Origin of the sequence: Enterococcus sp. 125944 (assembly GCF_051909435.1) — a bacterium.
Lineage (GTDB): Bacteria > Bacillota > Bacilli > Lactobacillales > Enterococcaceae > Enterococcus_D > Enterococcus_D gallinarum.
The window spans coordinates 1-57,671 of record NZ_JBQASY010000019.1; the positions used below are offsets into that span (position 1 = coordinate 1).

Sequence of the window (57,671 nt, forward strand, 5' to 3'; positions counted from 1 at the left end):
GGTTTGCGCTTGATCACTCATTACCCCAGTGCCATTATCTGGCAACTGTTTCGTGTCTAATGTATAACCACTGATCGTTAGTTTGTATACATCCGTCGTAGCGTCGTAGTCGTCCCCAACATTTCCTGTAATGATTTGTGGTGCGTGGATCTCATTTCCATCTGTGTCCACATATTTCACCGTCACGTCCGCAGCTTTTACAGGGTCTTTCGCGTATACATAGGTCACGGTTTGGGCTTGATCACTCATTACTCCAGTACCATTATCTGGCAACTGTTTCGTGTCTAATGTATAACCACTGATCGTTAGTTTGTATACATCTGTCGTAGCGTCGTAGTCGTCCCCAACATTTCCTGTAATGATTTGTGGTGCGTGGATCTCATTTCCATCTGTATCCAGGTATTTCACTGTCACATCCGCCGCTTTCACAGGATCTTTGGTATACACATAGGTCACGGTTTGCGCTTGATCACTCATTACCCCAGTGCCATTATCTGGCAACTGTTTCGTGTCTAATGTATAACCACTGATCGTTAGTTTGTATACATCCGTCGTAGCGTCGTAGTCATCTCCAACATTTCCTGAAATGACTTGTGCTGCATGGATCTCATTTCCATCTGTGTCCACATATTCTACTGTTACATCTGCGGCTGCTTCTTGATGATTGATCGCAAATTGATGCAAATAGGTACCTGAAGAAATCGCGTAGAAGCTAAACCCATCTGGTTGTGCATATGTCCCAGCTGGATTATTCAGACGTGAATTGTATTTCATCGTATGAATACCTTCAAACTCTTCTGGGGTTATATCAGACACAGTGACGCCTTGATCTGTAATAGATAGCTGAGAAGAAGGGAGTTGAACCCCGTTTAAGTCAAAATACGTTTGACTTTGACTATTGGATGTTGAAAAAGGTGGAACATAGCCATCAAAATTTGTTAGTCGATTGGGCATGATCGAAAACGGGACAAAAAATGACTGCGTTGCAGCATCATAATTCAGCTCCTTAGCAGATATCGTAGTCACTCCATCACTTCTTCCTGTATTCTGCCCATAAGCCGCCAGATTTTCTAAGACAGGAAAATTGTTGATAACGGTGAAATCGCTGACCGCACAAAATTGAATCCGTAATTCCTTTAAATTCGGCAATGCAGCCAATGGCGCAATCGTAGTAATATTCATATTCGACTCAAAAGTAAGTGATTCTAAATTCTTCATTTCAAGTATCTTCGGATAGACAGCATCTGTGACATTAGCAGAAGAAAGGTTCAATCGAGTAAGATTGTCCCCAAAATCAGGAACATTGTCATCTGTAACATTCGCTCCCATTAAATAAGCATAGACTAAACTATCTATCTTAGTTAATACCGAAAAATCAGAAATCTGATTGGTTCCATTCATGTAAAAGGAAGACAGGCTTGTGGCATACTCCAAACCGGACAAATCAGCAAGAGCTGAATCAGTCGAATAAATATAGATTGTCTGCATTTTACTGATTTTTTCTTTAGTGATTTCTGATACTTCGATTCCTAATGCCTTCGCCACTATTGACTGTAATGTAGGATCTGGTAACCAACTAGAAACATCCTCAGTATTGGCTTGATTATCAGGCAGCGAATTTGCGAACTGTTGAGCATTTGATGGCAACAAACTTCTAGCTGATTTTTCCTTTGATTTGGCAGAACTTGTATCTGTAATCGATGATTCTTCTGTACCTACTGTTGATGCTGTTGATGTTGTTGATGCTTCACTCTCAGAACTTGATTCCTTTGAATCAGAAGTAACACTTTCAGAGGTAGAAGATTCAGTAACAGTCTCAACTGAATCGTTGCTAGTTTCTTGGGTGGTGTCAGACTGTACAGAGTCGTTTCCCTCCACTGCTAGTACTGTCACTACGGGGGTAGCCAGTGGTGAATTTAATAAGACAAATAAAGATACATAGCTAAATATTTTTCGTTTCATTTTTGATCTCCTTTTTTGCTAATCATTACCTTTTCTTTTTTTAACCATATTCTCATTTTAATAATAATAATCCTAAAATGGAAAATAGTAAAGTTATAACTTAACTAGTGAAATATAGCACGAACGTTACGCACTTTTCACACCCCAATCACGCCATTTCATTTGCTAAAAATTAATAACTACTGTATCTGTAGACCAAAGTATTTCTAGGAATAATGGTAGCAAAAAAAATAGCTGCACCTGCTTTGACTTTGCTTCAAACAAAAATCAGTGTATCTACGCTTACTCTCCCATGACTTTCAAAAAAGCATTGCATCTAAAATTGTAAATTGATCAGCTGAAACAAAGCTGCTTCTTAGCTTCCTCGTCTTTCGATATTGTGGAGCAAGACAATCAATAACAGTTGGCGACAAAAAAAGACCAGCAAGGAATATCCCCAGCTGGATCCACAAATAGATATTTTTTACGTTTTAGCAGTTAGATCTGTTATCGATGCCAACAGACGGAACAAAAAATCCCGTTTATTGGTACAGTGCAGTTTTTTTCTTACCTGCCCATTCTTTGGTTCCATTCTTCTCGCAGCACACCGTATTTTACTGAGTCATAATAGTGTCCTTCCCAATAACGAACTCTACGGATTTGTGCTTCTTTCGTCATGCCCAGTTTTTCCCCAACCTTCATCATCCGGTGATTGCCTGACCAAGTCGTATATCCGATCCGTTGGATGAGTGGTTCTTGTTCAAATAAGAATGTGATCCACAAACGCATCGCATGACTACCGACCCCATGATTCCATAAAGTGGCATCATAGATTGCCACACCAAATTCAAGCCATTGATGCAGATTGCCATCTTCCCAGTATGCAGTGGCGATTCCTACAAGCCTTCCTTGATAATAAATAGCCTTCCGTAATGGATTATTTAAACAATTTTTGCCAAATCCATTTTTGAATTCTTCCCATGTTAGGACAGGGTCCTGAAAATAAGGTCCATCCCACTTTTTCCACTCTAAGTCAGCTTTAGGACCATAACTGATCGACCAAAGAGCAGAAAGGTTTTCTTCGGTGATTGATTTCAATTGTATATGATTTTTCATCTTTCTCCTTTTCAAACATCAAACTGCTGAAAAATAAAACTGAAGCTACTTGTTTTTACCAAACAAACGTTGAAAAAAGCCATTTTTTTCGGACGCTGTTTCTTTGACTACCACTGTACCATCGGTGTCCTTCCACTTTCTCTGAAACGTAAGATTATCTTGTAAAAGTAATCCATTTAACTCGAGGATACCTTTTAACCCAGCAATCGTTCGGCGCAACTCACCGTCTTGTTGACCATAGAAATCCTTCTTCCCAGCATCTTCAAGTTCTTCTAGTTGCTGGATTAACTCTCGAAGTGTTTGAGCCTGATCTCCCAGAATAGCCGACATCTCTTCCACTTGACGTTCTTCTATCGTTGGTGCCGTTTCGTAAATAGTCACTAAAGATAAACTATCGACATAATCCTTTAAGTCAAAAAGAAACGTTTGGCTTGCTTCATCTTCAACCATTGATGTTTTCATTAAATAGTTTTGTAACGCTTCCATTTGTTTTTGCTGAACGAGTAAATCTAACACTAAGGACTCTGTGTCCATCGGTACCACCTCCTAGTAATATTGTCATGTTTTTCCTTTGCTTCGTCAAGAAAAGCTTCGAGAATAATGTTGAAAAACAGACGGGCTGAATAGTAATTGTTTTCTCTACTATATATTACATATCACATACCACTTCTTTTATAGTCAAATTTACTAGTTTCTGCACCACCCTACAGTTAACTCAATTCATTGTATCTCTCAACTACAACAAATATCCCCTCGGCAGCTAAGATACCGAGGGGATTGGTGCATTCATTGCTTAGCCGTTATAAGCATCCACAATGATTTGTTTCAATTCAGAAATCAATGGTTCTTTAGGGTTCGCAGTTGTACATTGGTCTTCGTAAGCCAATTCAGCCATACGATCTACAGTTGCATCCAATACTTCTTGAGTCACGCCTTGTGCTTTCAAGTTCATATCGATACCAACGGATTTACCTAATTCGTAAACCGCAGTTGCTAATGCTTCAACTAGTTCCGCAGTTGTTTCTCCTTTAAGACCTAAGAATTTCGCAATGTCTGCGTAATCTGTGTCAGCACGGAAGAAATCATATTTAGGGAACATCGCATGTTTTTGAGGATCTTTGGCATTGTAACGGATAATATGCGGCAAAAGAATCGCATTGGTACGTCCGTGAGGAATACCATATTCTCCCCCAATTTTGTGAGCAACTGAGTGACAAATACCTAGGAATGCATTGGCGAAGGCCATACCTGCCATTGTTGATGCGTTATGCATTTTTTCGCGAGATTCCATATCCGGTGTTTTCACTGATTTTTCTAAGTAGTCAAAGACTAACTTGATTGCTTGTAAGCTCAACCCACGAGTGTAATCAGATGCCATTACCGACACATAAGATTCAATCGCATGAGTCAATACATCCATACCTGTATCTGCTGTTACAGAAGCAGGAACTGACATGACGAATTGAGGGTCAACGATCGCTACATCTGGTGTTAATGCGTAGTCTGCTAATGGGTATTTCACATGCGTATCGCTATCTGTGATAACCGCAAATGGGGTTACTTCAGAACCTGTACCAGAAGTTGTTGGGATACATACAAATTGAGTTTTTTCTGGTTTGTCGATCTTGTATGTCCGTTTACGGATATCCAAGAATTTTTGTTTTGCGCCAAAGAAAGATGTATCTGGGTGTTCATAGAACATCCACATGCCTTTCGCAGCATCCATTGCTGATCCACCACCAAGAGCGATTACTGTATCTGGTTTGAAATCAACCATCATCTTCGTTCCAGCATAAACGGTATTTGTTGATGGGTTTGGTTCTACATCTGAGAAGACTTCGATCTTCACATCGTTTTTGCGGCGAGCAAGAACTTCGCGAACGGTATCGCAGTAGCCGAATTGAACCATTCCTGGGTCACAAACGATCATGACACGTTCAACATTTTCCATTTTCTCTAAGTATAATAGAGAGTTCTTTTCAAAGAAGATTTTTGGCGGTAATTTAAACCATTGCATATTATTTCTCCGTTTCGCTACAGTTTTAACGTTGATCAAGTTCACAGCAGAAACATTACGAGAAACAGAGTTCTTTCCGTATGAACCACAACCAAGTGTCAATGAAGGGATCATTTCATTGTAGATATTACCGATACCACCTTCAGCAGATGGAGTATTCACCAAGATACGGCAAGCTTTCATGCGTAAGCCAAATGCCAATTGCAAATCTTCATTTTCTGTGTGGATAACCGCTGTATGTCCTAATCCACCTAAATCAAGCATAGCTTCACATTTTTGGAAAGCATCTTCTGTGTTGTTTGCTTTGATCATTGCTAGAACTGGAGAAAGTTTTTCGCGAGATAATGGGTAATCTGCACCCACGCCATCTAGTTCTGCAATCAATAGTTTCGTACCTTCAGGCACCTTGATGCCTGCTAATTTTGCGATCTCCATTGCTGAATGTCCAACAATTGCTGGATTTACAGCATATTTGCCTTCATTCATCACTGCATCTTCAAGTTTTTGCAATTCTTTTGGTTTTACCACGTATACTTGATGAGCTTCAAACTCTGCTTTAACAGCTGCATAGACTTCTTTATCAACGATCACTGCTTGTTCAGAAGCACAGATCATTCCGTTATCAAATGTTTTAGAAACGATCAAATCGTTGACCGCGCGTTTGATTTTTGCTGTTTTTTCGATGTAAGAAGGGACGTTACCTGGACCTACACCTAAGGCTGGTTTTCCTGTTGAGTATGCAGCTTTGACCATGCCTGCACCACCAGTTGCCAATACGATGGCGATTCCTGGGTGATTCATCAATAAGCCTGTTGCTTCGATTGATGGATGTTCGATCCATTGCACACAGTTTTCTGGTGCACCGGCTGCGATTGCTGCATCACGAACGATCCGCGCTGCTTCTGCTGAACATTTTTGAGCAGATGGATGGAAAGCAAACACGATTGGGTTCCGAGTCTTCAATGCGATCATTGCTTTAAAGATCGTTGTTGACGTTGGGTTCGTTGTTGGAGTTACCCCACAGACAACCCCGACTGGTTCAGCAATTTCGATCAACCCTTTTTGTTTGTCTTCATTGATCACGCCAACTGTTTTGTCATGTTTGATGCTATTCCAAATATATTCTGAAGCATACATATTTTTGATTGCTTTATCTTCATAGATTCCGCGACCCGTTTCTTCAACTGCCATTTTTGCAAGCGGCATATGTTTGTCTAAGGCTGCCATAGCCATTTCGTGTACGATATGGTCTACTTTCTCTTGATCAAAGTTTTCCATTTCTTTTAAGGCCACGTTTGCTTTTTTTGCAAGATCATCGATCATTGCTTGTACATCGATCGTCACTTCTTTTTCCAATGTCTTAGCCATTGTAATCCTCCTAGTTCGTTAACAATTTATTTGTTAATTACTTCACATACACATCATACAATAACTCTTTTCGTTTGTAAACAATTTCTGTGATTTTTTTCACAGTTTTTTAAAAATAAGTTAAATCAAGCGTTTTCAACATATCGAGTTATTTTAATCTGATGTTTAAGTGACTCGAGTATCCATGTGCTTTATTGAACAATCTTTGTTTTTATCAAGCTTTTTCCAAGAAAAAGAACCGATATATTTGATTGATTCTCAAATATATCGGTTCTTAGTATGATGGATACTGATTTTGGTTTTGCATTTACATAGATGAACAATAACACTCTATTGTCCAATTTTGAAGGAGCGTATTTCTTCAGAGGTGATTTTTTTCAAAAATTCACTCAATAGAATGATTGTTTGCAAATAATCTTCTTTGTGGATGATTAATCTTGAGGAATGCATATACCTTGTCGGAATCGATACTGTCATTGCAACAACTCCTGTCATTGCTTTATGGATGTTGCAAGCATCTGTCCCTCCAACAGTCATGAAGTCATGCCGATAAGGTAGTTTTTGTCTTACTGCAATCTCTTCCATTTTTGCAAGCAGTTCACTATTACCGATCGTTAGCGAATCCAAAACAGAGAGTACAGGACCTTTTCCCAGTTGCAATCCCCCTTGATCAAAGGGAGTGTCTACAGCGGTAGTGACATCTAACGCAATCGCCAAATCGGGCTTAATGCTGTGGGCAGCTGTACGGGCACCTCGTATACCGACTTCTTCTTGAGTCGTTGCCGCAAAGTAGACATCAACAGCTAGCTCTTCTTTGGCTAAAGCTTTCATGACCTCAATACAGACACCCACACAAACTCGATCATCCCACGCTTTCCCTAGCAAGTAATTCGGATCATTCATTTCACGAAAGACCGTCTTAGGTGTAACCATGTCGCCTACCATTATTCCTAACTGGCGAATATATTCAGCTGACGGAACCCCCATATCTAAATAAAATTCATTAGCTGGGATCACTTTATTCTTTTCTTCTGGCGGCATCCCGTGGGGCGCGCGACTTCCAATGACCCCTGTGTATTTCTTGCCTTCCATCGTTGTGACACGCATTTCCTGTGCGGGCATGACGTGTCCCCACCAGCCGCCTACCGGTAAGAGTTTCAAATAACCTTCCTTGGTGATTTTTCGAACTACGAAACCGACTTCGTCCATGTGGGCTGACAACATCACTTTGGGCGCATTCGCTTTAGAACTCTTTTTTACTAAGATCAATGAACCAAGGTTGTCATAAAAACAGGAATCAACTGCTCCTTCTGCATATTTCTTCACGATTCTGGATATTTCTTTTTCCCGGCCGCCGATACCATCGGCTTCACTTAATTCTTTTAGGATTTCTAAGTCTACAGCTCTCATAGGGATCGTCTCCTAGCGGTTTTCTTCTTTGAATGAAACAATCGCTGCTTCGTCTAAGTCTTTCAGAAAAAGATAGATGGCTTGACCGACTGTTTCATAATCTTCTTGCGAAACAACTTGAGCTGCTGTGTTCATATTTCTTACAGGCATGTTCATAAATAAGACTGGACATCCCGTCCGTAATTTGTTGAACCAAGCACCGTCGGAGTCTTCTAATGAGAAATAATATTGATATGGCAATACTGCCTCTTCACAGATTTTTCTCAATTCTTCCATCGGCAACCGATTTGGCAAAACGGAAGGATCATAATATGTCAATAGAACTCCTTTTGAGAGTTCTCCTTGTACATCGCCAGCATCTTCCTGATAGTCCCAGGCTCGATTTGTATCTAGGATGATCGTTAGGTCTGGTGCAACCAGATTCGCTGCTGTTTGAGCACCTCTGGCACCGACTTGCTCCTGAACCGTACATCCAACATATAGATCAAAAGGGAAGCTGAGTTGATTTTCATAAATTTGACGTAACAAATCAATCGTTTGATTGACAGAAATCCGTCCATTCCAATTTGGAGCGATCCATTCTTTTCCATTTTTGCTGACAGTAAATTTGGGTGCAAATGTCACCATATCTCCCAAAGAAACTTCTTCTGACAATGCTTCCTCTTTTGAAGAAAAACCAAAATCTAGTAAAACGTCCTCTTTTCCCTGAACCTGGTTTGCTTTGTTTCGTCCTAAAATGACGCCTGGGAAGGCTTTCCCTTGTCGATTGTACAGGTGGACTTCCTGTCCCAATAAGCTATTCGGCTCGATTTTCCCCATTATCAGTCCGCGAATCAAGCCGGTTTCTTCGATTTTTTTGACAATAAACCCAAGTTCATCCATATGGGCAGTCACTAAAACAGTGGTTGGATTCTCCTTTTCAGATTTGATGACCCCATAGATCGAACCTAGATTGTCATAGATGATTTCATCGCAGTAAGGTGCATAATACTCTTTCAATAATTTAGAGATTGTTTTTTCTCTTCCGGAAATTCCGGGAGTTTTGACCACTTTTTCGAGCTGATCCATTTGTCCCATCTGCTTTACCACTCCTTAGTAACAATGTTCCTTCACGTAATCCGTTGTATCTTTTTTCTCTGCTTTCAACTGACAAAGAGTCAACATTTCGTTCATTGCTTCTGTTAATCCAGTACCACCCTTTTTTGGCATTTTTACAATATCTACTTGATCTTTAAATCTTGTGATTGCCTCTTGGCATTCAATGGACATCGCCGCAACAGCAGGGATCTGAACCTTCTCTTCGACAACTTTCGCAACTTCAGCAGCCATTTCCCCGTATGTTTCATAATTAAAACATGGACCGCAAAGCAACACATCTGCGCCTAATTTCTGTACCATTGCGGCAATCTTTAAAGAAGATTCCTTCGCATGCTTTCGGTAATAGTCATCACCACAATAAATCGTGGCAAGAACCTCCATATTCTTTTCCTTTAATAACTTTTCGAACATTTTGACAGAACCAATCGCTGTCTTTTGCCCCCCTAATGGCTGATCTCCATGTTCTTTCCCACCAAGTCCGGCTTGAATTTGATCCAGCAAAAAGATTATTTTCATTGTGATCCCCCTTCTATAACAAGTGATCGATGGAAATATCATCAAACGACAATTCCAGTTCTTCACTTTTGGCTTGTTCTGCTTCCCGTTCATCCTTCAGGTATTGCTTGTCTAATGCCATAATGAATGGATAGTAGATCAAACAACCAATGGCTAATAGAATCAATTGCCAGACAGAGGCAACCAGACTTCCTGTACTCAAATACCCTGAGAAGCCGATCGGGGTCGTCCATGGCAATGAAACGCCGGTTGTATAAGGAATGATTCCTAGGTTGGTTACCAATGTTGATAAAAGCAGATTAACCATTGGAACAGCGATAAAAGGAATAATAATGATTGGATTCAATACGACTGGCAAACCAAAGATGATTGGCTCATTGATCCCGAAAATTCCAGGAACGAGCGAAAGTTTCCCTAGTTCTTTGATCCGTTTTGATTTACAGAAGAGGACCATGATGATTACAAGGGAAAGTGTAGAACCACCGCCGCCAAAGTTGGTAAAGAAGTTCGAAAATGGATCCGTGAAGATGTTTGGCAAATCTTTACCAGCTTGAAAGGCATCTAGGTTTTCCATGGTTAGAATTCTTAAGATCGGCGCAAATACAGAATTGGCTACCGCCGGACCATTAATCCCAAAGAACCAAAAAATCGTACAGGCTAAACTATAGACAATCTGTGCGGTTAATGTATTACCGGCTCCTTTTAATGGCATTTGCAAGACATTAAAGATAAAATCATGGACGGTACCAAAAGGGGTCATACCAAATAATATATTGATGACAAAAAATAAGAGCATGACTAGTGCACTTGGAATCAGCGCAGCAAAGGATTTCGTTACAGCAGGTGGAACCCCATCAGGCATCTTGATGGTCCAGCCTCGTTTTGTTGTATAAGCATAAATTTCTACAGAAATAAGTGCGACGAGCAAACCGACAAAAATCCCATTTGTTCCTAAGTGATCAAAAGAAAGCCCGCTAATTGGATCTGCCACTCCTTCAACAATCAGCTTATTTGGTGTTAAAATCAAAAACGCAATCACGGCTACCGCTGCCGCTTGGATGGGATCGGTTTTCTTTTCCCGTCCATAAGCATACGCCGTTCCTAGACATGAAAAGAAGCCAACTGTATTAAAGACAGAACCAGAAACCCGAGTGACCCACGACTCCCAACCTGTACCAAACATTCCTGCCCAAAACTCTGACCACCCTGGTATTGGAAAATTTGCGAACAGTAAGAAAATCGATCCTACAATCACTAATGGTGTCGTGATCAAAAAGCCATCACGCACTGCGATCAAAATTTTGTTCTGCCCTAACTTTACCGCAAGCGGCATCAACACATTTTCTAATTTATCGAACATTCCACTCTTCCTTTCGAGATCTTGCTCTTTGCAATCCTCTTTTTTTGAAATCATACCGGTGCTTTGATGCGTGCTTCATATGCATCAAGCCACTCTTGCGTGATCGGTGTGATCACCGTGGTTTGATCTGGACCAGGATTGGCCATATAAATAGCCGCTTCTTGGTCAGATGTCGCAACGCTAAATGTAAATTCTACATTTGTTGCCACCCCCCATGCCCCATTTTTATCCAATGCTATCAACGAGAAGGCACCTGCTTTGCCATAACGTTTACGTAATCGTTCTTCAAACCCATAAACAGCCCGGTCACAAGCGGCTTGTGGTGAAAGGCCTTCTCCCATCAAGCGGACGATTTCATAAGAAAGACAGCCTTTCATCAAATCTTCACCCAAACCTGTAGCGGCAGCTCCGCCAATCGTACTGTCTACATAAAATCCTGAGCCGGATAATGGTGAATCTCCCACTCGACCCTGTTTTTTCATGAACAAACCAGAGCTAGAGGTTCCGACTGCCATTTGCTGTTGCGTATCGAGAGCAACAACGCCAACCGTGTCATGGCCATCGTAAGGATCGAGGTTGGAAGCAGCGATTTCTGCTAATCGTTTTTCCCAGATTTTTTTTGCCCGCTCGGTCAACATATTCTTACGTTCAAATCCAGCCAACATCGCGTATTCGGTGGCTCCTTGCCCTACTCGAAAGCTATTGAATTTCTCATCACTCAATTGGCGTGCAACTGAGATGGGATTGGCAACATCGGTAATCCCTGCAACGGCACCAATCTTAAATGTTTCACCATCCATAAAAGCGGCATCCATTTCGACGATTCCGCGTTCATTTGGCAATCCGCCATAACCAACTGATTTATAAAATGGATAATCTTCCACTGCTTTGATGGCAGTTTCTACTGCATCTTTGCATGACGCTTGTCCTTCTAAAAGTTCTTTGGCTGCCAGTACACCATCGTGTGCCATTCGCCAAGTTGCAATCATTCCCCACATATCTTTCCCTCCATCATTTGTAGCGCTTACAAGTATATTCTATATGGTATATACTAGTATGTCTATACTAAAAACGAGTTTCTTTCAACTCTCATTGATTTATAAGAAACTCGTTTCGGATTAATTTTTTATTGTTGGGGATTCATCCAGGGCATTCTTATTCTGTTAATGCTTTGATGCTGCGCATGTAGATCTCTAAATTCATTCGTAAGTCAGCACTGTCCATGTACTCATTCTTATTGTGTGCAATCCCTTTTTGACCAGGAAAAGACGGACCAAATGCCAAGATATTCGGCATTTTGCGTGCATAGGTTGCCCCTGTTGTGGTTACTGGTTTAGGGTCATTGCCTGTGACTGTGTGATAAATCGTCGACAGTTTAGCTATTTCGGTTGATTCTTTGTCTCGGCAAAACCCGGGAATACTGCGAATGACTTCTAATTCGACACCGATAGGCAGTTGCCTTTTCAAACGGGACAACACGTCTGTTTCTGTAACAGTCACTGGGTAGCGAAAGGCAACTTCCATCACTAATCCTGTGAGAGACTTTTGTATCACGACAGGCGTCAAAATCAATTTACCAGAATCTTCATCAGCCAGCGCCAAGTCAATCCCTTCTCCAAAATGCTGCTGATGAAAGCTTTGACAGATCCAACGAAAATAAGATTGTATGGTTGGAGGAATAGTTTGTTTCTCAGCCAGTTGGGCTGCCAGGATCGTAATTGCATTTTCTCCCAATTCAGGAGCATTGCTTGGAGAACGTTTCCCTGTGACTTCAAACTTCTGACCGGCAATGCTTACACTCAAGTCGTCAGGAACATGGTCTCGGAATTGATCCCCCTGAAACGAAGTGAGTTGCTGTAGTTCATCGTCTGGCAGCGGAAAATGGAGCGCTACATTGACGACCCCTCGTTCGCCATAGACTACCGGATACTTACAATCTGGTGTAAATCCGAACACAGGTGGTTGTTCTGCGGCCAAATAATGAGGAACATCCGACATACCACTTTCTTCATCCGTACCGAAAATGATCCGCAGATTTTTTTTCGGTTGGTGCCCTAATTCTTTCAATAATTTCATCCCATAAAGGCAACTAATGATTGGTCCTTTGTTGTCTAGAATTCCCCGACCATAAAGGCGGCCGTCTTTTTCGCTTAAATCAAACGGCGGAAAATCCCAGTCTGAACCCGCAGGCACCACATCGAGATGTCCCAGGATACCGATGTAGTCTGACCCTTCTGGTCCCCACTGTGCATAGCCGATCGCATCATCGATCACCTTTGTTTCAAATCCAAAATCGGCACTTTTTTCCATTACCAAAGACAAAACTCGCCGAGTTTCCGTACCATAGGGCGCCTGTGGCATAGGTTCAGATTTGACACTAGGAACTTGCATGACTTGTTTGAGTAAGTTTAGAAAATCCAGCCAGTTTTCCTCAATGGCTGTGCTGATTTGATCCATTTTTGCCACCCCTTATTTTTGACGTACCAATGTATTTTTAAAGGTATATTTATCTGCACGATAAAAAGATGTATCGAACAAGATCGGTTTCGCAGAAGGGGAATAAGTCATCGAATGCACGAGAAGCATTGGTTCCTCTTCGGATACATGCAATAGCTTGGCAATGTCTGGCGGACTTTTGACCGCTTCCACTTCTTGATGGGAATAACCAATCTCAATGTTGGCTTCGATCACTTCATATAAAGAAGACTCTAACTGATCTTTGGTGATTTCGCCGGACTCTTTTTCTAAATAACGCTTCAATACATAGAGGTTCTCCACCGTCATCGGTTCATCATCAAAATAACGCAAGCGAGTCAGATACACCATTGGTTCTTTCCCATAGTTGCCGAACATCTGTCGGATCTTAGTCGGTAATTCTTTCACTGTCTCTACTTGTAAGACTTCGGTTCGGGTCTTTTTCCCTTGGGCTTTGGCCGTTTCGGTGAAGCTTTGCAATCCGCCAGATCCACTCTGGATCTTTGGCTGCTTCATCACATACGTTCCTTTGCCTTTTTCTTTGACTAGGATATTTTGGGTGATCAGAAGATCGATGGCTTTGCGGACAGTTAGCCGACTGCATTGAAATTCTTCCGCTAAATCATAATCAGAAGGCAGCTTCTGACTCGTTACATAAGTGCCATCATTGACACGTTGGGCGATTTTATCTGCTACTTCCTGAAAAACGGCTTGTTTTTTCACTTGATTCCCTACTTTCTACTCTACCATTCATAAAATGGACGATTCGCACTCACACCAGAAGCCACACTAACAAAGGCCTGGTTGTCGACGGATTGAATCATCCCTTCAACTGTCTTTAATTCTTTTTGGGAGATGACTAAAAGCAACAATTTCTTCTGTTGATGATCAAAGCCCCCCTCAACATCATTGATCACTGTGATCCCTCGCTGAAGTGCACATTGTAATGTTGCAATGACACCTTCTGCTTTTTCGGTTACTACTAGTAATTGCACACGCCTTTGCTTGAGATTCACGTAGTCTACCATTCGACCACTGATAAAGAAAGAGATTGCACTATAAAAAGCGTATGGCCAGCCAAAAATCATTCCAGCAACGAGTTGAAGACTGACATTGAAAAAGATAAAGAAACTGCCAATACTTTTGCCGGTCATTCTCTTCACTAAGATCCCTAAAATATCTAATCCTCCTGTGGAAAAATCATCGTTTAAAGTCAGACCAACGGAAAACCCATGGAGCACCCCGCCAAAAACAGCGCAGATGACTGGATCTGTAGTCAATGTGACAACTGGGACCACCTTCATCATAACAGATGAGAGGAAGACAGTACAAACCGTCATAAGCGCGAAATCACGATCGATTTTGCACCATGCAATCGCTAACAATGGCGCGTTAAAAAATAAGACCAACACAGGGATTGACCACTCGATACCAAAGTATACTTCCAAGAGCTGCGACAATAATTGTGAAAGTCCAGTAATTCCACTGGCAAATATATTTCCTGGCAGCCAGAACATATTCAATGCGATGGATGATAACAGTGCATAAATGAGTGCAACAGCTAATCGTTTTATTCTTTTTGGCATAAGCATCTCCTTCCGCTTCGATTATAGTATATATCATTAAGTATATACTGTCATCAAAAAACTTATTTTCTTTAAAGAAACCGCCTTTGCTGATCCATAGTCTTTCTCAGGATCGAGGGGTAAAATTTATCCTGACATGCGGGCTAGAAAAAGAGAGTAAAATACTTGAAAACTGACTAATTTTGACTAAAATAATAATTGGAAAGAAAAATAAAGAAAGGATTGATTATTATGTCACATGAGATTGAACCTCGTCGCTCAGATGCCTATAGTATGACACCTTTTAATTTCTTCGAAGATTTTGGTCGCAGTTTTTTTGATGGTTTTAAAGCGAACATGATCAAAACAGATATTCACGAAAATGATTCGGAATATCTCGTTGAAGCAGAGCTGCCTGGTATTCCTAAAGAAAATATTCAAGTCACTTATGAGAATGGTATTTTGACGATTGCTGGTCAACATCAATCGGATACTACGACTGAAGATAAAAAAGGAAAACTAGTACGCAGCGAGCGTAGTTTAACAAGTGTTCGTCGCCAATATTTGCTAGAAAATGTCAAAGAAGACGACATCAAAGCTTCTTATTCTGAAGGTATTCTTAAATTGACTTTGCCAAAAGATGATCATGGCAAAGAACCTAAGAAAACCATTCCGATCGAGTAGCAGCATCACTTTTACCAAACAAACAGCCCCCTTAACAGAAATGCTTGTTAAGGGGGCTATTAATGTAGAAAAAGACTTATTCTCCATGCTTTGCTTGCTGATTTTTTTGCTCTCGCTAAAGAACAAGCGAAAATCTGGACAAACGCCACTCTATAAAAAAGAGGCTGGGAAGAGGTGCTAAACTCCTAGAAATAAGAAGGAATACGCGGAAATTGCTTCTCAAATTTTGGGGTATTTCGACTTGTTTCCGAAGGAGTTGCTTCTGCTCCCACCATCTAGACGTGTTTAGAGCGTGGGACAAAAGTTTTTTTACTTTTGTCCCACGCTCTAGTCCTAGCTGTCTTTATCAGACGGATCGAAAAAAATTATTCTTTTGTATCGTCTGCTTTTGTTTCATCAACAACATCAGCTGGTTCGATTTCAGTTGCAACAGATGCACCAGTACCAGGTGTCACGGTACGAATCGCTGCCCAATCGAACTCTAAGAAAATACCTTCACAGTCGATGACAACTGTACTCTTGTCTGTATTTACTTCAGAAAGAACGCCATGAAGTCCGCCAATTGTTACTACGCGATCTCCAGCCTTCATATTTTCCAATAAGTTTTTTCGTTCTTGCTGTTGTTTCTTTTGTGAACGGCTCATGAAGAACCACATTGCCACCAAAGCAACAAGCATAAAGAGCATTGGTAAAGATTGTGCCATTTTTTTCACCTCGATTTTTTTACTTTTCTATAGATACTTTATCAGAATCTGACGTGTATTCCTACCGTTTTACCAGAATAAATTAGAAATTTTTGGCATTTTCTTTATTGAAGCCATATTCTTCGAAGAAATGTTGCCGGAATTCCAGCAAGTTGTCATCCATGATCGCTTGACGGACTTGTTTCATCAAATTCAACAAGAAATAAACATTGTGATAAGAAGTTAATCGGATCCCGAATGTTTCATCACATTTGATCAAATGACGAATATACGCCCGTGAATAATTCTTACAAGTATAACAATCACAGTTTTCATCAATTGGTCGGAAATCTCGGGCAAATTGGGCATTCTTCACGACTAAACGACCTTTAGACGTCATACATGTTCCGTTACGGGCGATTCGAGTCGGCAATACGCAGTCAAACATATCGACCCCGCGAATAACGCCGTCGATCAGAGAATCTGCGGCTCCTACCCCCATCAGATAGCGAGGTTTGTGGTCAGGGATCCATGGTGTGGTAAATTCCAAGACGCGATTCATTTCAGCTTTTGGCTCGCCTACTGACAAACCGCCAATCGAATAACCAGGAAAGTCCATGCTGATCAAATCTTGCGCACTTTGTTTCCGTAAATCTTCAAAACCGGCCCCTTGAATGATCCCGAACAGGCCTTGAGAATCTGGATTGGCATGAGCTTTCAATCCGCGTTCTGCCCAGCGAGAAGTCCGCTCTACTGATTTTTTGACATACTCATAGCTTTCATCGAATGGCGGACATTCATCAAAACTCATCATGATATCCGAACCTAGTTTGTTTTGGATATCGATAGCTTTTTCTGGTGAAAGGAACATTTTTGAACCGTTTAGATGGTTCTTGAAATGGACACCTTCTTCAACGATATTTCGCATATCTGCTAGTGAGAAGACTTGGAAGCCACCAGAATCGGTTAGAATCGGCTGATCCCAATTCATAAACTTATGCAGCCCACCTGCTTCGGCCACTAGATCTTCTCCTGGTCGCAGCCATAAGTGATATGTATTACTTAAAATGACACCAGCGCCCATGGCTTTCAGTTCTTCCGGTGCAAGGGTCTTAACAGTAGCTAAAGTTCCTACAGGCATAAACATTGGCGTTGGAAAAGTGCCATGCGGTGTGATCAATTCACCTAAACGGGCACCTGTATGTTTCTCTTTCTTGATCAGACGATAACGAATGGCAGGTTGCGACATTCATTTCCCTACTTTCTTTATAGACTCGATTAACTGTGCAACGCTATTAATGATAAGGGTTGCGTTAGGAATTTGCAAGAAGGTTTCAGCTTCTCTTCCTCTTTTTCAAAAAAACTTTCCTTTCTTTGCTTTATTTTTTGTACAATCCATGCTCATTTGCTATCATGTTAAACAGATAGAAAGGAGGTTTTTTTATGAAAACTAGAGGACAACTAAAAAGTGAAGCCAAATCCGTTCTGAATGGACGCTGGAAAGATAGCGTATTGATGTGCTTGGTCCCTACGTTGATCTCTATTGCTTTTGCTGTTGTGATCGTAGTGATTGTTGTGTTGCCTTTAATGGCATTAAGTCAAAATGGCGCCTTTGATAGTCAATCCATCAATGAAGCGTCGAACTCAACTGGCGGTAGTGGCGGTGGCTTGATCAGCGGATTATTCTCAGCGTTGTTTGGTGCCGGAATTTCTTGGACATTCCTTGATTTGTTACGCGGCAATAAACAAGAGATTCGTCCATTTTCTGATGTCTTTCGTGGATTTAGCGGTGTATTCGCACTTGGTATCATTGTCATCTATATTTTATCAACGATTTTCGTTAGTTTATGGGCATTATTATTTGTGATTCCAGGAATCATCAAATCCTATTCCTACTCACAAGCATACTTCATCTACTATGATACCTATGAGCAAACAGGTACACGGCCAGATTTTCTTGCTTGCATCACGGCTAGCCGCCGATTGATGAAAGGGTATAAAGGAAAACTGTTCTTACTTGATTTGAGTTTTATTGGCTGGCACATTCTAGCCATTATCACAGCTGGTATCGGGTATCTTTGGTTGACACCTTATATCAGTGCTACCAAAGCAGCCTTTTATGAAAACTTGCCAAAACAGACATTAGCTTAAAAAAAGGACCTTACTTTGACATATCAAAGTAAGGTCCTTTTTTGATAGAATGAAAAATTGTTCTCAACGCAATGTTTCTTCCGTTAATTGACACGTTTTGCTTCCACAGCATCTTTGACTGAATTTGCAACGATTTTGGCTACTCCTTCTTGGAAAGCATCCGGAATAATGTTTGTTGGTGACAGCTCCTCGTCTGGAATCAAGCTAGCAATTCCTTTTGCTGCGGCAATCTGCATCTCAACCGTGATTTTGCGGGCTTGAGCATCTAAAGCTCCACGGAAAATACCAGGAAAAGCCAACACATTGTTGATTTGGTTAGGAAAATCACTGCGTCCAGTACCAACGATATAGGCACCTCCTGCTAAGGCTTCGTCTGGGAAGATTTCCGGTACTGGATTAGCCATAGCAAAAATCACAGGCTTATCTCCCATCTCAGCGATCCATTCCTTCTTCAGTGCTCCTGGAGCAGAAACACCAATGAAGATATCGGCACCTTTCAATGCTGTCTGCAAATCACCAGAAAGATGGTCACGGTTTGTCACTTTAGCAATCTCTGCGTGATGAGGTGGTAAATGATCATTTTCTTCATTCAAGATCCCCACCTTGTCTACGACAATGACATTTTTTGCACCAGCTGCCAAAAACTTACGAGTAATAGAAAGCCCAGCAGAACCACCGCCATTGACAACGATTTTGGCTTCTGCTAGTGATTTGCCAATCAATTTCAGGCTGTTGAAAGCAGCCGCTAAGACAACTATTGCCGTCCCATGCTGGTCATCGTGGAAAATCGGGATCGCACACTCTTCGATCAGCCGCTGTTCGATTTCGAAGCAACGCGGCGCACTGATATCTTCTAAGTTGATTCCACCAAAGGTCGGTGCAATTGCTTTGACGATCGCAATGATCTCTTCTGTCTCTTGAGTATCTAAAACGATAGGAATAGCATCTACATCTGCAAATCGCTTGAACAAAGCGGCTTTCCCTTCCATGACCGGCATTGCTGCTTCTGCTCCAATATTACCAAGACCTAACACAGCAGAACCATCGCTTACAACAGCGACTGTGTTTTTCTTTGTTGTCAATGAATAGGCCAGCTGTTTATCTTCTGCGATCGCGGAAGATACGGCAGCGACACCCGGAGTGTAGGCAATGCTTAAGTCTCTTCGATTTTCAATCGCCACTTTTGATACTACTTCCAATTTACCGCCATGTTCTTTGGCTTGTCGCAAAGCGATTTCTTTTACATCTTCTGACATGATTCGTTCCTCCAATAGTTGATCGTTTTTTCTATTTTTTATTAAAAAATCATTCGCAAGATTGCGGTCATGGCAATCACTGTGATGGCGCCGCCTAAACGGGTAGCTACTTGGGCAAAAGGCATCAAGTTCATACGGTCAGCGGTACTTAAGATCGCTACGTCTCCTGTGCCTCCCATACCGCTTTGACAAGCAGAAATAATTGCGGCTTCGATGGGATACATGTTCATGAAACGTGATACGACGAACCCGGTGGCAATTACCGTGAACACTACACTGATGACGACTAAGAAATAAGAGACACTCAGTGTTCCCACAACGTCTTTCAATGGAATATACAACAATCCTAAACCAGCCATCAATGGGAAAGTAAAGTTGCCGGAAATAAATTTATACAATTGTTTGGAGCCATGTTGTGTTTCTGCCGGCACCACATTCAAGTATTTCAAAAAAGCGGCTAAGACAATCATCAATACAGGACCAGGAAACCCAGTCAAATGCTGCAGTAAACTACCAGCAATGAACAGTGTACAAGCGGTCAGCACACCAGCGCCCATTTTCTTGATATCAAAAGCGCCGGAATCATCTTTTAACGCATCTGCCATGTCATCATCATTTTTCATTTTGACCAATTGTCCACCCCCAGAAAGATCTGGTCGTTTTTCTCCCCAGCGAGAGAGCAATGCGGTACACATGATCGCGAAGAAATTACCAATGATCGTTGCTGGAATCAGTTGTGCGACCAGCTGTTCACTCCCCATACCAGTAATGGCACTGTAGCCTAGTGATAAAGGCAAAATTCCTTCACCGATCCCGCCAGCTAACACTGGAGTAACGATGAAAAACAACGTATGTTGCCATTCTAAACCTAATAATACACCAACTAGCGTGCCAACACCCATGGCGCAGATCATCCCGATCATCATGGGAATAATCATCCGCATCAAACCTTGGACTAAGATTTTGCGATTCATCCCTAAAATACTGCCGCAAACTAAACAAGCAATATAAAAATATAAGAAGTTGGCTTGCTTCATCAAAATATCGGCAGACTCAAGAATATTCGGATTGACTAAGTTGAAGAAAACCAAAATAGATGGAACCAATAAAGATAAAATTGCCGGACCACCGAAATTCTTGATAAAAGGAATAGTGGCACCAATCGTTCCTAATAACCACCCTAAAGTCAAAATGACCGCAAAACCACCTAGCATATTTACGGGTAATTGTTGTAACAGACCCGTGACTACGATGACTGTTGATAAAACAATGTATACTGGCAGCGGAACTGATCCAATTTTGATTTTCATCCACCGATCAATTAGCTTCTCTTCTTTTGCTTTAGATTCAACCTGTTCTCTCGCCACATGGGGTTCGATATGCTTTTCCATTTTGCTTTCCTCCTAAATTGATCTACTAGTTCTACGAGTACCTCGTTACACACAGATTAAAGCAAGCGTTTTCTTTTTCGTAGTTTATTTAATTATTTTAAGTATTTAAATTAATTAAAGCGTCTTTAGGGATTCCGCCGCTATGTTATAATTTACGAATAAAGGGGGAAATGTAGTGAAAAAAGGGTTACGGTTATGGGGGGTATTGACTTTAGTCTTTACAATCGTCTTACTCATTGTCACTTCCATTCTTTATGGTTTAGTCCTTATTCAAAATTCCACATTTATTCGCTCCAACGAAGAACACCTGCTCTTGTCCGTCGGTAAACAGCTGGCGATCGATCCACAAGTGACTACCGCTTTGGAAGAAGGACGTTCCAACGATCAATTGGAAGCTTACACAAATGAAGTGACACACATACACGGGTTGGATTTCGTGGTAGTTATGGATATGCAAGCCATTCGTTTGACTCATCCGGATGAGACCCAAATCGGCAAACACTTCGAAGGCGGTGATGAAGTCACTGCATTGGAAGGAAAAGAACATGTTTCTGTCAGTGAAGGAACATTGGGTCGCTCGTTGCGGGGATTCGTTCCCGTCTATTCCCTCACTGAATCGCAAAAACAAATCGGTGTAGTAGCTTTAGGGATCCGTATGCAGTCCTTGAGTGCTTTAGTAAAGAGTTCTCGGGAAGGGTATCTACTTGCCTTAGCATTAAGTATCACAATCGCCGCCTTTGCAGCAACTGGACTTGCCTATTATTTGAAACGGCAACTTCATAATTTAGAACCAAAAGAAATCTCACGTCTCTTTGAAGAACGCAATGCCATGTTGGAAGAAACTAAAGATGCGGTCATTGTATTGGATTTGAACCAACAAATCAATTTGGCAAATATCGCCGCCAACGAGCTTTACCAAAAGAACAGTGGACACAATGACTCCTTGGTCGGCAAACATTTGCAGGATTTGATCTTGCAGACCGATGCTGTAGACTTGGAGCGAAATGTTGAACAGCTCTATCGGCAAAATGGACAGGATTTTCTTTTTTCCTCTGCACCGATCAATGTGGATCAGAAACGGATCGGTTGGATCGTGTTTTTGCGCAATGCGACAGAATCGTTATTCGTCATGGATCAGTTAGCCAATACTACTGCTTACGCCAGTGCGCTGCAGTCTCAGTCCCATGAGTTTATGAATAAACTGCATGTGATCTATGGGCTCGCTGATTTAAAAGCCTATGATGAATTGAAAATTTATCTGGATGATATTTTGACTCCAGAAAAAGAGTTCTCTCATCGCTTGTCTTTTTTAGTTCAGAATCCGCAAGTTGCTGGATTTTTGATTGGCGAACGTCAAAAGTTCTTTGAGCGTAAAATCCACTTGATGATCGAGATTTCACCAGAAATTCCCGCCAATTCGCAAGAAGTTGAAACAAAATCGTTGATCGATCTTTACCGGTATATTCATCATGTTTTGTTGCAACTAATCACCATAGAAGATTTGCGGATCGAGATCCATCATGAAACAGGCCTGCTGACAACGACCTATACCATTCAGCTGACCACAACGGATCAGCAGCAATTGCAGGATAGTTTTCACAGCAACTATTTCCAACAAATGTTAAAAGATTACCAGGCAGAGTTTTTGATAGAAGAACAACCTAACTTTGTCGTTCTCCAATTACAAACGCATTATCATGGGGTGATAAAATGAAACCATTACATGGATTAATTGTCGAAGATGACCCAATGGTGGAATTTATCCATCGGAATTATTTAGAAAAAATCGGCAGATTTCAAGAAATCTATTCGGCAGATGCTGTGACAGATGCTGAATACTTACTACAAAACAAACAAGTTGATTTAGTGCTGCTAGATGTCCATTTGAAAAATGGCAACGGCTTAGACTTGCTCAAAGAGATCCGGAACTCTCAGCAAGCCATCGAAGTGATCTTGATCACAGCAGCCAATGAGACACAAACTATTCAGCATGGACTACATTTAGGTGTTCTGGACTATCTCGTCAAGCCATTTACCTATGAACGTTTCCGGCAAAGCATCGAACTATTTCTAAAACGGCAAGAAGCTTTGGAACAAGACAGTCTTGCCCAAGAAACCATTGATCAAATAATGGTTGCAAAGAAGAGTCCCGAGCCATCCCTTACAGAACTGGATAAAGGACTCTCTCCTGATACCATGGATCGCATCAAAGCGGCTATCCAAACATTTCCAGACACTTTTACAATCCCAGATTTGGTAGAGGTCAGCGGATTTTCTCATGTCTCAGTCCGTAAATACATGCTTTACTTAGAAAAAAATAACTATGTTACCAGTCAGATTATCTATACCAAAATCGGACGCCCTTATAAAGTTTACCAACGATCCTAACAATTAGTGGACTCTCTCTAGGAACGTCAACGAGTGATTGCTGATTTGCTGATTATTGAATAAACGATGTTTTAGTAAGTCAGCTTTTTAGATTTTAAATTGTGAATTGATCGTTGTACTTTGTATACCCTACCTATTTGCAAACGCTTCCTAAATATGCTATAGTATAGGTGTAAGGAAGGTAGCAACTCTGTTGGTGGTCTTGTAAATATCGCAAACTCAATCTACTAAAAGTTGTTGAACGTACAAGTTTCACCTAGTATCAAGCGTGTAAAGTAACAGAAAAGCGTAACACAAAATCGAGAATCTTTTCGAAAAAAGGATACGTCTATTACGTTGTATCAGTACACACGAAACATGTGTAAGTTTGTAAAAGAAAACAAATTTTGAGAAACAATTGCTTTGCATGAACCAACCATCAGCGACCACCACTTATACCTTCCCTTAGTTATAAGCTGGACGACAAAAAAGCAGTTCAAAAAGTTGAGAAGTATCCCAACTTAACGAGCCGCTCTTGTCGTTCAGTTTTTTATTTTAAGAACATGGCATCGCCAAAACTAAAGAAGCGATAACGTTCATCGATGGCATGCTGATAAGCTTCTAATGTTAGATCGCGTCCGGCAAAGGCACTGACCAACATTACCAATGTCGATTTCGGTAAATGGAAATTCGTTGAGAAGGCTTGGACAACTTTGAACTGATAGCCGGGGGTAATGAAAATACTCGTCCAGCCGCTGTCGGCTTTGATATCGCCATCAAATTTGGTACCAATCGTCTCTAATGTACGGATCGAAGTCGTTCCGACCGCAACGATTTTCCCACCATTTGCCCGCACATCGTTTAATTGAGCCGCCGCTTCTTCCGTCAATCGATAAAATTCACTGTGCATTTCGTGATCCGCAATATTATCGACGCTAACTGGGCGGAAAGTTCCTAGACCCACGTGTAAGGTCAAATAAACTAATTTGACCCCTTTATCAGCGATTTTCTTCAATAATTCTGGCGTAAAGTGCAAACCGGCCGTTGGTGCCGCTGCAGATCCATTCTCTTTAGCATAAACGGTTTGGTAACGATCTGGATCTTCCAATCGTTCCTTGATGTATGGCGGCAATGGCATTTCACCCAAAGATTCTAAAATCTCTAAGAAAATCCCATCATAGCTGAATCGAATAATTCGGCCACCATGTTCGAGTTCTTTTTCAACGACCGCTTCTAAGCGACCGTCGCCAAAGGTGATCTTCGTACCGACTTTTGCTCGCTTGGCAGGTTTGATTAATGTTTCCCAACTGTCCCCTTCGATATTGTTTAACAATAAAATCTCTAGATGAGCGCCGGTCTCGATTTTCTCGCCATAGATACGAGCGGGCAAAACGCGAGTATCATTCATCACAAGGGCATCGCCAGGAGCTAATTCATCAATAATGTCATAAAAATGTTTGTCTTCCATTGCACCGCTTTCTCGGTCCACGACCAATAGGCGGGAACTGGAGCGATCGCTAAGCGGCGTTTGAGCGATCAATTCTTCCGGTAACTCAAAGTCAAAATCTTCTGTTGTAAGCATGTCGTCACTCTCTTTCTTTCATATGCCCGTCTATTCTATCATGTTTAGAGATTACTCGCCAATTAGGAAACTAGGCATAGCTTTAAATAAAAAGAGCGCTAGAGAGACTAGAACCTTTTCACGGTGCTCCTAATCTATTAGAGAATTTTAACCGATAACACGGAATCTTCTGCCTTTTTTATCTGCTTTATCGTTTTGTGAATAAAACAAAATTTTTTCACGTGGGATTTTTTCTTGCTGAGCACATTTTTTCAATGTGTCATAAACATAACTGCTGTTGTTTTTATAAAAAACCATGACTTTTTTCGAGTCAATTTCTTTGCGATAGCCTTCATATTTCTTTCTTAATCGTTCAACTTCTGTAACAATCTCTGAATCTTTATTCCAATCGGGAATTGCAGTAAGCAAGCAAATTCGTTTCCAGTATTCTTTTTCCATTATTCAAACTAACCACGAAAGACATTTAGGTTGAACTGCTAACCTATGCTTTACGAATCACTTCGTCTCTATCGATTCACTTCTATCGAAAATTCATAAAGCCATCCTTTCATTCCTTTCTTAATCGCTCCAAGGAGAACTATATTCAAAAAATGCTACTTGTTCCATTACTTGTCCTATTCAACACTGGGATAATTAAGAATAATACGATAATTATCAATAACCGCTTTGATGTTTTGGCCGTCAGCAAAAGATACTTCAAATAGTGGACTATCTTTTTTTATTGAGGAAATTTCAATGTTTAGATACTTAAAATATGCCCCTAAAATTTTCTCAGGATCTATCTCTTGAAATGATTGCTCTGGGTAATATTTAAATTGGACGATTTTATTAGTCGATTCCTCAATCAGGGCTTCCCCATAACCTTCGATCGAAGAATAATTGATTTGCCAATAAACAGTTTCCGAATCAATCTTTAGATTCTGGGATAACGTAACCAAGTATTCTGAAGAGATTCCCATTTCTTTTAGCAGCTTCTCTATTTCCACCGCATATGTATTGACATACTGGCTTCCTTCTCCCGTATTATTATATTGCGTTACTTTCCCGGCGTTCGTGAGCACTTCTTCTAATGTACTTTTATTTGAAGGCAGCTCCAAGGATTCTTCAAATACGACTGGCTTTGACAATGAATCTGTAAACAGCATATTTGGTAAAAATAGTAGAAATACGTTGAAACCGACCCATAGGAGGATCAGACTTATCTTTATTCTTTTCCTCATCTTCAGTCCTCATCTAAAGGAAAGTCGATCGTAATAAACGTTCCTTCACCTTTCTCACTAGTGATCGTCACTTGCCCTTCATGAAGTGAGATAATATTCTTCACTAATGAAAGCCCTAAGCCTAAATGCCCAGAATTTCTAGTGACATCCCCCGTAAAAAATTCATCAGTGACTTGATCAATAATCTCTTCGGGAATTCCCTGACCAGTATCTTTCAGTATAAAATAATATCGTCCTTCATTACTGTAGCCAGTGATGCACATCTCTTTCCTATCCTTCATCGCATCTAATGCGTTAGAAAATATATTTGCAATGACTAATTTAAATAGGTTAAAGTCCATTCGTATGGTGGCCTTTTGAAGAGTCATCTGCAAAAGGATCCGCTCATCTAATCCAGAGACAAATTGAGTAATATAAGAGTCAATCTGGTCTGTCGATATTGCTTCGAGATTCATTTCATTTTTCTTCGAGTACAATAAACGCAAAACATCTTCTGATAGGCTTTTCAAGCGGAAACTTTCTTCTAAAATATAATCGACAAATTCCGAAGAAGGTTCCTTTAGATCCTCCCACTGCAACATTTGCGCATAGCCGATGATCGACGTTAGCGGGGTAGAAATTTCATGGGATAAACTTGAGACAAATAATTCTTGCTTTTCTTTTTCCTGACTGATTTGTTCTATGTCTTGATTTAATTTATTGGCCATGTCGTTTAGGCTGTTGGCAAGCTTTTCAACTTCATCTCCACGTTTTTCAACAACGAAAGGCTTTGTTGTTTGCCCTTTTGCAATCTCTGTTGCGCGATCAATCAATTTTTGAATCGGTTTAGTGATGAGGGTTGATAAAAACCACGACATTGGAATCAAAACGATCTGCAAAAGAAATAAAATCATTCGAAAATAATGACTTGCTTTCTTCAGAATACTTTGATAAGTGATTAGATTCTGCTTAGACACCAAATAATAGTCTGTCGTTCCAATTGTCGAGCTTGTAAATAAAAACTTCTCTTGTTTGATTGTGATGATTGGGCTAATGTTGATTGTGTTCTTCTTAATTGAATCGTAATCAACAACCTCTGTTATGCTTGGAAAGTCAGTTGTACTGGCATACACACTCTTTCCTTCTTTATCCAAAATTTCAAAATCATTCTTTACCGTGCTCTTGACTATATCACTTAGATTCCGTAACTGCTCTTTCGTAGGTTCTTGATCTTCAATTTTGGCTGCAAATAGTATCGCAGCACTTTTTTGGGTAGCTAGTGCTTGATCATATTCCTGATTGATTGCATGTTGAGCGATGATCCGCAAACTGATGGTGCTGATCCCTAAATACAAAAGTAAAAAAAAGAATAGCAGCCAATAGAATGCTTTTGTCGCATATTTCATCTTATTCCTCCAATAAGTACCCTACACCATAAATCGTTCGCAGCTCGTTTTCCAAATGCAGTTTCTTTCTGATCCGCTGAATGTGTAAATCAAGAGTTCTGCTATCTGGCTCACTTGGCGATTCCCAAATTCGTTGATAAATCGTTTCTCGCTCTAAAATAATTCCGCGATTTTGAACGAGATAAATGAACAATTGATATTCTTTAGGCGTCAATGCAATCAACTCATTGTTAAAAAATACACTTCTCTTCTCGTCTTCAATACGGATGTTGTGCCAATTTATCTCAGAAACAGAACTCTTTTTCCTTCTGCGAAGTACTGTTTCAACTCGAGCAAATAATTCTTCTAGTTCAAAAGGTTTCGTAATGTAATCTTCTGCACCTAACTTTAATCCTCGCACTTTATCATGCAAGGTATTCTTGGCAGTTAAAAAGATAACTGGGATATCAAATTCGACAAAATAGTCTATTAATTCATCCCCACTTATTTCTGGTAACATGATATCTAAAAGAATCAGATCCACCTCATGATTTTCAATGTAATCTGCGGCACTTTTGCCATCAAAAATCGGGATCGTTCGATAGCCTTTTTTTGCGAGGCTTTTTACTAGCAGGTTATTTATGGCTTGATTGTCTTCTACTATGAGTACATCCATTTGATTTCACACTTTCTTCCCAATTTTTGTAAAGAAGCTGTTTTATAAGCTGATAGCCGATCATGATACCGCACAAAAAAAGATAGAGCAAAAGTAAAAGTACGATCGATCGATTGTCAATATCTTCAAAATCAGCGAAAATTTTTTGAAGCGCTTGATTGTGACGCACAAAAATATCTGTACTATTAAGACGGGTAAATCGCCCAATATAAATCCCAATAGAATCCATAAATAAAAGACACGCAATCAAAAGCGCTGGGTAGACACCAATGGTTAATTTCTCTACTAATATTCTTGCAATCTTGTCAATGCTCCAGCAGCCCAAAATTGTTGAAGGCATCACTGCCAACAAAATCAGAAAAAGTTTGATCCAATTCATTAAATCCTTACTTATCAACAATGTTACTTCATCATAAGGTGTCAATAAAGAAAGATGAAATAGATCTGTCATGAGATAAAAATTATTTGGTAAAAAAACAAGCCAGAGACACACAACTACCACTATAATGTACTTTTTTTTACAATACATTGCAAGAAAGGTTAATTCTATTGGAATATATGCCAAAATAGTATTAGTAAAGAAAAGAAAATAGACACTTGATTGATAAAATGAAAGATATAAGATTCCCAGTAAAATCAAATAATATAACCGAATCCCATTCATTGTTTTATTTAGTAAATACATGGTTCCTCCTGTCTTAACGCGCTCTCCTAGCCATTGTCCCACTATTTAGAAAGAACAGACTTCATTAATTGGGCATAAACACTGCGTCCTTCCCCATTCAAATGAGTTTCATCATCATAAAAGTATTCTGGGTGGTCTTTGCTGTGGCTAAACCAGTCGATGATATTGACATTCTTGTAGCGACTAGGAAGCTCTGCTAATTTTTGATTCACAGATTCTTGACAGCCTTCCGGACATTTGATAGTTATCCAGTATATCTGTTTATCCTTTAATTGAGTAAGGATTTCATCGATTGACTCATCCGAAATAATACCATTTGTACCCAGTCCGATTACTACCGTCGAATAATCAGCTAAATTGGGATACCCTTGAAGAATCGTTGCCAAACTAGATATTTGCCGTGATTCTTTCGCATCAACGGTTGCTTGCCCACTAAACGTATCTTCCAATTCTTGATATGCTCCAAGCATCACAGAATCCCCTATAAATAAGATATTTCCTTTTTGATTGGGTTGATTCTCTATCTTTTTCAGATTACTGCTTAACTCTTGTTTCAATTCGTTTTGATCCGCAGTCAGACGGTTAGTCGGTGCAAAAATGATCATTCCGATTGCAACAGCAACAAGACCTGCTCCAAGGTAACGTCCTGCTTTTCTTTTTAAATGCATGAAAGAATGAAAGCCAGCAATCATCAGAACCGTCATGATCAGAACCACTACCAATTCAATTAGAGGATTCATCTTAGGTGCTATATTCACTAGGAGAATAAACACCGAATAGTGAACCAAATATAATTCATAACTAATTTTGCCTATATATTGAAGACGGAATTTGGCGATTTTGGTTCTTTTTTCCACTTCTTTGTCATTTATCAAAACGAGTAATAGCATTGTTAATACACTGACAAGCAATGAGCTACCTGTAAACGAAGGCAGCGGAATAAAGACAGCCAGAGTCAAACAACTCATGATGAGCCAAAACTTCGTTACTTTTTTTGAAGAAATGACATCATTAATGTTCTTTCTATTGAAAAAACCAAACATGCCAACTATAAACGGATAAAGTCGAGCAAAGGTATTGTAATAAGCGATAGAAAACGGCGATAACAGACTGGTGAGAATCGAAATAATGGTAAGAAGATACATAAGCTGATAGCCTCTTTTTCTAGACAAACGCATGACTGTTAGAAAGAAGAGTGGAAAAACTAGATAAAATTGTAATTCCACCGCCAAAGACCAGTAATGTTTAAATAGGGACGAATTTGCGAAGCGATCAAAATAAGAGACTTTTTCGTGGATCTGCCACCAGTTGTTATATCCAAAGAGTAAACTTGGAAGTTCACTTTTGATGTTTCCTAGCATTCGGATTTGAATACTCCCAGCTATCAGAATAAAGATAAGTAAGGAGAATAAAAGAAACGGATAAATCCGTTTGATCCGTTTCTTATAAAAGCCAATCCAGGAGAACTGTTTTTTTTGATACGCATAGGAAGCATTCTTTGCCATCAAGTAACCCGAAATAACAAAGAAAATCGTTACGCCTTGATTTCCTCCTTGAAAAGAATATTGAGGCAAATGGTAGAGAATAACAGCAATAACCGCAAATGCCCTAAGAAAATCGATGCCTGCTGAATAGTGTTTATCCATGTTTAACCTCCGGCTGGCCGATGATCATTTTCTCCGTAATAAGTCTCATTGCTGGAAGGATTATTCAAAAGAGTAGCTAAAGACACAAATTGATAATCTTCTTTTTTTAAATCACGAATAATCTCAGGGACTGCAGCAATGGTTTCCGGATGAATGTCATGCAACAAAATAATCGAACCATCATAGACAGAACTCGTTACTTTATCAATGATCATTTGGGCATCTTTAGATTTCCAATCTTCTGAATCAACAGACCATTGGATGATGGGACGATTGATCAATTCTGCAGCTTTTGCATTGACAGAACCATATGGCGGCGAAAATAGGCTGGTTTTTTGCCTGTGAGTTTCTTGATAGATTGATCGGTCTTCGTGATCTCATTAGTCATTCCAGATTCGTTCAATGTGCTGAGGTCTTGATGATCATAGGTATGGCTACCGATAGTTTGGCCATCCTTTGCGATGGCTTTCACCACCTCGGGATACATCTCTACGTTCTGTCCTACTAAAAAGAAAGTAGCTGGCACTTTTTCTTTTTTCAATAGTTCCAATAATTTAGGTGTATTGCTGGGATCTGGCCCATCGTCAAATGTCAAAGCGACCTTTTTTTATTTGAAGGAATCTCCTCTGTCTCTGTAGTGCTTTCTAGTATATTTTCCAAACTAGTCTCTGTAGTAGCCTTATTGTTACTTGTCACTGTTCTTGAAGAACTACTGTTGCTTGTTAACTCGGAGGACTGGGACAGATTGTTCTCTGTTTTTCCTCTAGCAAATTCCTCACTGATTCGTGCACAGCCGCAAAGTACTAACAAAAAGATAAAGCCAGTTATGAGTAAACGGATCTTTTTCATTGCTTTTCCTCCTTATTTGTTGTCAATACATCATGAACTCTTGCTATCTCTTCTGTCGAAACTGTTTGATAAGAGATTCCATTCTGAATCAATTCCTCTCCGATCACTTGGTCATGAATAATTGTTGGCTCTTTCATCAGTTTCTTCGCATGAAGAACAAGATTGGTAATGGGTAGATTGGTTTTGATGTTATCTGTCAAGATATCGATAAATGCATTCCATTTTGTGACTTGGTTCAATTGCGCCATATTTTCCAAAACACCTTTCAGTAACAACTGTTGCCGCATTTGTCTGCCATAGTCCCCTCGTGGATCCTCATACCTCATTCTCGCCCAAGAAAGTGCTTCTTCTGGAGATAACGTTAGTTTACCTTTAGGAAAATCGAATCCATCAGAACTAAACTCAAATTCATTTTCTACTTGAACAGCTCCTACTTCTTTGAGAATCTTTTGAAAATCTCCCATATCAATAGAAACAAAATAAGGAATTTGAATATCCAACATTTTTTCTACTGTTTTAACGGAACAGCTTGCACCTCCATAAGCATACGCCGCATTTAATTTATCCTGCATTCCTTGGTCTGCGATATCAACTAAAAGATCGCGTTCAACTCCCATTAATGTGTATTCTTTCTTTTTTAAATTGATATGAGCGACTATCATACTGTCACTTCGACCAGAATCCGTTCGCCCAAACTCTCCAGTATCAACGCCAAGTAGCAAAACATTAAAAGGTTCTTGTTTCAATTGGTCGTAATCTAAGTCATACTGCTCATCTGAAGGATTCAATTTTTCGTACACTTTTGTATTTATTTTATTTGCAGAATAGACTGCCCAGCCAGTAATACCACCAACAAGGACTACTGAAACAAAAAGCAAAATAAGAATTATTTTCCGCATCGGAACACCTCCTGCTGCTAAATTAAAGGAAAAATGTATCTGAAATGTATCGATTTAGTATTTGGTGACTCGATACATGCTCGCTTGTAGCAGCAATGTTCGCTTTTAATTTAATATTAAAATGTTGTATATCACTTTTAGTGAAGAAGAAAGTCTACTCATCCCCATTTAAAAATAACAATCAAAATGAAGAATAATGCATATATTCCCTATTGGATTTTCATTTCGATTGGATTTGTTTCAAACATTTTGCTTATAATATGCAAATATGAATAAAAAAGGCAGAATATTTGAATAACAGCAAACTTTTGGGCATACTAATTACAGACCCTAGGCGTAAATAAGCTGCGCCTAAATAAAACTAGAGGTGAAATCATGATTGAATTTCAGCATGTATCCAAAATCTATAAAGGCGGCAAAGTGGCTGTCGAAGATGTCAATCTATCCTTTGAAAAGGGAGAATTTATTTGTTTCATTGGTACCAGTGGTAGTGGTAAAACTACTTGTATGCGAATGATCAACCGTATGACAGACCCCTCCAAAGGAAAAATTCTGATTGATGGCAAAAGTGTGACCGATATCAATCCAGTAGAATTACGACGCCAAATCGGTTACGTGATCCAAAGCATCGGCTTGATGCCTCATATGACGATTCGAGAAAATATTACATTAGTACAAAAACTTTTGAAGGTCAGTCAAGAAGAACGAAATAAGACAGCAGAGAAAATGATCGATCTGGTGGAACTTCCTCGTGAAATGCTGGATCGTTACCCTCACGAATTATCTGGTGGACAGCAACAGCGGATCGGTGTTGTTCGGGCCCTGGCAGCCGACCAAGATATCATTTTGATGGATGAACCTTTCGGTGCTTTGGACCCCATCACTCGCGATTCACTGCAAGATTTGATCAAAGATTTGCAGGAACGTTTAGGTAAAACCGTCGTCTTCGTTACCCATGATATGGATGAAGCATTAAAGTTAGCTAGCCGCATCGTGATCATGAGCGAAGGACGCGTTATCCAATTCGATACACCACAAAATATTCTGCGAAATCCTGCTACTACCTTTGTTGAAGAATTGATCGGTGAAGACCGCCTTCTGCAAGCAAAACCAGACACCACACCAGTTAAAGAAGTCATGCTCAAAACACCAATCGCCATCACTCCTGAAAAATCTTTACAAGAAGCGATTCGCCTGATGAGAGAAAAACGGGTAGATACATTATTAGTGACGGATAATAGCAATGTCTTAAAAGGGTATATCGATGTAGAATCGATCGACCGCAATCGAGGCAAAGTAACTAGTGTCGGGGATATTCTTAATAAAGATGTTTTCTATGTAAAAGAAACCGCCTTACTGCGAGATACGTTGCAACGAATCCTTAAACGCGGTTTGAAATATGTGCCAGTCGTGGATGCTGAGAATCATTTGGTAGGAATTTTGACGCGTGCTTCATTAGTCGACATTGTTTATGACGTTATTTGGGGCGAGGAATCCTCCCTTCTTGAAGCGATCGAATCCGCAAAACCAGAGGAGGTCTAGCCATGCAAAGCTTCTTTAATGAATATGGCGGCCAATTGGTCACGAAAAGCATTGAGCATTTATACATCTCCTTTGCCGCACTATTTCTAGGCATTGTCGTTGCAGTCCCTTTGGGCGTTCTATTGACACGCTTTCCCAAAGCCGCTTCTATCGTGATCGGTGTGACTAGTGCCTTGCAAACTGTTCCCTCATTGGCACTGTTGGCATTGATGATCCCGATTTTAGGGGTCGGTAAGGTCCCAGCTATTGTTGCACTCTTTATCTATTCTTTGCTGCCTATTTTGCGAAACACCTATATTGGCATGAAGAAAGTCGATTGGAATTATCGAGATGTCGCTAAAGGAATGGGAATGACTAACTTTCAATCGATCATTAGTGTGGAACTGCCGTTAGCGATCCCAACGATCATGGCAGGTATCCGCTTGTCAGCAGTCTATGTCTTAGCTTGGGCAACCTTGGCTTCGTACATTGGTGCAGGGGGGCTTGGAGACTTGATCTTTAGTGGATTGAATAACTATCAACCGGCATTGATTTTTGCCGGCACAATCCCAGTGACAATTTTTGCACTTTTAGCAGACTGGTTACTCGGATTACTTGAGAATAAACTAACACCAGCTGCATTAAAGGGGGATGCCTAAATGAAAATCAAAGCGAAATTTGGTCTTTTGTTATCCATGATCATTATTTTACTCTCAGGCTGCTCCTTTCCAGGACTTGCTTCTACATCTAATGAAGACACCGTAGCTATCACAGGAGGAATCACTTCTGAAGCTCAGATTCTTGGCGCTATTGTAGCAGGAATGGTAGAACATTATACGGACAAAAATACCACTGTCATTAATAACTTAGCAACAACGACAATCAATCATCAAGCAATGATGAATGGCGATGCGTCTATCTCTGCCGCTCGTTATACCGGAACAGATTTGACAACAACACTTGGCTTAGAGCCAGAATCTGATCCAACTGCTGCCTTTAATACCGTAAAAAAAGAATTTGAGAAACGTTACCATCAGACCTGGTTTCCTTCCTACGGCTTTGATAACACATATGTTTTTCTAGTCAGAAAAGACACTGCAGAAAAATATAATCTGAAAAAAGTCAGTGATTTAAAAGGCGTTGCCGATCAGTTGGTTGCTGGTGTCGATACAGCTTGGATCACCCGTGAAGGTGACGGGTATGATGGCTTTCAAGAAGCATATGGCTTTTCTTTCAAAAACATTTTGCCTATGCAGATCGGTCTCGTTTACGATGCTGTTGACAACGGAAAAATGGATATCGTACTCGGGTATTCAACGGATGGACGGATCGCTAGTTATGACCTCGTAATGTTGGAAGATGATTTGAATTTCTTCCCACCTTATGATGCAGCTCCAGTAGTCGATGACAAATTAATCAAAGACACACCAGAAGTAGCGGACGCCTTGAACAAACTTGCTGATACAATCTCCACTGAAAAAATGCAGCAACTAAATTATCAAGTTGATAATGACCTGTTGGAACCGACAGTGGTCGCAGAACGTTTCTTACAAGAAAATAATTATTTTGAAGGAGAGTGACGAAATGAATGACATGAATCTATTTCAACAATTTATTGCCTATTTTCAGGAAAATGGCGGTTATGTCTTTGCACAGTTTGTTCGTCACTTCCTGATCTCTATCTATGGCGTTTTATTCGCTGCAATCGTTGGTATTCCACTAGGAATCTGGATTTCTAAAAAGATGCGTATGGCCGATTGGGTGATCCGCATCGCCAATATCATCCAAACGATCCCTTCGCTAGCAATGATCTCGATTTTGATGATTGGAATGGGATTAGGTGTCAATGTCGTTATTCTGACGATTTTTCTCTACTCGCTCTTACCGATCATCAAAAACACCTATACCGGCATGCGCCAGGTAGACCGTAATACACTAGATGTTGGTAAAGGAATGGGCATGACAAGTTGGCAACGACTGTATATGATCGAATTGCCTTTATCCGTCTCCGTGATCATGGCAGGTATTCGTAATGCATTAGTCGTTGCAATTGGAATCACTGCCATTGGCGCCTTCGTAGGTGCTGGTGGCCTAGGTGATATCATCATCCGTGGGACAAATGCAACCAATGGCGCTTCAATCATTCTTGCCGGAGCTTTACCCACTGCATTGATGGCAATCATCACCGACCTAGGATTAGGCTTTATTGAACGTCGGTTAGATCCAGCAAGCCGCTCGTCGAAATAAAGGCCATTTCTTAGCGCTTTTATAAATATAGAAAACAAGCAGCCTTACATACAAGAAGGATGCTTGTTTTTCTATATTTATTAACTAATTCACTCAAAGCAGGTGAATGCGCTTCTCGATTTTCCCTGAGATGATCGGGAATCACGCATCATATCCTAGAGGTGGTTGTTTCAAGGCTCGATCCATACAAATGGATTGGCGCCCATCGTTTTGCTTGAGGGGCGACTGGTATGCCATCATTCCATACTTGATACTGATATGGGGTCGTTTTTTCTCGAACACTGCTCTGATCGCTACTCCAAAGATCATTCTGAAGTTTGGTCGCTTTTAAGTTGTACGCTTCGTCTTCCCCCTACTTTCTTTTGGGACTTTTTTTCCGATGAACCCCATGCCGTTCGGGTCCATTCCTGATAAACACAAGACACGTTCTTCAGAATCTGTCTCATAATAAGCTGTAAATTCATGCCCCTGCCAAAAATAGCTCTTCTCCATTTGCTGAATGTCTGTAAGCATGACAAATTCTGAAGAAATGAGACTGGACTCTGCTGTAAACTGAATAATCTCCCACGTTCCTATGAGGTCCTCTTTCATAGGGATTTCAGGAATTGATTTCGCATAACTAATTGCTGATATGACCGGCCAACCACTATCTAACCAATAAATTTTTCTGACATCTAAAAAGAAATCATCACTAAAAGGTTGTCTCCGTGCATGATGAATAATAAATAATTCATTATCTGAACGTTTGAATATAGAATTGTGGCCAGGTGCATAGACTGCAGACTGTTCTTCGAATTGATAACTCCCTAGTAATTTAACACCAATTTTCTCCGGTACCGCCTCTTGTTCCGACAGAGACAGGCCGTTCCAATCCGTATAGGGACCGGTAATCTCTTTCGCTCTTGCAACCCGGATATTATAGGTTTCATTCAAAGAATCAAAAGAGACAAATAAGTAATACATATCCGTTTCTGGATGATAATAAACAAAAGGACCCTCAATCGCAGTATCAACAGAAGCAGGTCGTTGCGCTATTTTTTTTCCGTATCCCTTCTCAGCTAACTTTCCAGTGCTTTGATCTATAGGTGCAATATAAATCCCGCCAAAAAATGATCCGTAGATCAGCCAATGGTGTCCCATACGATCTAGAGCAAGATTTGCGTCAATGGCATTATGATCGGCGGTGCCTCGATGCGTTTTCACAACTTCTCCTTGATCTACCCAAGGTCCCAAAGGATGCGGTGCTGTTCCAAGACCAATAAATGAAGTGGTACTGCCAAATGTAGAAGCGGAATAGTACATTCGATATTCCCCTTGGTACTCTATCACTTCAGGTGCCCACAACCCTTCTGCTTGACTCCATTCTCTTGCAGATTGTGGCAATTGAGGAAAGGCCTGCTTTTCAAACTGCCAGTGTATGAGATCCAATGATGTCCGGATCGGTATTCCTGCCGTTTTAGGTTGTTGCGTATCTGTTGAAAATAAGTAATAAACGCTGTCTCGTTCAATGATCGTTGGATCATGAACACCATTTTTCCAGTTCATAGATTCTTCCTCTCAGTAATCGATTCACTTTAGTTTGACTTCAGTGAACGAAAGCAGAATCGATTCTTTTCTATATTTATTTAGTTCTTTCTTACTTATTACGCCACTTTCATTAAAAACAATCTATCTGCTCTTGATCTTTGCTACCTCTAAGATTACCCCAGGCTAGAGTTTCTATAACTGCTTATGGCGTAACAAACAGGACAGTCATTGAATGCTCTGCCCTGTTTGTGCCCACATTCCTGCAGGACAGTATTTTTTTGATAGGTTTGCCCGAAATTTATAAAAGCAGCCACACTTAGTACAGGTGTGATTGGACCGAAATGGGCAGGCTTCACAAATTTTTATACGGGACTGAACGACTTCAAGTGCAGCAAGGTCGTTCTCGATGGCTAGCTGTTCTTCAATCAACGCTTCTACATCTACCGTTGCTGCTGTTTCCTTGACATCGCAACCTTTACACGTCATTGAATTACACCGCCAAAGATATTGTCAATACACTCATAGCGGGTATATTGATCGTTAATTGGCTATTATTTGTTGTGTAGTCTTCAAATGATTGGATCACTACGTCTTCCGGATGATCAAAATCATTGTGTGCATTCATTTTATCCCCCACAATATAGCAAGCTTCTTTGATTCCTTGAATGGCAGTTTCAAAGTCAAAACTAATTGCTTCCGAGCCAGATACTGCGAAATTGCAGATCGACAGGTGGAGGGTATCTGCTTGTTTCGAGACCGTGTAGGTGATCGTTTCACTTGCTGCTCCATGACTCTCGATGCGTTCGGCATCTTGATGGACTTTGTACAAATCAAATACATGATAGCTTGGTGTTTTGACCATCTTTTCGCCATCAGTCAAAATCATTGCCTGCAAAACATTCACTGTCTGGGCAATGTTTGCCATGTGCACTCGTTCTGCATGCTTATGAAAAATGTTTAAGGTGATAGCAGCTACCATTGCATCACGAATCGTGTTTTGCTGATATAAGAATCCTGGATTCGTTCCGGGTTCAGCAGAAAACCAAGTTCCCCACTCATCAACAATGATGCCCACCCGTTTTTCAGGATCATATTGATCCATGATCGCACTGTGACGCGTAATCAATTCATCCATATGCGCAGCTTTTTGACAGGTAATAATCCATTCTGCTTCATCGAATGCTAACGCACTACCTTTTTTCTCCCACCCTTGGGGATGGACATAATAATGTAAGCTCAATCCATCCATCAGCCAATGGGCATTCTTCATCAACGTTTTTGTCCAGTGGTAGTCATCAACATTTGCTCCGCCAGCCACTTTGTATATTTTTTGATCACCGTATTGACGAACGTAAGTCTGATACCGACGATAAAGATCAGCATAATATTCTGGACGCATATTTCCACCGCAGCCCCAATTTTCATTTCCTACACCGAAAAATTTCATGCTCCAAGCTTCTTCATGACCATTTTCTCGACGCCAATCTGCCATTGGAGAAATTCCGTTCATGGTAATGTACTCGACCCATTCAGACATTTCTTGGACTGTCCCACTGCCGACATTTCCATTGACATATGCTTCACATTCCAGTTGTTTGACCAATTCAAAGAATTCATGTGTCCCAAAATGATTATTTTCAGTCACACCCCCCCAGTGAGTATTGACGATCGTTTTTCGATTTTCTTTTGGTCCAATACCGTCTTTCCAATGGTATTCATCGGCAAAACAGCCACCTGGCCAGCGTAAAACTGGAATCTTGATATTCTTCAAAGCTTCCACAACATCCGTACGCATCCCATTCTTGTTTGGAATAGGAGAATCTTCTCCTACGTATAATCCTTCATAGATACAACGGCCGAGATGTTCTGAAAAGTGTCCGTAAATATATTTGCTGATCGTTGTTCCTGATTTTGTATTTAGAATTTTGATTGTCATCTAACTCACCATCTCTTCAGATTTTGTTATCGCTACTGGCTCTCCAAATATAGGAAAGCCATCTTTATCCCAAGTGAAGCTCTGTGCCATCGCATGTCGATTAGGATTTGCCAAAGGATCTCCAGACTGATTTTTTTCTGGTCGTGCATGATAGACTAAAATATCTTCACCCTCTAAGCCTGTAGTAAAAGAATTGTGCCCAGGACCATATTGACTATTTTTCTCAGATGATTTGAAAACAGGCTCTGCTTTTTTATGCCAAGAAAAACCATTTAATAAATCACTATCTTCATCTGCCCAAAGCAAACCCATCGCATAGTTTTCATCGGTAGCACTTCCTGAATAAGTAATGAATATCTTCCCATTTCTAGTAATCACTGCTGGACCTTCATTAACCATAAAACCAATCTTTTCCCATTCAAATTCTGGAACAGAGAGTAATAACTGTTTCCCAGTTAGAGTCCAAGGTGTTTTCATTTCTGACAAATAAAGATTTGAGTTCCCTGGGATTCGCGGATCTTGTTGTGCCCAAACATAATAAAGTCTTTCGCGATGCGAAAATACCGTGCCATCCAAACTAAAACTTTCAAACTGGGTCTTAATCTGCCCTTTTTCAGTCCAGCTTCCTTCAAATGGATCATCATGTTCATTTTCAATAACAAACATTCGATGGTGATGGACTTCATTGCGAATCGTACCATGATCACTAGCAGCAAAGTAGATATACCATTTCCCCTGAATGAAATGAATTTCTGGTGCCCAGATGAGTTGGCTCATGGGACCATCTTTATGTGCCCGCCAAACATTTTTTGTTTCAGCTTTCTCTAAGTCATTCAATGATTTTGCTCGCCTAATTTCAATCGATTGATAACCTGGTACTGAACCAGTAAAATAATAATACCCATCACTATGATGGTAGACCCAAGGGTCGGCTCGTTCATACACAATTGGATTTATCAAATCATTCGTTGTTTTTTTCAGCATATCTTATCCCTCATTCTCTACAATAAATAGCGGAACACCTTCTTCAGAAATTCCTGTAAATGTCATCACTTGTTTTCCTTGGTTTTCATCCCAAGAAAAAATAAATTTCCCTTTGTATTCAATATCGTCAAGGATGAGTAGTGAATCCTTTGAAATATTATCCTCTGCTAACTTCCATAATCCAGAAACAGCCCCGGAAACTTTTTTATCCTTACTTAAATTGATTTTTAGTGGTGCTTTTGCATCATCAGTAATCAACTTATCAAAATGGATCAATCTGTATTCTCCGCTAATTTGATCATCCGAGTAATCAGCTATTTTTTCGTTACTGTACCTTAAAGGAGAGACAACAGGCCATCCATCTTCAGTAAAATACATTTGGTGTACTCTTACCGAATGATTTTCTCCACTATTTGGAAAACGCGTATGAAAAATCAAAAAATATTCTCCTGTTTTTTCATCATAGTAGGATGAATTATGCCCAGGTGAGATATAACCGGCATTTGTTAATCCGTCATCTTCTTCATATAAAAAATTTCCGATGAGCTTGGTTCCAAAACTCTGAATGCTTGTGTCATCAAATTGTGTGCCATATTTTCCTTTCACCTCACTCATCGCATTTCCTTGAATATCTTCATAGGGTCCATCTGGCTGCTTTGAACGAGCAACTCGAATGTTGTAGCCCCCATTTGCATCAAGTCCACCAAAAGAGGTGAAAAGATAGTAATAGCCAGTTTCAGAATTATATTGAATATAGGGTGCCTCAATGCGGCTATGATTTCCTCCCAAAAGGTGTTTTCCATAAGTATTTTGTTCTTTAGGCAACCCTGTCTCATCATCCATCTCTAAAATGAAAATACCGCCAGAATAAGAACCGTAAACCATCCATAGTTTCTCTTCATTGTCATAAAAGACGTGAGGATCAATCACATTGGGGTGAACTGCGGCATTGTATTCTTTCCCAAATTGAGGTGAAGTTCCTGAATACAAAAATGACTTTACTTTTTGATAGGGTCCTTCGATAGAATCAGATATAGCAACGCCTAAAACTGAAAGCGGGGAAGAGCCTTGACAAAAGCAATAATACAAGTAATATTTACCATTTTTAAATTGCTGAATGTCACTTGCCCACAATGTATCTGTTTGAGCATAGTCAAACTCATCAGCAAGTTCTTCACGAATATTATTGAAAAGCGAACTATCAGCTACCGAATTTGAGAGTTGTTTCCATTGAATCAAATCATCTGATTTTGCGAATTGCATATGAGAACCAATAATATAATATGTGTCTTTATCTCTAATGATCGATGGGTCATGCACACTAACATCTGCATATTCTGGTCTTTCAATCACTTGCTCCGCTCCTTTCAGCTGACAACCAGCAAGCAGTAGCATCACTCCAGCAAGGAAAAATCTTTTCATATAGATCTTAACAACCCTTTCTTTTGATAACCTGAAATCAGACATTTGCTAGCTACATAAAAGAACAATGGACTAGCCACAAAAAAGAACCAGTGATAAGCCAAGCTCAAAACTGCAAAAGAGAGGATCATAACTACGCACATTAGTGAACGACCGGGCAAAACTATTGGACTTACTAGCGAGAAAGCTATTTTTTTCAACCAACTGTCTCCACTCATCTCTGTCGCTAAAATCAAATTCAAAAGAACCAATAAGAGATAACTCATCATGATCAAGATTGGCCATTGGAAATAAGCTCTCATGATACTACTTTGCTGAATGAATACTAATTCAACATAAAAAAGTGAAAAAAGGATTGGAAAAACAATCACTCGCCATTGGAAAATTTTGATGGAGCGGATATATTCTTGCCAATATTTTTGAAAAATTTCACTGTAAGAGTAATAACCAGTGAACAGGTCCTGCTTATTTAAAAGCTTAAGTACCGCTCTTGTACTTGGGACTAAGCCAGCAAAGAAAAATCCGGCAATAAAGCCAAGGAGCCATAATATATTCAATTCAATAAAAAGGATGACCACATTGATCCAATGCATTGCCTTAATAAACATTTTTCACCCTTTCATACCAGAAAGCGCTACGGATTCAATAATTTGCTTCTGGAAAATAATAAATACGACTAATACTGGCAACAATGAAACAACGGAAGCTGCCATGATTAATGGATAATCTGTTTGAATCGCATAAGCTGCATTTAAATTAGCAATGACTACTTGTAACGTCTGTTTCTCTGGACTATTTAGATAAATCAATGGCGCTAAATAGTCATTCCAAGCTCCCATAAACCAGAGAATGAATTGTGCAGCAATTGCTGGACGGATCAACGGAAAGATTAACTGAAAAAATGTTTGTAAGTATCCTGCGCCATCGATTTTTGCTGCTTCCACGATAGAATCAGGAATATTGGAAAGATACTGCCTCAAGAAAAAGATCATGGTAATATTCCCAAACATGCCTGGTATGATCAATGGCAACAATGTATCGACCCAACCAATTTTCGAAAACATCATAAATTGTGGAATCATGACAGCTGGATATGGAATCATAAGCGCTGCTAACAAAAGTAAAAATAAAACATCCTTGAAAGGCATACGTAATTTTGCAAATGAAAAGGCAGCAAGGCTGGAAGTCAATGTTCCAATGATGGTGACCGAAAGAGAAACAATCACCGTGTTTTTGATACCTGAGAATAATGTATCTAGTTCAGACAAGCGCTTGTAGGCATCAAATCGAACTGGATTTGGAATCCATTGTGGAGGCAACTGAAAAACTCCAGCTTTATCTTTTAATGACGTAGAGATCATCCACAAAAGTGGTCCCACCATGATGATAGCTCCAAGGGATAAAATCAAAACGATGAGCATATTACTTAGTTTAATTTTTTTCATCATTTCTCCTCCTAGTCCAACTTGTAGCTTGAACGATTATTCATATAAAATTGAAATGCTGTAATGCCAAATACTAATATAGCTAAAATCAGTGCCATACTGCTGGCATAGCCCATCTGCCAATTTTTGAAGGCTTTTTGCCAGATATACCAGACTACAGTGGCACTACTATATTGTGGTCCACCTGTAGGTGTCATGATATTGATTTCTGTAAAAATTTGAGATCCACCAATGATATTTGTTACTACCAAAAAGAAAGTAACAGGTCGAACCATGGGCCAAGTAATATTTCGGAACTTTTGAAACGATGAAGCACCATCTAACTCAGCCGCTTCATAAAATGTCTTAGGAACACTTTGGATTGCTGCTAAATACAGAAGCATAGAATAGCCTAATCCTTTCCAAACAGACATGATAATGATAGCTGGCTTAACAGTAGAGGGATTTTGTAACCAATTAGGACCGCTTATCCCAAAAATAGCTAACACTTGATTGACCAATCCAAAATCCCCGTTATAAGCCCATTGCCATAAAATAGAAATTGCGGCCAGAGAAGAAATAACTGGAATATAATAAATTGTTCGGAAGATGGTCGTTCCTTTGATACCTCGACTTAATGCAGATGCTAACATGAAAGAAAGAATCAAGCCAATCGGAATTCCTAACATCAAAAATACAGTATTGTACATCGTTTTATAAAAATATTCGTCATTAAATAGTTTCCGGAAATTTTCTAATCCAACAAAGTTCATTTGTCCCAACCCATTCCAGTCAGTAAATGCGGCATAAGCTGAATAAACTAACGGAATAAGCGAAAATAAGATAAACCCAATGACAGGAAGTAGGACAAATAAAAAAGCAACCCGATGTTCTTTAGCATATAAACTACTTTTGTTTGATTTTCTTTTCTTTATTTCAACTTGTTCCATCGAAAAGCCCCTTCTCAACTAATATTTAGGGCTATAACAGAGGTGTCTTAAACTGACAAGTACTCGACCTCTCTGTCTTTTGACATCTGTCATAGCCCTGGTGACTTATTTTGCCGTTTCTTGTTGCTGAAGTGCGGCATCCAATTTAGCTTGCATCTTCGGTTGTACTTCTTTCACGTAATCTGCAGCAGTTTGGTCGCCATCTAGTACCGGTTGAATATTGATGAAAAACTCATCGTACCACTCAGCATTATAAGTAGTTGCTGCTGGCATAGCTCGACCATAGTCTTGAACAATATCCAAGAATTCTTGCTTATTTGTAGGGACACTTTCGGTATCTGATGCCCATTCTTCTGCCATATCGATCAAGTTAGGAATTTGAATCTGTGCATCCACCAATTGTTGTTGACCATCTTCTGAAGCACTTAAGTATTCTACAAGCTTCACTGCTTCATCTGGATAATCTGTCTTACTCGCTACACCAATCCCCAAAGAACCGACGTATGTTGCTGATTTACCAGTTGATCCCGCTGGCCATGGGATCAAATCATATTCGAAATCTAATCCTGCATAGGTGCTCATATCCCATGGACCGACAGGGAAGAATGCAATTTCGCCATTCATCCAGCGTTGATACGTATCCAAGGTTTGTGCATCAGAGATCGACGGTGTTAGTTCATGAACGTTTTGTAAGTCGGCAAACCATTGTAATGCTTCCGCAAATTCTGGTGTATCCACAGTCACTGTATCTTTGTCTTCATTGATCCAATCTCCACCATTGCTCCATACAAATGCTTGAAGACTCCAATTGACATTAAAGCCAGTTGCCCATTGATCCATTTTTCCATCGCCATCTTTATCTTTTGTCAGCTGTTTCGAAACATTGACAAAATCATCCCATGTATACGGAGTGTCTGTGTCGGGTAAGTCAATTCCAGCCTCTTTGAACATATCCTTGTTGTATCCCAAAGCAAATGGACCGACATCTTTAGGTAGTCCGTAAAGTGCACCTTCACCTACCTTCTCACCATCGTAGCGGTAACTATTCACTCCATATTCCCAAATATTTGACAAATCAAAGTCGGAATTTTCGATTTGATCGGTTATATCAAGTAAAACACCGTTATCTACATAAGCCATTAAATTCCCTTGTTCTACATAAAAAACATCAGGCATATTACCACCTGAAATTGCGGCTTGCAGTTTTGTAGCATACTGATCGGCATCTGTTGCAATTATTTTAACGCTTACGTCATTTGCTTCTTCAAATTGTTTAATAGCTGTTTCATAGGCTTTCTTTTCATCTTCACCGCCACGGAACATAAAAGTGATTTCCTTTTTTCCGTTGTCATTGTTCGCATTACCACCACTATTTCCACATGCTCCTAAGATCAAACCGCTCAAACCCAATAATGCGCCAGAAAAAAGCAACTTTTTGATTTTCATTTTTTTCATCCTTTCAGATTTAACCTCTAAATTATTTGTAATCGATTTATGAAGTGCGTCAAAAACTTCCTCTATAGATAAGTATGATAAGTGTCACTTTCTACAAAGATTTTTGAGGAAATAATACCTATGTGATTTTGCTACAAACTGTTTTTACTGTTCTTCCTCCTCATTTAAAATAATTCATTTAAAACAAATGATAAAAGCAGCGTTTGCAAACACTTTCAATTTACAACTAAATAATAACTTTATTTGTAATCGCTGTCAACAATATTTTAATTAAATAAAACTAAATAATATACCTATTAATTAATATTTATATTAATAAAAACTACTATAAATAATCCTATTTACACAAATTAACAAATATGTTAACATTCAAGTAAATCATTTATAACTATAATGGGGGTGAAATGATGCAATTAGAAATCAATCAAGAAGCATTGCCCGTCTATGAGGCGTTAGCTAGTAATGTACGGATCAAAATCATTCAACTACTTGCAAGAAACAAAATGAATGTGAAAGAAATCGCACAAGAATTAGGATTAAGCAGTGCTATCGTCACGATGCATATCAAAAAACTAGAAGAAGCAAAAATTATCAAGACAGAACGTGTCGGTCAGCGAAAGATATCTAGTCTGAGAGTCGATCATATCGATATCAATTTTCCAGAAAAAATCTTTAATGCATTCGATACGAGAGAAACGTCAATTCCAATTGGTCATTATACAAATTATTCGGTTGAACCCACTTGTGGATTAGCCACGCTTGCTGGTTTTATCGGTCCAGTAGATGAACCTAAATTTTTTATGGACCCCAATCGAATGGATGCTCGCATCCTCTGGTTTACGAAAGGGTTTGTTGAGTACCAGTCACCTAATTTTCTTTCTCTAGATGAGAAACTAGAGATGATGGAGATTTCCATGGAGATTTCTTCTGAATTCCCTTTTTCTAATAATAATTGGCCGTCTGACATTACCTTTAGCTTAAATGGCATCGAGCTTGGAACTTGGACAAGTCCCGGTGACTTCGCCGATATTCGCGGCAAGTATACGCCAGATTGGTATCCTGATAACTTAAATCAATATGGGTTATTGAAGACGATTCGAATCATGGATCATGGGACTTATATGGAAGGAGAACCTTTATCAGACGTCACGATCAAGGATATTCCTGCTTATGAAGATACTTGGCATTTAAGAGTCGAGGTAAAAGAAGAGGCTGAAAATATGGGCGGTTGTACATTGTTTGGCAAAGGGTTTGGAAATTACGATCAAGACATCAAAATCAAAATGTTTTACAGCTAAACGTTTTTAGGAATCACAGGCACACTCTCTCATCATTTTTGATGTGCGGTAAAAGATTCCTTCGCTGAAAATAAGACAAAAAAGACCATCTCGCTCGATATTAGAGTTAGATAGTCTTTTTTGATTATAAAACTTAATCTATTTCTTCAAATGATAACTGTAAGTTCCTACGACAATGTTTTCACGCCATGATAAACGGAATCTTAGACGCAGACTTGTTTGGTTGTGTAAAATATTTTGCCAGCGACGACGTGGCACGAACTGTGGAATGATAACTGTCGTCGTATAATTGTGTTTCGTTGCGTTTTTGCTGACTAGATCTACATAACGAATGATTGGATTTTCAATTGAACGATAAGAAGAATGCACTACAGAAAAACGGACATCCGGGAAATTTTGTTTGAACTCTTGTTCGATTTCTTTTTCCTTCTTGACATCTTCATCTAAAGATACGTGCATTGCAACTACATAATCTCCGATGGATTGTGCATAATTCAAAGCCCCGATATTTACACGGGTCACATTTCCTACTAATACAATAACGGTATTGCCATCATATTTGTGGAGTGCCACTTCTTTTTCCAAACGTAGCTGCTCAGCGACTTTCTTATAATGATCATGGATCTTATAAAAGACAAACAGTAGGATTGGCATGATGATAAAGAATGGCCAGATGTCACCTAGACGAAAAACAAACAAGATCGCAATGATCGCAAAAGAAATCAACGCTCCGACGATGTTGGCCAATGATTTCAAGAACCATCCTTTACCAGCTTTCTTCCATCGAACTACCATTCCTGTTTGTGAGAGCGCAAAGGGAATGAACACGCCAATCGAATAAAGTGGAATCAACCGTTCCGTCGATCCTTGGAAAATGAACAATAGAACGATCGAACCTGCTGCCAGCGTAATGATCCCATTAGAATAACCCAAGCGGTCTCCCCGATCTTGATACATATGAGGCATATACTTATCTTTCGCTAAGTTATAGGCTAACACTGGGAATGCGGAGAATCCAGTATTCGCTGCAACTGCTAAAATCAAAGCCGTTGCGAACTGCAGAACGTAATACATGAATCCGTGACCGAAGATCGCAGCTCCGATTTGCGAAAGGACCGTTACTTCTGCTTCTGGAACGATTCCATACCAATAGTTGATGAATGTAATCCCCACAAAGAAGAAACCTAGGATCGCAGCCATGATCGTCAATGTTGCAGCTGCATTTTTTGCTCGCGGCTTTTTGAAAAACGGCACGGCATTACTGATTGCTTCTACCCCTGTCAATGAAGAAGAACCAGAAGAAAAAGCGCGTAAGATCAATGCGACAGAAACCCCTGGCACAACAGCACCTGGTAAGGCTGTGGCATTTAATGGCTGTACCCCAGTGATAATATTAAATAATCCTACAAGAATCAAGATCGTGATCACAGCGATAAAGGTGTATACAGGAACCATCAAGAAACTCGCAGATTCTCGTAGCCCCCGTAAGTTCATCATCATGATCAGTAAAACAATAGTGATCGAGATACCCACCTGATGCCCATATAGAGCGGGTACGGCAGAAGTAATCGCTTCTGCCCCAGCCGATACCGAAACGGCAACAGTCAGCATGTAGTCGATCAATAAAGAGCCGCCAGCAATCAAACCTGCATTCTTGCCCAAATTCTCACTACTAACGACATACGCCCCACCACCATGAGGGTACGCATGAATGATTTGACGATAGGATAAGGTCAATGAAATCAACAAGATAATAACGAATGCGGCGATCGGTAGTGAATACCAGATAGCAGCAGCTGACAAAGCAACTAAGACAACAACGATTTGTTCGGTCCCATAAGCAATCGATGACAATGCATCCGAAGATAACAAAGCCAACGCGGCTTTCCTTGTCAATTTTTGTTCATCATTCTCCGCGGATTTCAATGGACGTCCGACCAACAAACGTTTCAAATATTCCACTTTCTTACACTCCTTTTTTCATGAAAAAGATCATAATTGCACATACAAAATTTCTTTGATAATTACTGAATTAACAAGACTGTATGCTACTCCTGAAACCGACAAAAGTCAATGAAAATGGCATGAAAAATTTGAACAAACTCCCTCTTCTTTTTATCAGAATTCGCAAGAAGATTCAAGAAAAGCAGATAGAACATCGTGCCCTATCTGCTCTTGATTTTTTAATGGAAAAAATGACTCTTTTTCGAGACATTATTTAGTTTCTTAGTTACATCTGTTAGATAAGGATAAGCCCATGTTCCTATGATGCCAAATACAATAAACAACAGTGACAAAATAATCAACTGAGGAATGGCGTTTGGCCAATAGATCCCGCCGGCTGATTCCCTTAACAGATTGACTGCATGGGTGAATGGTAACAGCGGATTAATAAATTGGAAAAATTTACCAGAGACTTGGATCGGATAATTTCCGCCCCCACCAGAAATCGATAGAACAAGGATAATGATCGCGATCCCTTTCCCGACATTGCCAAACAGTCCGGCTAAGACGTAGACGATCATCATAAATGCTAGTCCAACGAGTAATGCGAACAAGACGCTGTATACCGGATTATGAACATCTACTCCTAATAAGAACATATTTCCTAGTGTAACGATCAAGCTTTGCGCAATGGCCATAGTTAGGAAAGTCAGCATTCGAGCAACGAATGTTTCTCGTTGCGTAAAGCGTTCTTTATCTTTCTTCTCTAAATGATACTCTGTTGTAGCCACACTTGACAACAATAACGCCCCGACCCATAAACACAACGCTGTATAGAATGGAGTGCTGGCAGAACCATTGTTGGCAATCGGATAGATGTCATTTGTTTGCAATTCAACTGGTTGTTTGAAGAAATCCGCTTCTTTAGTTGCATCAAGCTTCAACAACTTGATGATCTCGCCTAGATCAACTTCACTTTCACCTTTGCGAATCGCATTGGCTGCCTTATGAATGCCTGTTTTGATATTTGGCCAATCATTATTGATCAAATCAACTGCCGCATTCAATGCTTTTTCTACATCTGGCAGTTTCTCATCAACCATGTTCATGGTCGAAGTGATTTCAGCTTTGATGGTTGGCCAGTCATTTTGTAAGAAACCAGCCGCAATCCCTAACTTATCTTCAACGATTGGCAGTTCATTGTTGTAAAGATCGGCCCCTTTGTTGATGGCTGCGACGATCTCATCCATGTGACCATTGAGCATCATATTGGCATCATGCAACTCTTGCTTAATAGCAGGTAATTCTTTTTGATACTTTTCTAAGATACTGATAGCATTGCTGACCACATTTTTGGTTGATGCCAATAAAGACTTGAAGTCAATGGCTTGCGCTTTTTTCAATACATCTTGAGCTGTGGTGATGGTGGTGATCAATTTAGACAAAACATTGTCGATGGTATCGGTAATATTCGTCACATTAATGCCTTTTAAAAGATCCGTAACATTTTGTGCAGCAGTGTTGACTTCAGTTAAATAGTCGGTAATAGCCTCTGTATTCCCATTTTTGACCAATTCGCTTAAATGATCTAGCCGCGAAGAAAGATCCCCCAAGAGACTTTTTGCATTCGTCAATTGATTAATGATCCCTGATAAATCGGATGTGTTGCCTGAGTTTTGAAGATTCGTTAAGAAAGTAATCAAGCCATCCAGCGCTGCTTGTTGCCGTTGAATATTTTGTTGGAAATCACTGATGACCTTTTGGATGTTTTCCCGTTCTTGGTCGGTCAATTGATTGTCAGCAATTGCTTGTTTGATTGTATTCGTTAAGCTAACTGTCGTGGTAGCGACTTGACTGATGGAATCAATCGTTACTTGAACACTATTAGAAATACTTGGTAGCGCATCTTGTAACTGTTGGGCACCTTCTTTCGTCGCTGAGGCAAAGTCTGTTGCTTGGTCCCCTAATTGTTGGATTTCTGGCAATGCGGTTTGTACTTGATCAATGATTTGCAGTCCTTGTTTAGCTGTATCAATACCATCTGTCATTGTACTAGCAATAGAATCAAAATCATCATCGATCATTTTTAATTGCTTGCCGGCATTTTGGATCTCAGGGATCTTTTTCTGCAATGTCAGAATGACACTAGCTTGTTTTTTTAATTCTGGCAGCTTGTCATTCAATGCGATCAGTTTATCCCCCATTTCATCGACCTGAGGAATATAATCCGTAAATTCTTCGGCTTTGGCGATTTTGTCTTTGATTTCCGGGAACTTGTCATGCAAATCAACAATTTGCTTCGTGTAACTATCAATGGTGTCAAGATTGCCATCGGTCTCTAAAATCATATTTTTGACTTTATTGATACTAACTAGATTTGAATCAATATCATACCCGATTTCGTTGAACACTTTGACTAATGTAGAACTAGCAGTTTCAATAAAGTTCTTTGAGATCTGTTCTTGGAGACTGCTTGCTCCCTTGTCAGTAATCTTAGGTGCGATAGCATTGATTTTTTGGTTACTGTAGTATTCAATTTTCGGTTTAACGATCGTACCGCTGGTAAAACTGACCAGATCTTTTGAAAAATCAGCAGGCAAGTAAATTCCCGCGTAATATTTACCTGATTTGACCCCTTCCACTAATTCTTTTTTAGAATCTAGAAAATGCCAACCTAACTGTTTATTTTCATGTAAAGAGTCGATCACTTCATTCCCAATCGATAGCTCTTTCCCTTGGAATTCTGCGCCTTTATCCGCGCTGTAAACCGCAATGGGCAGTTCACTAGTGTTTCCATATGGATCCCATAATGCTTTGATATTGAACCACGCATAAAGCGAGGGCAAAATCATCAAAGCAATGATCAAAAAAGCGGAAATCGGATTACTAAAAATTCGTTTCCAGTCTAATTTGTATAAATAAAACACGTTTTTGATTTTGTTCATTTTCTTTCCCCCACTTTTCTTCGTCGAAGGATAATTTACCACGTTTTTTGTACGCCGCCAATGGGAATGATTCCCTTGATATCAGCCTTTTGACAAAAAGTACCATTTGTCAAAATGAAACCCCTTTACTTTTCGCGTAATTTCCCTTATTGTTAATCTTTTCTTTAACTTTAACACGACTGCTTTTGGCAGACGAACAATTTGTTTGCTAAAAGCAATCATAAAAAAAGCACCATTGACCGTTTCCCTTGATACGATCAATGGTGCCTGTTCTAGTTTGTCAACTGCTCAGTGGCCAATAGTTGATAAACGTACTCAAGAGAAGTCGTTTCGGCATAAAGGTTCAAACCTGCTTTTTCATCAGCTGAAAAATGGTGAGTGAAACTTTGATCCGGTATCAACACCACTTGAATTCCTGCCCGAGTTGCCGCGGTAGCTCCTGGCAATGAGTCTTCCATAACTAAAGCTGATTCAGAGGTTCGTGCTGCTTTTTTCAATGTCAGCAAATAGGGAGCCGGATCTGGTTTGTGTGCTGGGACATCGTCACCAAATGTCTTGAAATCAAATGCATTCTGCAATTCAAAATGATCCAGTAGTTTTTCACCTCGAAAAGCCATCGAAGAAGTGGCTAATGCTGTCTTTAACCCTTTTTCTCGTGCCAGAGCCAATGTCTCACGAGCAAATGGTTTTGGCTGCAAGTTTCCATTGAGCAATTGGTCTTCAATGTACCCTTCTCGTTCTTGCCGAAGTTCCTCCACACGTTGAAGACCACCAACTTTTTTCGCTAGTAAGGTTGCTGTCTGTTGCCAACTTTGCCCACGCCAAGCAACGATATCTGCTGATGTGATCGGTAGATGGTACTTTTCAAAAAGTGCCAACCAGCCTTCATGATAGACTCTTTCCGTATCTAGCAGCAATCCGTCCAAATCAAAAATCAATAATTCTTTCATAGACTCTTTACTCCTTCTCTCCTTCATACTCAAGCAGTTTCAATATAAGTATTTTAATCAAGACATTTGACGATTCTTTTCGGCAGCTGCATGAACAGCCTTCATCACCGCAGCACGAAAGCCATTTTCTTCCAGTGTTTTTACGGCTTGAATGGTCGTACCACCAGGAGAACTGACATTGTCTTTCAATACACCAGGATGTTCTTTGGTCTCCAGCACCATCTTCGCAGCGCCTAAAACTGCCTGAGCAGCAAATTCATAGGCCATTTGGCGGGTCATTCCTTCGGCGACTGCGCCATCGGCCAATGCTTCAATGAACAGATAGGTATATGCTGGGGAAGAACCGCTGACCCCAATCACAGCATCGATCATGGATTCAGGCACTTGAGCTGCTTTTCCCATGCTTTCAAATAATTTTTGGATTTCTGCAACTTCCTCTACGGTCACATGCGGATTGTTACTGATAGACGTCATCCCTTCTCCGACTAGTGCCGGAGTATTCGGCATCACTCGAACGATCTTGCGCTGACCCAAAACTTCTTCCATCTGCGCAATCGTAACGCCTGCTGCGATCGATACAACTAACTGTTGTTCATTTAATTGCGCTTTTAGATCCTCCAATAATTTAGGAAACACAAACGGTTTGACAGCTAAAATCAAAATGGAAGCAGCTGCGGCTTCAGAAAGTTCTAATGTAGGGGTGATCCCTAAATCTTGTTCCAACTGTTTAAGTGTCGGTTCATACCGATGATTGTAGACTAAAATTTCCTTTGGTTGATATAGTTCCGATTGGATCAATCCTTTGATAATTGCTTTTGCCATATTTCCGGCCCCGATAAAGGCGATGGTTTTCATAACACTCACTCCTTCTAACATTTATGATCCTATGTTCGCTGTTTCTTGTAAAAAAAGCCTAATCAAGAGATTAGGCTTCAAACTCGATCACATAAGGATGCAATGCTGTATTATAGATGCCCTCTGTATATTCTACCACTTCTCCATGCAGATCATAAGAGCGACGGACGCGCTTTAAAGCGGAAATCTCTGGTGTGATCAGAAATTTTTGTTGTTCCTCATTCAACGTCAGTCCTGCAAATGAATCTTCAAAGGTATCGATCACCATCCGATGTTCATCTAAAATACGGTACAGTGATTTTTCTTCCAATTCTTCCATGGCAAGGCCTTTTAACAATTTGGGCAAATGATATTCATAATAAATAAATGGTTGATGGTCAAAATAGTACATGCGCCGCAAACGCATGACTTCTCTGCCCATCAAAGCAGAAGCTGGATGATCTTCTGCGAGCTCGACTAGGTTAAAATCAAGATTTTTCTTGGTATATTCTTTGCCGGTTTTTTCTAATAACTGGCTGAAAGTTGTCCCTTTAGACAACTTGTTATAAGGTCGATTACTTAAAACCGTGGTCCCGCGTCCACTGCGCTTTTCGACATATTCATCTGCTGCTAATAGCTCGATTGCTTTGCGTACCGTGATTTTACTCACATTGAAGGCTGCTTCTAATTCGGTTTCTGTCGGTAGAAAAGAACCAACAGGATAGTGTCCGGACATGATGTCTTCTTTGATTTTATCTGCCACATCACGATATAAAATATGTTTACGCTTCATTTCTTTCCTCGCCTTTCCAGTCATTGATTCTCTCTCAAAAAGAGGACTTGCACGTTACTCATCAAAACCCGGCACTTCTTCGGCTGCTGCTTCGACCAGCACCTTCCGAGGCTTACTGCCTTCTGAAGGACCTACGACCCCTTGGTCTTCCAATTCGTCAACAAGACGGGCTGCCCGATTGTAGCCAATCCGAAAGCGGCGTTGTAATAAAGAGACACTTGCCGTCTGCATTTCGATCACCAATGCTTTGGCATCATCAAATAGTTCATCCTGTGGTTGACCACTGCTGGTACTTGCCGTATCTTCTTCGGTAACCATCATTTTCTCTTCGTAATTCGCTCCCTGCTGCTCGGTAACAAACGACACGACCCGTTCTACTTCGTGGTCTGAGATAAAGGCTCCTTGCACCCGGATTGGTTTATTCTCACCCATAGGCAAGTACAACATATCGCCTCGTCCAAGAAGTTTTTCCGCGCCGTTGCTGTCAATGATTGTCCGGGAATCGACCCCGCTGGAAACGGCGAACGCCATTCTTGAAGGTACGTTGGCTTTGATGATTCCTGTGATGACATCCACACTAGGACGTTGTGTCGCCAAGATCATATGGATCCCTGCAGCCCGCGCCATTTGAGCTAGACGAATGATCGCATCTTCTACTTCATTACTTGCGACCATCATCAAGTCAGCCAATTCATCAACAATGACAACGATGAATGGCAAGATTGGTCGGTTTTCACCATCTTCTAAATTTTTATTGATCACTAGTTCATTGTATCCTGTGATATTTCTAACTCCTGTCGCAGCGAACTTCTCATACCGTTCTTCCATCTCTTTAACCACTTTTTGCAACGCTTGCGCTGCTTTCCGAGGGTTCGTCACTACCGGAGTCAATAGATGAGGAATGCCATTATAGACATTCAATTCAACCATTTTCGGATCGATCATCATCAATTTGACTTCGTGGGGTTTTGCCCGCATCAAAATACTTGTGATGATACCGTTGATTGCAACGGATTTCCCACTACCAGTAGATCCTGCAATCAGTAAGTGAGGCATTTTCGTTAGATCGGCCGTTTGGACACGGCCAGAAATATCTCTACCCAAAGGGACTTCTAACAACTTATCGGGATGATCCGGCTGTGCTTCAATCACCTCTCGGAAGGAAACCATGCTGACAGCACTGTTAGGCACCTCGATCCCAATCAGTGATTTCCCAGGAATCGGTGCTTCCATCCGTACATCTTTAGCAGCTAGTGCCAGTGCGATGTCATCTGTTAAGCCAACGATTTTGCTGACTTTGACTCCGACTGCTGGCTGTACTTCAAATTTAGTTACTGCTGGTCCTAAACTAGCTTTTACCACCTTGGCATCGACGCCAAAGCTTTGGAAAGTCTTTTCTAAAACACCAATGTTTTGTTCGATTTTTTTGTACTCGCTGCTTTGATCGGTTGCAGGGATCGAGTCCAACAATTCAGCGGACGGCAACTCATAGTCGCGATTTTCTGCTTCTTCGGAAATTTCAAATTCCAATACTTCGCCATCATCTTCCATTTCTTCAACGCTTTCTTTTTTCTCCTGTGCCGAAGCCGGAGAGGATGATGCAGCTGGCGGTGTTTTGGGCAATTCTTGAAAATGATCGATTGGCACAAAACTTAACTGCTCTGGTTCGATTTCCGACAAATCTGGTTCTGATTGGGCTGCTCGCTCTTCTTCCGTGAAGGGACGGACTTGATTCTTTTCTTTGATCTCAGCCAAAACAGCAGAACGCTCTGCTTCTTTTTTCGCTGCTTTTTCAGCAGCTTTTTGCGCTTTTCGTTCTTCGCGGGCTGCTTGTTTTTCAGGTGATCCTTCCAACCATTGCTGAACCTTTTCACCAGCGTGCTGCAGATGCTCCAACAACTCGTGACTGCTCATCTTACTGAACAAAAAGCCCCCGATCATGATCATCAAGACAGCTAAAATGTAACTGCCGATCTGGGATACAAGGAAATAGGTTCCGCGATAGAAGAATGCGCCGACCATGCCTCCTCCCACATTTTGTGAAACTTGACTGCGGCGAATATCATCCAGCAATGTCGACCAAGTCGTCTGCAAGACATTCGGCGATTCATTCATGACATTATTGAATAAATGCGCATGCAGGATCACTAAGATCCCCAAATAGATCAGCACACAGCCAACCACTCGACGTAAACTCGTAAAACGAGCTTCTGTGGTCTTGATTGCCAACCATCCCCCGTAAACGGCCAATGCGAGACAAAGCACTTGATACGTATTGCCTCCAATGATACGAAAGCCGTTAGCGATCAGCGTTCCTAAAAAGCCTAAGTGGAAAAAACCAAAGATCGAAAACAAGATGAAAAGCAAGCCGATGCCGACTAGAATCAGTTTCTCTTGTTGTTTTTGTTGTTTTTTTGTTTTGCGTTTCTTCGCGCGTTTTTTTTGCGCCATTCTTATCCCTCTTTTCGTCTCTACCTATTATAACGAAAAAAGAAGGCGAACAAAAGTTTTCCTGTCAGAAAGTTTACTACTAGAAATAAAAGATCCCACTAATGAAAAAAAGACCGCTCCATAAATCCATCAAACAAAGACGATCTAAAGGAGAAAAGACAAGAAATGCTTCTTAAAAATCTCTTTAGTAAGACTACAGTTAAGCTACCTTGCACCTGTTCATCAATCGCTTCATGCCAGGTAGCTACTGTGATCGTTTTTGTTGTGGCTTATGTCGCCGTCAATCGTTTTTCATTTATTCAGGAGAAACATCTTCTCCAAACCATTTTTCGGAAATCTCAGCAAATGTGCCATTTTCTTGCAGTTTCTTTAATCCCTCATTGATTTTATCCGCCAATGCTTGATCGTCTTTTCGTACTCCTACTGCAAAATTTTCGGCTTTGAAGGGACTTTCAATAACATTGTAATCGTCCGCTTTTTTCGTCTGAGTCAAATAGTACTCCGCGTAGACCCGATCGATCAAAAGACCATCGATCCGACCATTTTCCAAATCGATAAACGCTTCGTTGAAACTAGCATATAAAGTTGCTTCATTATCGGCGACAATGTCTTTCAATACTTCTGGTTGATTGTTGAAGGTATCATAGCCAGAGGATCCTTCTTGTGCCCCT

General features: G+C 40.3%; 53 protein-coding genes (1 of these 53 running past the window's edge). 9 read left to right on the plus strand and 44 right to left on the minus strand.

Annotated elements, in window-relative coordinates; translation table 11 throughout:
* The 12 genes from ACTFWY_RS14400 to ACTFWY_RS14455 form a co-directional block, all read right to left on the minus strand.
* On the minus strand, nucleotides 1-1,962 hold a 1,962-nt coding region (locus tag ACTFWY_RS14400), incomplete at its 3' end, for a MucBP domain-containing protein (RefSeq protein ID WP_439939954.1).
* Nucleotides 1,963-2,508: 546 nt separating this feature from the next.
* Nucleotides 2,509-3,057, minus strand: a complete 549-nt coding sequence (locus ACTFWY_RS14405; RefSeq protein WP_081131887.1) for a GNAT family N-acetyltransferase — start codon at nucleotides 3,055-3,057, stop codon at nucleotides 2,509-2,511.
* Between the two features lie 45 nt (nucleotides 3,058-3,102).
* Nucleotides 3,103-3,591 (minus strand): hypothetical protein, encoded by a 489-nt coding sequence (locus tag ACTFWY_RS14410; protein ID WP_242387740.1) that lies wholly within the window; start codon nucleotides 3,589-3,591, stop codon nucleotides 3,103-3,105.
* Between the two features lie 259 nt (nucleotides 3,592-3,850).
* Nucleotides 3,851-6,442, minus strand: a complete 2,592-nt coding sequence (adhE, locus tag ACTFWY_RS14415) for a bifunctional acetaldehyde-CoA/alcohol dehydrogenase (protein ID WP_005470221.1) — start codon at nucleotides 6,440-6,442, stop codon at nucleotides 3,851-3,853.
* 330 nt (nucleotides 6,443-6,772) lie between these two features.
* The gene (locus ACTFWY_RS14420) at nucleotides 6,773-7,852 is read right to left on the minus strand and encodes a M42 family metallopeptidase (RefSeq protein ID WP_081131884.1); all 1,080 of its coding nucleotides are present in this window, start codon (nucleotides 7,850-7,852) and stop codon (nucleotides 6,773-6,775) included.
* Between the two features lie 12 nt (nucleotides 7,853-7,864).
* Nucleotides 7,865-8,929, minus strand: a complete 1,065-nt coding sequence (locus ACTFWY_RS14425) for a M42 family metallopeptidase (RefSeq protein ID WP_439926887.1) — start codon at nucleotides 8,927-8,929, stop codon at nucleotides 7,865-7,867.
* A gap of 15 nt (nucleotides 8,930-8,944) precedes the next feature.
* Nucleotides 8,945-9,466 carry a GrdB-related putative oxidoreductase gene (locus tag ACTFWY_RS14430; protein ID WP_003128281.1) on the minus strand — a complete coding sequence of 174 codons (522 nt, stop codon included), beginning with the start codon at nucleotides 9,464-9,466 and terminating at the stop codon, nucleotides 8,945-8,947.
* Nucleotides 9,467-9,479: 13 nt separating this feature from the next.
* Nucleotides 9,480-10,826 carry a PTS sugar transporter subunit IIC gene (locus ACTFWY_RS14435; RefSeq protein WP_103301080.1) on the minus strand — a complete coding sequence of 449 codons (1,347 nt, stop codon included), beginning with the start codon at nucleotides 10,824-10,826 and terminating at the stop codon, nucleotides 9,480-9,482.
* Nucleotides 10,827-10,876: 50 nt separating this feature from the next.
* Nucleotides 10,877-11,824 (minus strand): N(4)-(beta-N-acetylglucosaminyl)-L-asparaginase, encoded by a 948-nt coding sequence (locus ACTFWY_RS14440; RefSeq protein ID WP_439926886.1) that lies wholly within the window; start codon nucleotides 11,822-11,824, stop codon nucleotides 10,877-10,879.
* Between the two features lie 157 nt (nucleotides 11,825-11,981).
* A complete protein-coding gene (locus ACTFWY_RS14445) occupies nucleotides 11,982-13,283 on the minus strand; it encodes a Sapep family Mn(2+)-dependent dipeptidase (protein ID WP_439926885.1) in 1,302 nt (433 codons plus the stop codon).
* A 12-nt stretch (nucleotides 13,284-13,295) separates the two neighbouring features.
* Nucleotides 13,296-14,024, minus strand: coding sequence for a GntR family transcriptional regulator, LSA1692 subfamily (locus ACTFWY_RS14450; RefSeq protein ID WP_003128274.1), 729 nt, complete (start codon nucleotides 14,022-14,024; stop codon nucleotides 13,296-13,298).
* Between the two features lie 20 nt (nucleotides 14,025-14,044).
* On the minus strand, nucleotides 14,045-14,887 hold the full coding sequence (locus ACTFWY_RS14455; RefSeq protein ID WP_103301078.1) for a YitT family protein: 843 nt from the start codon (nucleotides 14,885-14,887) through the stop codon (nucleotides 14,045-14,047).
* Between the two features lie 231 nt (nucleotides 14,888-15,118).
* Between ACTFWY_RS14455 and ACTFWY_RS14460 the strand changes: the two genes are divergently transcribed.
* A complete protein-coding gene (locus ACTFWY_RS14460; RefSeq protein WP_003128269.1) occupies nucleotides 15,119-15,550 on the plus strand; it encodes an Hsp20/alpha crystallin family protein in 432 nt (143 codons plus the stop codon).
* A 365-nt stretch (nucleotides 15,551-15,915) separates the two neighbouring features.
* Here the strand turns inward: ACTFWY_RS14460 and yajC are convergent, their stop codons facing one another.
* Nucleotides 15,916-16,254, minus strand: a complete 339-nt coding sequence (gene yajC, locus ACTFWY_RS14465; RefSeq protein ID WP_439926883.1) for a preprotein translocase subunit YajC — start codon at nucleotides 16,252-16,254, stop codon at nucleotides 15,916-15,918.
* 82 nt (nucleotides 16,255-16,336) lie between these two features.
* Nucleotides 16,337-17,482: a tRNA guanosine(34) transglycosylase Tgt gene (gene tgt, locus ACTFWY_RS14470; RefSeq protein WP_005470211.1), complete on the minus strand. Its 1,146-nt coding sequence runs from the start codon at nucleotides 17,480-17,482 to the stop codon at nucleotides 16,337-16,339.
* A 194-nt stretch (nucleotides 17,483-17,676) separates the two neighbouring features.
* On the opposite strand from tgt, the gene ACTFWY_RS14475 reads away from it, so the two are divergent.
* On the plus strand, nucleotides 17,677-18,384 hold the full coding sequence (locus ACTFWY_RS14475; RefSeq protein ID WP_003128265.1) for a DUF975 family protein: 708 nt from the start codon (nucleotides 17,677-17,679) through the stop codon (nucleotides 18,382-18,384).
* A gap of 83 nt (nucleotides 18,385-18,467) precedes the next feature.
* Here ACTFWY_RS14475 and ACTFWY_RS14480 read toward each other — a convergent pair whose 3' ends face one another.
* Both ACTFWY_RS14480 and ACTFWY_RS14485 read right to left on the minus strand, forming a co-directional pair.
* A complete protein-coding gene (locus ACTFWY_RS14480) occupies nucleotides 18,468-19,643 on the minus strand; it encodes an NAD(P)-dependent malic enzyme (protein WP_439926890.1) in 1,176 nt (391 codons plus the stop codon).
* Nucleotides 19,644-19,681: 38 nt separating this feature from the next.
* A complete protein-coding gene (locus ACTFWY_RS14485) occupies nucleotides 19,682-20,950 on the minus strand; it encodes a 2-hydroxycarboxylate transporter family protein (protein ID WP_225585976.1) in 1,269 nt (422 codons plus the stop codon).
* A gap of 256 nt (nucleotides 20,951-21,206) precedes the next feature.
* Between ACTFWY_RS14485 and ACTFWY_RS14490 the strand changes: the two genes are divergently transcribed.
* A complete protein-coding gene (locus ACTFWY_RS14490; RefSeq protein WP_257601743.1) occupies nucleotides 21,207-22,745 on the plus strand; it encodes a Spo0B domain-containing protein in 1,539 nt (512 codons plus the stop codon).
* A complete protein-coding gene (locus ACTFWY_RS14495; RefSeq protein ID WP_081131875.1) occupies nucleotides 22,742-23,419 on the plus strand; it encodes a response regulator in 678 nt (225 codons plus the stop codon). Before ACTFWY_RS14490 ends, ACTFWY_RS14495 begins: the two co-directional genes overlap by 4 nt.
* Nucleotides 23,420-23,948: 529 nt before the next feature.
* On the opposite strand, the gene queA is transcribed toward ACTFWY_RS14495, so the two are convergent.
* The 11 genes from queA to ACTFWY_RS14550 all read right to left on the minus strand — a co-directional run bounded on the left by queA (nucleotide 23,949) and on the right by ACTFWY_RS14550 (nucleotide 32,319).
* Nucleotides 23,949-24,980, minus strand: coding sequence for a tRNA preQ1(34) S-adenosylmethionine ribosyltransferase-isomerase QueA (gene queA / locus ACTFWY_RS14500; RefSeq protein WP_005470202.1), 1,032 nt, complete (start codon nucleotides 24,978-24,980; stop codon nucleotides 23,949-23,951).
* Between the two features lie 147 nt (nucleotides 24,981-25,127).
* Nucleotides 25,128-25,418 (minus strand): hypothetical protein, encoded by a 291-nt coding sequence (locus ACTFWY_RS14505; protein WP_086268973.1) that lies wholly within the window; start codon nucleotides 25,416-25,418, stop codon nucleotides 25,128-25,130.
* 176 nt (nucleotides 25,419-25,594) lie between these two features.
* A complete protein-coding gene (locus ACTFWY_RS14510; protein ID WP_003128253.1) occupies nucleotides 25,595-26,200 on the minus strand; it encodes a hypothetical protein in 606 nt (201 codons plus the stop codon).
* A gap of 2 nt (nucleotides 26,201-26,202) precedes the next feature.
* Nucleotides 26,203-27,585 (minus strand): HAMP domain-containing sensor histidine kinase, encoded by a 1,383-nt coding sequence (locus tag ACTFWY_RS14515; protein WP_003128252.1) that lies wholly within the window; start codon nucleotides 27,583-27,585, stop codon nucleotides 26,203-26,205.
* 1 nt (nucleotide 27,586) lies between these two features.
* A complete protein-coding gene (locus tag ACTFWY_RS14520; protein WP_003128251.1) occupies nucleotides 27,587-28,240 on the minus strand; it encodes a response regulator transcription factor in 654 nt (217 codons plus the stop codon).
* Nucleotides 28,200-28,925 (minus strand): DUF1361 domain-containing protein, encoded by a 726-nt coding sequence (locus ACTFWY_RS14525; RefSeq protein WP_117474742.1) that lies wholly within the window; start codon nucleotides 28,923-28,925, stop codon nucleotides 28,200-28,202. The genes ACTFWY_RS14520 and ACTFWY_RS14525 overlap by 41 nt, the downstream gene beginning before the upstream one ends.
* A 41-nt stretch (nucleotides 28,926-28,966) precedes the next feature.
* The gene (locus ACTFWY_RS14530; RefSeq protein ID WP_137264608.1) at nucleotides 28,967-30,571 is read right to left on the minus strand and encodes an acyltransferase family protein; all 1,605 of its coding nucleotides are present in this window, start codon (nucleotides 30,569-30,571) and stop codon (nucleotides 28,967-28,969) included.
* Nucleotides 30,572-30,573: 2 nt separating this feature from the next.
* Nucleotides 30,574-30,852, minus strand: coding sequence for a hypothetical protein (locus tag ACTFWY_RS14535; protein WP_005470187.1), 279 nt, complete (start codon nucleotides 30,850-30,852; stop codon nucleotides 30,574-30,576).
* Nucleotides 30,849-31,166 carry a polysaccharide deacetylase family protein gene (locus tag ACTFWY_RS14540; protein ID WP_227173574.1) on the minus strand — a complete coding sequence of 106 codons (318 nt, stop codon included), beginning with the start codon at nucleotides 31,164-31,166 and terminating at the stop codon, nucleotides 30,849-30,851. Before ACTFWY_RS14540 ends, ACTFWY_RS14535 begins: the two co-directional genes overlap by 4 nt.
* Nucleotides 31,163-31,420, minus strand: coding sequence for a hypothetical protein (locus ACTFWY_RS14545; protein ID WP_225585882.1), 258 nt, complete (start codon nucleotides 31,418-31,420; stop codon nucleotides 31,163-31,165). Before ACTFWY_RS14545 ends, ACTFWY_RS14540 begins: the two co-directional genes overlap by 4 nt.
* The gene (locus ACTFWY_RS14550) at nucleotides 31,417-32,319 is read right to left on the minus strand and encodes an LCP family protein (protein ID WP_003128244.1); all 903 of its coding nucleotides are present in this window, start codon (nucleotides 32,317-32,319) and stop codon (nucleotides 31,417-31,419) included. Before ACTFWY_RS14550 ends, ACTFWY_RS14545 begins: the two co-directional genes overlap by 4 nt.
* A gap of 375 nt (nucleotides 32,320-32,694) precedes the next feature.
* Between ACTFWY_RS14550 and ACTFWY_RS14555 the strand changes: the two genes are divergently transcribed.
* The 4 genes from ACTFWY_RS14555 to ACTFWY_RS14570 are packed head-to-tail and all read left to right on the plus strand — an operon-like array spanning nucleotide 32,695 to nucleotide 36,087.
* Nucleotides 32,695-33,861: a betaine/proline/choline family ABC transporter ATP-binding protein gene (locus tag ACTFWY_RS14555; RefSeq protein WP_005470181.1), complete on the plus strand. Its 1,167-nt coding sequence runs from the start codon at nucleotides 32,695-32,697 to the stop codon at nucleotides 33,859-33,861.
* 2 nt (nucleotides 33,862-33,863) lie between these two features.
* Nucleotides 33,864-34,499, plus strand: coding sequence for an ABC transporter permease (locus ACTFWY_RS14560; protein ID WP_003128241.1), 636 nt, complete (start codon nucleotides 33,864-33,866; stop codon nucleotides 34,497-34,499).
* Nucleotides 34,500-35,420: an osmoprotectant ABC transporter substrate-binding protein gene (locus tag ACTFWY_RS14565; RefSeq protein ID WP_003128240.1), complete on the plus strand. Its 921-nt coding sequence runs from the start codon at nucleotides 34,500-34,502 to the stop codon at nucleotides 35,418-35,420.
* A gap of 4 nt (nucleotides 35,421-35,424) precedes the next feature.
* A complete protein-coding gene (locus tag ACTFWY_RS14570; protein WP_003128239.1) occupies nucleotides 35,425-36,087 on the plus strand; it encodes an ABC transporter permease in 663 nt (220 codons plus the stop codon).
* A gap of 141 nt (nucleotides 36,088-36,228) precedes the next feature.
* Here ACTFWY_RS14570 and ACTFWY_RS14575 read toward each other — a convergent pair whose 3' ends face one another.
* The 10 genes from ACTFWY_RS14575 to ACTFWY_RS14620 all read right to left on the minus strand — a co-directional run bounded on the left by ACTFWY_RS14575 (nucleotide 36,229) and on the right by ACTFWY_RS14620 (nucleotide 45,776).
* A complete protein-coding gene (locus tag ACTFWY_RS14575; protein WP_155988572.1) occupies nucleotides 36,229-36,369 on the minus strand; it encodes a hypothetical protein in 141 nt (46 codons plus the stop codon).
* Between the two features lie 45 nt (nucleotides 36,370-36,414).
* The gene (locus tag ACTFWY_RS14580) at nucleotides 36,415-37,632 is read right to left on the minus strand and encodes an arabinan endo-1,5-alpha-L-arabinosidase (RefSeq protein ID WP_439926877.1); all 1,218 of its coding nucleotides are present in this window, start codon (nucleotides 37,630-37,632) and stop codon (nucleotides 36,415-36,417) included.
* Nucleotides 37,633-37,839: 207 nt separating this feature from the next.
* On the minus strand, nucleotides 37,840-38,100 hold the full coding sequence (locus ACTFWY_RS14585) for a DUF6171 family protein (RefSeq protein WP_003128237.1): 261 nt from the start codon (nucleotides 38,098-38,100) through the stop codon (nucleotides 37,840-37,842).
* A gap of 4 nt (nucleotides 38,101-38,104) precedes the next feature.
* Nucleotides 38,105-39,550, minus strand: coding sequence for an alpha-N-arabinofuranosidase (locus tag ACTFWY_RS14590; RefSeq protein WP_137264610.1), 1,446 nt, complete (start codon nucleotides 39,548-39,550; stop codon nucleotides 38,105-38,107).
* On the minus strand, nucleotides 39,551-40,534 hold the full coding sequence (locus ACTFWY_RS14595; RefSeq protein WP_005470178.1) for a glycoside hydrolase family 43 protein: 984 nt from the start codon (nucleotides 40,532-40,534) through the stop codon (nucleotides 39,551-39,553).
* 3 nt (nucleotides 40,535-40,537) lie between these two features.
* Nucleotides 40,538-42,001 carry a glycoside hydrolase family 43 protein gene (locus ACTFWY_RS14600; RefSeq protein ID WP_229073635.1) on the minus strand — a complete coding sequence of 488 codons (1,464 nt, stop codon included), beginning with the start codon at nucleotides 41,999-42,001 and terminating at the stop codon, nucleotides 40,538-40,540.
* On the minus strand, nucleotides 41,953-42,564 hold the full coding sequence (locus ACTFWY_RS14605; RefSeq protein WP_005470176.1) for a hypothetical protein: 612 nt from the start codon (nucleotides 42,562-42,564) through the stop codon (nucleotides 41,953-41,955). The genes ACTFWY_RS14600 and ACTFWY_RS14605 overlap by 49 nt, the downstream gene beginning before the upstream one ends.
* Nucleotides 42,565-42,567: 3 nt before the next feature.
* On the minus strand, nucleotides 42,568-43,401 hold the full coding sequence (locus tag ACTFWY_RS14610) for a carbohydrate ABC transporter permease (RefSeq protein WP_005470175.1): 834 nt from the start codon (nucleotides 43,399-43,401) through the stop codon (nucleotides 42,568-42,570).
* An 11-nt stretch (nucleotides 43,402-43,412) separates the two neighbouring features.
* On the minus strand, nucleotides 43,413-44,330 hold the full coding sequence (locus ACTFWY_RS14615) for a carbohydrate ABC transporter permease (protein WP_005470174.1): 918 nt from the start codon (nucleotides 44,328-44,330) through the stop codon (nucleotides 43,413-43,415).
* Nucleotides 44,331-44,435: 105 nt separating this feature from the next.
* The gene (locus ACTFWY_RS14620) at nucleotides 44,436-45,776 is read right to left on the minus strand and encodes an ABC transporter substrate-binding protein (RefSeq protein WP_005470172.1); all 1,341 of its coding nucleotides are present in this window, start codon (nucleotides 45,774-45,776) and stop codon (nucleotides 44,436-44,438) included.
* Between the two features lie 416 nt (nucleotides 45,777-46,192).
* On the opposite strand from ACTFWY_RS14620, the gene ACTFWY_RS14625 reads away from it, so the two are divergent.
* Nucleotides 46,193-47,083 (plus strand): ArsR/SmtB family transcription factor, encoded by an 891-nt coding sequence (locus ACTFWY_RS14625; protein WP_003128227.1) that lies wholly within the window; start codon nucleotides 46,193-46,195, stop codon nucleotides 47,081-47,083.
* 138 nt (nucleotides 47,084-47,221) lie between these two features.
* Here the strand turns inward: ACTFWY_RS14625 and ACTFWY_RS14630 are convergent, their stop codons facing one another.
* The 7 genes from ACTFWY_RS14630 to ACTFWY_RS14660 all read right to left on the minus strand — a co-directional run.
* Entirely contained in the window at nucleotides 47,222-49,045 is a 1,824-nt protein-coding gene (locus tag ACTFWY_RS14630; protein WP_003128226.1) for an APC family permease, read from the minus strand.
* Nucleotides 49,046-49,266: 221 nt separating this feature from the next.
* Nucleotides 49,267-51,972, minus strand: a complete 2,706-nt coding sequence (locus ACTFWY_RS14635) for a YhgE/Pip family protein (RefSeq protein WP_439926873.1) — start codon at nucleotides 51,970-51,972, stop codon at nucleotides 49,267-49,269.
* A gap of 272 nt (nucleotides 51,973-52,244) precedes the next feature.
* Nucleotides 52,245-52,922, minus strand: coding sequence for an HAD family hydrolase (locus tag ACTFWY_RS14640; protein ID WP_029486321.1), 678 nt, complete (start codon nucleotides 52,920-52,922; stop codon nucleotides 52,245-52,247).
* Between the two features lie 57 nt (nucleotides 52,923-52,979).
* Nucleotides 52,980-53,777: a pyrroline-5-carboxylate reductase gene (gene proC / locus ACTFWY_RS14645; protein WP_029486320.1), complete on the minus strand. Its 798-nt coding sequence runs from the start codon at nucleotides 53,775-53,777 to the stop codon at nucleotides 52,980-52,982.
* Between the two features lie 70 nt (nucleotides 53,778-53,847).
* Nucleotides 53,848-54,549, minus strand: coding sequence for a GntR family transcriptional regulator (locus ACTFWY_RS14650; protein ID WP_003128220.1), 702 nt, complete (start codon nucleotides 54,547-54,549; stop codon nucleotides 53,848-53,850).
* Nucleotides 54,550-54,603: 54 nt separating this feature from the next.
* Nucleotides 54,604-57,000: a DNA translocase FtsK gene (locus ACTFWY_RS14655; RefSeq protein ID WP_439926872.1), complete on the minus strand. Its 2,397-nt coding sequence runs from the start codon at nucleotides 56,998-57,000 to the stop codon at nucleotides 54,604-54,606.
* 295 nt (nucleotides 57,001-57,295) lie between these two features.
* Nucleotides 57,296-57,671 carry the 3' end of an amino acid ABC transporter substrate-binding protein gene (locus ACTFWY_RS14660; RefSeq protein WP_003128218.1) on the minus strand. 428 nt of this gene lie beyond the right edge of the window, so 376 of the gene's 804 nt are visible here — the last part of the coding sequence; the start codon falls outside the window, past its right edge; the stop codon is at nucleotides 57,296-57,298.

What these genes read in the sequence shown, in the direction of transcription:
- ACTFWY_RS14405 (WP_081131887.1), bottom strand. Translation starts at nt 3,057, where the DNA reads ATGAAAAATCATATACAATTGAAATCAATCACCGAAGAAAACCTTTCT.
- ACTFWY_RS14410 (WP_242387740.1), bottom strand. Translation starts at nt 3,591, where the DNA reads ATGGACACAGAGTCCTTAGTGTTAGATTTACTCGTTCAGCAAAAACAA.
- adhE (WP_005470221.1), bottom strand. Translation starts at nt 6,442, where the DNA reads ATGGCTAAGACATTGGAAAAAGAAGTGACGATCGATGTACAAGCAATG.
- ACTFWY_RS14420 (WP_081131884.1), bottom strand. Translation starts at nt 7,852, where the DNA reads ATGAGAGCTGTAGACTTAGAAATCCTAAAAGAATTAAGTGAAGCCGAT.
- ACTFWY_RS14425 (WP_439926887.1), bottom strand. Translation starts at nt 8,929, where the DNA reads ATGGGACAAATGGATCAGCTCGAAAAAGTGGTCAAAACTCCCGGAATT.
- ACTFWY_RS14430 (WP_003128281.1), bottom strand. Translation starts at nt 9,466, where the DNA reads ATGAAAATAATCTTTTTGCTGGATCAAATTCAAGCCGGACTTGGTGGG.
- ACTFWY_RS14435 (WP_103301080.1), bottom strand. Translation starts at nt 10,826, where the DNA reads ATGTTCGATAAATTAGAAAATGTGTTGATGCCGCTTGCGGTAAAGTTA.
- ACTFWY_RS14440 (WP_439926886.1), bottom strand. Translation starts at nt 11,824, where the DNA reads ATGTGGGGAATGATTGCAACTTGGCGAATGGCACACGATGGTGTACTG.
- ACTFWY_RS14445 (WP_439926885.1), bottom strand. Translation starts at nt 13,283, where the DNA reads ATGGATCAAATCAGCACAGCCATTGAGGAAAACTGGCTGGATTTTCTA.
- ACTFWY_RS14455 (WP_103301078.1), bottom strand. Translation starts at nt 14,887, where the DNA reads ATGCCAAAAAGAATAAAACGATTAGCTGTTGCACTCATTTATGCACTG.
- ACTFWY_RS14460 (WP_003128269.1), top strand. Translation starts at nt 15,119, where the DNA reads ATGTCACATGAGATTGAACCTCGTCGCTCAGATGCCTATAGTATGACA.
- yajC (WP_439926883.1), bottom strand. Translation starts at nt 16,254, where the DNA reads ATGGCACAATCTTTACCAATGCTCTTTATGCTTGTTGCTTTGGTGGCA.
- tgt (WP_005470211.1), bottom strand. Translation starts at nt 17,482, where the DNA reads ATGTCGCAACCTGCCATTCGTTATCGTCTGATCAAGAAAGAGAAACAT.
- ACTFWY_RS14475 (WP_003128265.1), top strand. Translation starts at nt 17,677, where the DNA reads ATGAAAACTAGAGGACAACTAAAAAGTGAAGCCAAATCCGTTCTGAAT.
- ACTFWY_RS14485 (WP_225585976.1), bottom strand. Translation starts at nt 20,950, where the DNA reads ATGAAAATCAAAATTGGATCAGTTCCGCTGCCAGTATACATTGTTTTA.
- ACTFWY_RS14495 (WP_081131875.1), top strand. Translation starts at nt 22,742, where the DNA reads ATGAAACCATTACATGGATTAATTGTCGAAGATGACCCAATGGTGGAA.
- queA (WP_005470202.1), bottom strand. Translation starts at nt 24,980, where the DNA reads ATGCTTACAACAGAAGATTTTGACTTTGAGTTACCGGAAGAATTGATC.
- ACTFWY_RS14505 (WP_086268973.1), bottom strand. Translation starts at nt 25,418, where the DNA reads ATGGAAAAAGAATACTGGAAACGAATTTGCTTGCTTACTGCAATTCCC.
- ACTFWY_RS14510 (WP_003128253.1), bottom strand. Translation starts at nt 26,200, where the DNA reads ATGAGGAAAAGAATAAAGATAAGTCTGATCCTCCTATGGGTCGGTTTC.
- ACTFWY_RS14515 (WP_003128252.1), bottom strand. Translation starts at nt 27,585, where the DNA reads ATGAAATATGCGACAAAAGCATTCTATTGGCTGCTATTCTTTTTTTTA.
- ACTFWY_RS14520 (WP_003128251.1), bottom strand. Translation starts at nt 28,240, where the DNA reads ATGGATGTACTCATAGTAGAAGACAATCAAGCCATAAATAACCTGCTA.
- ACTFWY_RS14525 (WP_117474742.1), bottom strand. Translation starts at nt 28,925, where the DNA reads ATGTATTTACTAAATAAAACAATGAATGGGATTCGGTTATATTATTTG.
- ACTFWY_RS14530 (WP_137264608.1), bottom strand. Translation starts at nt 30,571, where the DNA reads ATGGATAAACACTATTCAGCAGGCATCGATTTTCTTAGGGCATTTGCG.
- ACTFWY_RS14545 (WP_225585882.1), bottom strand. Translation starts at nt 31,420, where the DNA reads ATGAAAAAGATCCGTTTACTCATAACTGGCTTTATCTTTTTGTTAGTA.
- ACTFWY_RS14550 (WP_003128244.1), bottom strand. Translation starts at nt 32,319, where the DNA reads ATGCGGAAAATAATTCTTATTTTGCTTTTTGTTTCAGTAGTCCTTGTT.
- ACTFWY_RS14555 (WP_005470181.1), top strand. Translation starts at nt 32,695, where the DNA reads ATGATTGAATTTCAGCATGTATCCAAAATCTATAAAGGCGGCAAAGTG.
- ACTFWY_RS14560 (WP_003128241.1), top strand. Translation starts at nt 33,864, where the DNA reads ATGCAAAGCTTCTTTAATGAATATGGCGGCCAATTGGTCACGAAAAGC.
- ACTFWY_RS14565 (WP_003128240.1), top strand. Translation starts at nt 34,500, where the DNA reads ATGAAAATCAAAGCGAAATTTGGTCTTTTGTTATCCATGATCATTATT.
- ACTFWY_RS14570 (WP_003128239.1), top strand. Translation starts at nt 35,425, where the DNA reads ATGAATGACATGAATCTATTTCAACAATTTATTGCCTATTTTCAGGAA.
- ACTFWY_RS14580 (WP_439926877.1), bottom strand. Translation starts at nt 37,632, where the DNA reads ATGAACTGGAAAAATGGTGTTCATGATCCAACGATCATTGAACGAGAC.
- ACTFWY_RS14585 (WP_003128237.1), bottom strand. Translation starts at nt 38,100, where the DNA reads ATGACGTGTAAAGGTTGCGATGTCAAGGAAACAGCAGCAACGGTAGAT.
- ACTFWY_RS14590 (WP_137264610.1), bottom strand. Translation starts at nt 39,550, where the DNA reads ATGACAATCAAAATTCTAAATACAAAATCAGGAACAACGATCAGCAAA.
- ACTFWY_RS14595 (WP_005470178.1), bottom strand. Translation starts at nt 40,534, where the DNA reads ATGCTGAAAAAAACAACGAATGATTTGATAAATCCAATTGTGTATGAA.
- ACTFWY_RS14600 (WP_229073635.1), bottom strand. Translation starts at nt 42,001, where the DNA reads ATGTCTGATTTCAGGTTATCAAAAGAAAGGGTTGTTAAGATCTATATG.
- ACTFWY_RS14605 (WP_005470176.1), bottom strand. Translation starts at nt 42,564, where the DNA reads ATGTTTATTAAGGCAATGCATTGGATCAATGTGGTCATCCTTTTTATT.
- ACTFWY_RS14610 (WP_005470175.1), bottom strand. Translation starts at nt 43,401, where the DNA reads ATGAAAAAAATTAAACTAAGTAATATGCTCATCGTTTTGATTTTATCC.
- ACTFWY_RS14615 (WP_005470174.1), bottom strand. Translation starts at nt 44,330, where the DNA reads ATGGAACAAGTTGAAATAAAGAAAAGAAAATCAAACAAAAGTAGTTTA.
- ACTFWY_RS14620 (WP_005470172.1), bottom strand. Translation starts at nt 45,776, where the DNA reads ATGAAAATCAAAAAGTTGCTTTTTTCTGGCGCATTATTGGGTTTGAGC.
- ACTFWY_RS14625 (WP_003128227.1), top strand. Translation starts at nt 46,193, where the DNA reads ATGCAATTAGAAATCAATCAAGAAGCATTGCCCGTCTATGAGGCGTTA.
- ACTFWY_RS14635 (WP_439926873.1), bottom strand. Translation starts at nt 51,972, where the DNA reads ATGAACAAAATCAAAAACGTGTTTTATTTATACAAATTAGACTGGAAA.
- ACTFWY_RS14640 (WP_029486321.1), bottom strand. Translation starts at nt 52,922, where the DNA reads ATGAAAGAATTATTGATTTTTGATTTGGACGGATTGCTGCTAGATACG.
- proC (WP_029486320.1), bottom strand. Translation starts at nt 53,777, where the DNA reads ATGAAAACCATCGCCTTTATCGGGGCCGGAAATATGGCAAAAGCAATT.
- ACTFWY_RS14650 (WP_003128220.1), bottom strand. Translation starts at nt 54,549, where the DNA reads ATGAAGCGTAAACATATTTTATATCGTGATGTGGCAGATAAAATCAAA.
- ACTFWY_RS14655 (WP_439926872.1), bottom strand. Translation starts at nt 57,000, where the DNA reads ATGGCGCAAAAAAAACGCGCGAAGAAACGCAAAACAAAAAAACAACAA.